Source organism: uncultured Psychroserpens sp. (genome assembly GCF_947492715.1).
Classification (GTDB): domain Bacteria; phylum Bacteroidota; class Bacteroidia; order Flavobacteriales; family Flavobacteriaceae; genus Psychroserpens.
The window spans coordinates 346029-403699 of sequence record NZ_CANLNS010000001.1 but is presented as its reverse complement, the minus strand read 5'-3'; the positions used below and the strand labels follow the sequence as shown (position 1 = coordinate 403699).

Below are 57671 nucleotides of genomic sequence, written 5' to 3'. Positions count from 1 at the left end.
GAAGCACCAATCCAAGCAATACCAAAGGTGATATGGATTAATCGAACACTTAAATTTAGCCACTCGAAAAAGTGGCTTTCATAAATAGTTCCTTTTAGGAACATATATAAAATGCCTATACCTCCAATAGAAGCTATAACGATTAGAGCATAAAACCAATTTTGAGATGTTTGAATAGCGTCTGCCTTCTCATCGTTTCCTTCGGCTTTTAACACTTTAATTGAATGACGTAGTTTATAAGTAACAGCTACTATTACCGAAAAAATAACAAGCCAAGCTATAAGTATAATTACTTCAATCATTTAATTTATTTAATGGTTCCAAAAATACGCAACCTACTAATGCCTCCATCAGGATATATTTTCAATTTAACATGTGTAATAGGCTGTTCGGTTTTCAAAATTTCTTTTTCGAAATGATGTTCACGATCAGCTCCAAGTTTTTGTTGAGGTAACAACGGTTTCCATTTATGACTACCACTCAAAACATCGGCATCATTAGTACATGAGCATACGTCAATGGCACAAGAATCTGGGTAATTACCTTTAAAATGTTTCGTGTCGACAATAATTTTATGAATTATTCCAGAATGACCTAGCTTTAAGATTACAAAATCTTCGTTATTAGGTGTGCGATTACGCTTTGTTTCCCAACCATCTCCCATGTTTTTTCCTGTGGTTGGAGAAATAAGATTATCCATAATACTGAAAAACATATCATTACAATGTAATGCTTTTCCACAGTTGTTAACTAACACTAAATCAATTAATTCTTCAGAATTCACTTTGGACCAATCTTTATAAACCTCTCCAAATACTCTAAATCGCGCAACTCCGCCATCTGGATAAATATGTAGACGAACATGTGTGAAGACTTTTTCTGAGTTAATTTCAAAAAAATGTTGACTCCCTGGATCTAAAGGCGATTTTGGAAGCACTTCTTCCCAAGTTAAATCATCGGCCTGACTCCAATCTGAAATATCCTCATCCAAATATATGGCTTCAACAGAAGCATAAGGCGGGTGATTTCCTAAAAAGTGATTAGTGTCAATATCGAAACCTCTAATTTTTCCTTCAGCGCCTAATTTTAAAATGGCCCAATCGTGACCCAAAGTACGTTTACGTCTTGATTCCCAGCCGTCCATCCATTTTCCGCGATCTGTATATTTATCGGCAATAAAAATGCCTCGGCCTTCTTTAATTAGGTTTTCTTTTTCAGCAAAAAAATCGTCAGTACAGTATAGTACTTGACCTCCAATTTTCTCTGATGCAAGATCTGTGTATTGTTTTAATCGTTCTTCTATCATGTATCTTTTAATAATATTTTTCCTTGATTAAGTGTTTTGAGTTTTGAGTTTTCAACGACGTGAACACCATTAACAAATGTATGAATTACTTTTCCAAAAACCCTGTGGTTTAAGTAGGGAGTTGCTTTGTGTTTGTGTTCGATACTAGCTTCGGAAATGGTAAATTGTTGGGTATCATCCCAAACAGTAATATCTGCATCTAAACCAGGTGCTAATGTTCCTTTTTTCTGATTAATTCCTAAAAATTCTGAAGGCTTTCGTGTAATTAATGGAATTAATTTTTCTAACTGTAACCCTCTTTTTTGTCCTTCTGAAAATAGGATAGGTAGTGTAAATTGTAATCCAGAAATTCCACCCCAAGCCTTAAAAAAATCACCGCTTTCTAGTTGTTTACGCTCAGGTGGAGCAGGAGAGTGGTCTGATCCTAAAAAGCTAAAACCATTATCAAGTAAAAAATCCCATAGCTTGTCATTATTTGCACCTTCTCGTATTGGTGGAGCACATTTATAAATTGGAGATTCATCAGGAATCGTCTCTGCATTAAAGAATAAGTAATGCGGACATGTTTCAACGGTTAACTTATTAGTTTCGTTTAAACGTTCTTTAATAGGTTCAATGCCCTTAGAAGCAGAGAGATGTACAATGTGTACTTTGATGTCAAACTTTTTTTGAAGATCTAAAGCTAATGCGATAGCATTGGTCTCCCAGTGCTGAGGCCTAGAGTTTAAATAGCTTTGATAGCTTTTAGTGTTTGTGACTTCTGGAACCTTGGTGTCTGTTAATTCACAATGTAACAGTAAAGGAATATCGTGTGTTTTTAAAACAGGAGCAATTGCTTCTAAATCTAGTTTAGTGACGTTAGGAAACTCATCAATTCCTGAAGGTGTTAAAAATCCTTTAATCCCAAAAACTCCGGCATTTATAAGACCTTCTATGTCATTTTTATTTGTTGGTATTGTGCCGCCGTAGAAGCCACAATTTACATGAAGTTTATTTTTTGATGATTCTAATTTTTGATGAAGCGCATTTATATTTGTTGTTACAGGGCTTGCATTCAATGGCATCTCAATAAGGGTTGTTACGCCTCCAACAGCTGCTGCCTTTGTGGCTGTGTCAAAACCTTCCCAGCTTTCTCTTCCAGGTTCGTTGATGTGAACATGTGCATCAATTATTCCTGGCATTACTATGAGATTTTGGTAATCTAAAAATGGAATAGATGCACTAGTGTGATAACCTTTCTTGATATCAAGAATTTTCTGATTTTTAATGTGGATGGTAGCCTCTTGAAAAGCATCAAGTAGAAAGCAGCGTTTACTGTATATTAAAAATTCTGTCATTAATTATGTAATATCTGATTGTAACAAACAGTAAATCTCACTGTCTAAAAAGCGACCATCATAATAAAAGTTCTCTCTAAAACGGGCTTCTAGCTTAAAACCAAATTTGAGCAACAGCGCTTTAGAATTGTCATTTTCTATATTAACATTGGCCTCAAGGCTATGCAAATTTAAATCACGAAACCCAAAACGAATCAATGTATCGAAGGTTTCTCTCATATAGCCTTTACCCCAAAAATTGGGATGTAAAATATAACCAATTTCTCCTCTAGAATTATGTTTGTCAATTTTCCAGATACCGAAATCACCAATCAATTGATGGCTCTCTTTGTCTACAATAGCCCATGTAATACCTTTTGTTTCTTTAAATGCGGCGTGGTATCCTTTAATTCTCTTTTCGGTGTCTTCGATTTTTACTGGTATTTCGGTGTCCATATATTTAGAAACAGCTTTATGGCTTCTCATAAATAAAAGTGTTTCGGCATACTCTAGTTTGTATTTTGTAAAATAGAGTCGTTCACTCTCAAGCTCAGGAAAAGTATCAAAGATGTTTTCGTTTATTTGAGTGTCCATCGCGTTAATTTATTTGTTTTCGTATAAGCTCATAAGCACCTTTTCTGGTGTCATAGGTGCATGAAATTTTAAATCGTATTTAGGGTTAAATGCTCTTATGGCATTTTGAAGCGCAAAGTATGCTCCTATACCATACATTAAGGGCGGTTCACCTACGGCTTTCGACTTTAAAATTGCTAATTCATGTCCGTCCGTTTTTACAGGGAGGACTTCAACTTCTTTAGGAACAGAAAACAAATCTGGAATCTTATAGGTTGATAGCGCATTTGATAGTAAACGCCCTTCATCATTGTATGCGATTTCCTCCATAGTCATCCAACCAATTCCTTGAGCGAGAGCCCCTTCAACTTGTCCAAGGTCAATACCTTCACTCATACTTTTTCCATAATCATGAACAATCTTAACAGCATCAAACTCGTAAGTTCCACGAGTACAATCTACTGTAACGATAATAATGGCCGTTCCATAAACATGGTAAGCAAAAGGATGCCCTTTTTCTTTAGTTTTATCAAAGTGGATTTCTGGCGTAGCATAATGCGCATTTTCTGTCAAAGCAACACGTTTTAACATCGTTTTGCTAATGAGTTCTGTCCAAGATAAATTTGACTTTTCGCCATGTGTATAGACATACTCATCCTTTAATTGTATGTGTTCTTCTGAAATGTTCAAATCTTCTGAAGCCACACTTATTAAACGTTTAAGGAGAGTCTTGCACGCTTTTAAAGTTGCTTTTCCATTTAAATCGGCCGTTGAACTGGCAGCAGAAGGAGACGTGTTGGCAACTCTTGTTGTATTTGTAGTTTCGATTTTAATTTTTTCTATTGGAATAGAAAATACCTCTGAAGCAATTTGCATCATTTTAGTGTTTACACCTTGACCCATTTCAACAGCTGCAGTGCTAATTCCAATACTGCCATCGAGATAAATATGTACCAGTGCACGTGCGTGATTCATAGGTGTATTGGTAAATGAAATACCAAAGGTGATTGGCATCAAGGCTAATCCCTTTTTAAAGTTAGAATTATTGGCATTGAATGTTTCTACTTCTTGTTCTAAAAGGGTGATGTTGAATAGTTCTGTAGCAGAACTCCATGTATTTTTAGCCTCTACTTTTTTTGCCACTTGACCATAAGAAAATGTGTCATTTTCATCTAACAAATTTGCTTCTTGAATAACTCTTGCAGGTACGCCAATTTCACTGGCAGCTTTGGCAATTGCAGATTCGATAACAAACATACCTTGTGGTCCTCCAAATCCTCTAAAAGCTGTATTTGGCGGTAAGTTGGTCTTGCAACTGATTACGGTAGTTTTAACATGTGGCACAAAATAACTATTCGTAGCATGAAATAATGTACGTTCTGCAATAGCTGGAGATAAATCGGCAGCTGCTCCTGAGTTTTGTAAGAACTCAACTTCATAAGCCATGATCTTTAAATCTTTAGATAAGCCTATTTTATAAGTGCTCTCATAGGGATGACGCTTTCCAGTCATTCTTAGATCATCATGGCGATTTAGAATTAATTTTACAGACTGATTTAAATGAAAGGTTGCCAGAGCCGTCATTACTGCCCAAGGTGTTGCCTGATCTTCTTTGCCTCCAAAACCACCACCAAGTCTGGTGACATCTACTTCTATTTTATGCATAGCTACTCCTAAAACCTGAGCTATTGTTTTCTGTACAGCTGTTGGTCCTTGGGTTGATGAGGTGATTTTTATGTTTCCATTTTCTAGGGGTTCAGCATACGCTCCCTGAGCTTCGATGTACAAATGTTCTTGTCCGTTAGAAAATGTTTCACCTTCAAAAACATATTCACAATCTTTGAAAGCCTTTTCAGAATCACCTAAACTAAAAGATCTAGGTGCGTTGATAAAACTTCCTTTTGCCTTAGCCTGTTTTGCAGTAGTAATTACTGGTAATTCTTCAATATCGATTTCAATTAAGGCTCTAGCTTTTCTAGCAATGAATTCAGACTCGGCAACAATTAAAGCAATTGGCATTCCCCAAAAATGGATGTCATCTTCTGCAAATAATGGTTCATCTGGAATAATACCTCCAATTTGATTTTTTCCAGGAATGTCTTTGTAAGTAAAAATGCGTTCAACACCTTCTAAGGCTTCAGCTTTAGAATAGTCTATATGTTTTATGTGGCCATGTGCTTTTGGTGCATCAAAAACAACTGCATGAAATGTGCCTTGTCTTATATTAACATCATCAACATATAATGACTCACCACGAACATGAGTAAACGAATCTAAGTTTTTAATGCTCTGTTTTATAGATAAAGAAACAGCATCTAATTTAGCATCTAATATGGGATTTGATTTGTGTTTATGCATGCTCTATAAAATCATTTATTGTGAATGTCTCAGGGAAAAGCGTGGTGAAATGAGCAAAAAATAATTGTCTTGCCAATAAGCGTTTATAATCACTTGAACCACGAACGTCACTTATTGGTGAGATTTCATCTTGAAGTACTTTACTAGCTTTAATTATAGTCTCTGGAGACAACGATTTTCCTATTAAGAATTGAGATGTATTGTGCAAATATTTGGGAATGGCTGCGACACCTCCTATAGAAATATGTGTTTCTGTAAAGTTGTTATTATCTACAGACATATGGATAGCAGAATTGACACTAGCAATATCTAAATGTGTACGTTTGCAAACTTTCTCAAAATTAAAAATAGACCCGTTTGATGGCAATTTGAAACGAATGGCTTTCAATAGTTCGCCTTCTTTTAAATCGAAGTTCTTATAGCCATGATAGAATTTTTTAAGAGGGAGTGAGCGCTCGTTTCCGTTGTAATCCATTATTTCAATATCACTGTTAAGCGCTAAAAAGAAAATGGTCATATCTCCAATAGGAGAGGCGTTAACCAAATTTCCCCCAAAAGATGCCATGTTTCTTATTTGTTCTGAAGACACTAATTTCAAATGCTTTTTAAGGTTAGGGAAATAAGTGTTTACTTCTTGGTGATTCCATAAATCTGAAACCGTTGAATTTGTGCCAATCGTACAAATACCATTTTCTATGGAAATACCTTTTAGGAAGTTTTTTCTAGCAATAAGATGTACAGGATTGTCTGTTAAGTAATCGGCTTGTTGTACATACAAATCTGTACCACCTGAAACAAATTTCCCTTCAGACTGCTCCTTGTCTTTAACTTCTAGATCTTGAAGCCGTTTAGTAATCGTTTTAAAATAGTCCGGAATAAATCCGTTTTCTATGAGCCAATTGAAATCTGAATCTGTTTTGTAGTTTTTCAAAGTTTCAACCATTTGTTGTGTTGCTTTTTCAATGGCTTTGTAGCCCGTACATCTACATATATTTCCACTAATGGCATTAAGAGCATTAGTATAATTTTTTTCAGAATTAGAAAGGGCAAAACCCGTAAGTGCAACTACAAATCCTGGGGTGCAAAATCCACATTGAGTGGCGTAATTTGCCTTCATCGCCTCTTGAGCAGTCGTTAATTTGTTTTGAAGATTTGTACCTTCAACTGTTACAATATGTTTACCATGAACATTTCCTAAAGGAGAAATACATGACGTAATACTTTGATAGTCTATATGGTCATTTTCTAGTGTGCCAACTAAAACAGTACAAGCACCACAATCACCTTCACGACAACCAATTTTAGTTCCCGTTAGACGCTGTTCATAGCGAACAAAGTCTAATAGTGTCATACCAGAATGTTCTGAGGTACTTATCGTTTTGTTATTAAGAATAAAGGTGATCATTATTAATATTCGGTTTTGTCTTCTTTTTTAGTCCATTCTTGAAATGGTTCTAAGGCAATCTCGCGAGCCAATTGTTTAAATGGAATGCTTCTTTCAGAATAAGGTAATGGAATTTCCTTATAAATAAAGGCATCATCAAAACCTATGTTTGCGGCATCTATTTGGTTACTTCCATAATATACTTTATCTGGTCGTGCCCAATAGATAGCTCCTAAACACATTGGGCAAGGCTCGCATGAGGTATACACTTCACAGCCTTCTAGTTGAAATGAATCAAGATTTTTACAAGCGTCTCTAATGGCTGTTACTTCGGCGTGAGCAGTTGGGTCATTGGTTGAAGTGACCTTATTGTTACCTCGCCCAACAATTTTTCCGTCTTTAACAATGACGCATCCAAATGGACCTCCTTCGTTGTTATTCATTCCTTTTAAGGCAGCATTTACTGCTTCTTTCATGAATTTTTCTTTATCTGTCATATATGTCGTTTTCTGTTTTTCTTCGGAAGAATTGAAACTCTAATTAAAGTGTTGTTTCAAAAATTCGTTAGCATTTATAAATAGCACACGATCGATGATTTCATTAGCCGAAATTTGATTTCGAGCTTGCAGTTTTGAAGCATTTGCATTGAGATAATCTTGTGCTTTTTCAATAAGATAGGGTTTAATATCTTTTATGTTTTCGGCAGTCCATAGTCCTTTTATCGGGTTTACAATACCATCAAAATCTGATCCTATTGCTACTGTTTCCCAACAAAATAAACCATTTTTATCTAAAAGCTCTGCAATATGCTGGAGTTGTCTCCAGATTAATTCGGATTTGTTTCTGTAACGTCTTTTTTTACTTGGCCAATAAATTCTCGAACTTCTAATTGCTTTTTTACTAGCAACGCGACGTTCATCTAACTGCAATCCAAAAATACCTTTTGATTTTGCAATACGCAAGATTTCTGAATCATAAAAATTAATATCATCTTCTCTAAAGTATCTGCTTAATGACGTATCTGAGGTGTTAGGTTCTGAAATTGAGCGTTTTCCATTGGCAGCGCCGTGACTTACAATGATAGGAATGTCTTGATCTGAGTAGGTGGTTTCTAGCAAATTGTAATATGTGCTTCGAGACGCTTTACTCATATGTTTAATGTCTATAAGGATGCGCTTTCCTTCGGAATTGTCAAGCAGTTTATCAATAACTTTTAAACCAAGATCTGTAACATCTGCGTTGAGTCCACGATTTTGGTTTTTCTTTATCAATCCGATATTGATGCTTCTGGCATGGCCGCAAATTTCATTATAAAAATGATGAGCTAAGGTCAAAAAAAATGGTTTATGGTCCCAATTTTTTACGGTGTCGATATTATTTAATACCGTCGCTTCATTAGCGGTGTCTTTATCCTTATCGAGTCCAGTTTCAAAGGCATGACCACCTTCTATTGTAGGCACTAGGCTTATGATTTTTCTGGTATCGGTTGAGGTGTTCTTGTGAGTTGAAATTTCAGTATAATTACTAACCAAACGATACGTATAGGTAACGCCATCTATGACTTGAGCGAAATTATGCCGTTGCATATAATAGTTGTATTCGTCATTTAAATCCTGAAAATAACTGTTATGATTCCTGAGGTTGTCAATACGTTTTTGACTAACACCTGCCGCTAAGTTTACAAGCAAATCTGAGACGAATTTGAAACCTAATATTTTCTCTTTGAGAAAGTGTTTTTCAAATGGATATAATGAAATAACCATAATATCGCATTTAGATTTAGCAATTGCTGTAACATCGGTTTGCGTGAATTTAGTAAGTGTTAATATTTTATTGACTTGGCGCTCGAGGAAATTTGGCGGGCTATAATGCCAAATAGAGTTTTTACGACCACTGTGTTGGGCGTTTTGTTTTGTTGGGTTGTACTTAAAACTCTTTCCAAAAGGTTTTAATGAGGGATGACAGTGTAAATCTATATATGACATGCTCATTTTGAATTGGTTATATACTGAAAAGATATAGATTTTTTATCAGATTTTAGATGAATTCTCTTCAAAATGATTAGTTTAGAATCCTAAATTAAATTTCAATCTACTTGTATGCTCTATTTTATAATCTTTATAGCTCTTTTAGTTTTTGTTGGATATGTATTTTACAAAATGAATTCTAAAAAGGCAGAGCGGTTTCCATCACATTGGCATTCCATTTTATTAGAGGAAGTAAAATTTTATAAAAACCTTGATCTAAAGGAACAGCGACGTTTTCAAGATAGAATGATGCAGTTTTTAAGTGAGGTTTATATTGATAGTGTTGATGTTGAACTTGTGGAGTTAGACAAGATTTTAATCGCCGCAAGTGCAGTAATTCCAGTGTTTGCGTTTAAAGAATGGTATTATCCTACTGTGAGTGGCATTATTCTATATCCTGATAATTTTAATGAGGATTTTGAGTTTTCTCATAAGAGCAAATCAAGGCGAATTGCTGGTGTTGTTGGAACTGGGCGTTTGGAAGGTAAAATGATTCTTTCTAAAAAAGCCTTATACCATGGATTTAAAAATTCGAATGATAAGCGCAATACTGCTATTCATGAGTTTGTACATCTCATTGATAAAATGGATGATAAAATTGATGGCGTCCCAGAGATATTAATGGAAAACAGTTATGCGATTCCATGGTTGAAATTGGTACATGATGAAATGGAGGCTATTAATAAGGATAAATCTGATATTAGAGCATATGGAGGTACCAAGCAATCCGAATTTTTTGCTGTTGCTTCAGAGTATTTTTTTGAAAACCCAAAACTTATGAAACGCAAGCATCCAGAATTATATAAGATGATGGCTTCATGTTTTCGTGTTAAGGTGTAATGCTTATGCTTTCAAATTGGCTTCATGTTTTCTTAATACACTTATAAAAGGTTGTTTTAAGAGCAATTGTCCTGTAGCTGCTTTTATAGCATTGGCTAAAGCTCCACCAGCTGGAGGAAGTCCAGGTTCACCTAATCCTGTTGGTGATAAATTGTTTTCCACAAAATAGGTGTGTACAATTGGCGTTTCTTTCATTCTAATTAAGCGATATGTATTAAAGTTTACATCTTGTGGTTTTCCATTTTCAAAAGAAAAATCACCATACATAGCATGTCCAATACCATCAATAACACCTCCTTCAACTTGGTTTTTAGCGCCTGTAGGATTTACTACGATACCACAATCGACGGCTACAGTAACTTTTTCTACTGAAGGATATCCATTTTTCAAGCTAATATCTACAACTTCCGCTACATGTGTATTATGGCTGTAATATGCTGCAAACCCTTGATAAACACCTTCTCTAGTTTTTCCCCAGTTACTTTTCTCTGCGGCAAGTTTAATAGTGTCTGTCATACGTTTTGCCGAATATTGAATGTTAGGATCTTCTCCGTCTTTTACGTTTTTAAGTAAATCTAAACGTAATTGTACTGGATCTGTTTCCAGAAGTTCGGCAAGCTCATCAAAGAAACTCTGCTCTGCATAAGCAAGGAAGTTAGTATAAGGAGCTCTCCATGCTCCTGTGGTTATATTACTTCGATAATTACCTGTTTCAACTTTATAGTTTTCAATAGCACCAGCAGGGAAAAAGTGTGGAATTAATCCATACATATTGCTGTTGATTGCAGCCTCTTTCAAATGATAGCCAGTTACTTTTCCATCTTTAAGTGATGCAGAAATTCTATACTTTATTGCTGGTCGATAAATACCAGCAGCCATATCATCTTCTCTAGAAAAAATTACTTTTACAGGCTTTTTTGTAAGATTGGAAATTTCAGCAGCTTCTAAAGCAAAATCACCATAAAGACGACGACCAAATCCGCCTCCCATTCGTGTCATTTCTAGATGAATGTCTTTCTCCTCCCGACTTATTAAATTGGCTATTCGTCTGGCAGTCCCGGCAGGAGTTTGAATTGGTCCTACCAAATGCACTTTGTCGTTAGAAACGTTAGCATAGAAATTCATGGGTTCCATACAATTGTGAGGTAAAAAGGGAGATTCATAAGTGCGTTCTAATATCTTATCTGCTTCTGCAAATGCCTTTTTTACATTCCCGTCTTCACGGCGTACATCCAAATCTTTTCCGTTAAGAATAGCGTTTAATTTAGTATCATGATCTGAAGTGCTTTCTAAAGTTTCATCAGTTGTCCATTGTACATCCAGTGCTTTTTTCCCTTTCATGGCAGCCCAAGTGTTTGATGCAAGAACAGCAATCTTATCGCCAAACTTTACGACGTCTAAAACACCATTAACTGCTTTGGTTTTAGTATCGTCATAAGAACCTATCTTTTGTCCAAAGGCAGGAGGTCGACATACAGAGACATAAGCCATATCGTTTGCTGTATAATCTAAACCAAAAAGAGGCGCTCCTGATATTATTTTATCAATATCAACGTTGGTAGCATCCTTTCCTATAATCTTATAATCTTTTTTATCTTTTAATGATACATTCTCTGGAATTTCGAGTTGAGCAGCGTCATTAACAACATCTCCATATCCCAAAGTTTCCCCTGTTGGACTAGTAATTACACCATTTGATGCAGAACAAGAAGAAGCGTCAATTCCCCATTTTGCTGCAGCAGCATTCACAAGCATTTGTTTGGCTGTAGCTCCCGTTTCACGTAGAGCATCCCATCCAAATCTAATAGATTGACTACCTCCTGCAACTTGTCTCGTAAAGTTGTTTGTGTCCAAAGCCCCTTGTTCAACAGAAACATGTTCCCATGGTACGTCTAGTTCTTCTGCGATAATCATAGGCATGGACGTTTTTACACCTTGTCCGATTTCAGGATTCGGAGAAAAAATGGTGACATAACCATTATCTGCAATTTTAATAAAAGCATTAAAGTCGTTAAAGTTAAGCTGAGCAATATCAACTGGAGGAGCTGTAGCTTCTTTACAAGAAGTAAAGAAATTGAATCCAATTAAAATTCCGCCACTAGCTAATGCAGAAGTACGAATGAAATTTCGTCTGCTAAATGTAATTTTGTTTTGATTCTTCATGATTATTTAGCTTAAGACATTTTTTTTGCAGCCAGAGCAACTGCTTTTTCTATTCGATTATAACTAGCACATCGACATAGATTACCATTCATAGCATTTCTAATGTCGTCATTATTAGGGTTTGGGTTTTGTTTTAAAAAGGAAGATGCAGTCATCATTTGACCTGCTTGACAATAACCACATTGAGGGACGTCAAGTTCTTTCCAAGCGTCTTGCACAGGATGCAGTTTGTCGCTTGCTAGACCCTCAATGGTTGTGATGTTGGAGCCTTCTAAACTAGATATAGGAACAGAACAACTCCTTATAGCAACGCCATCCAAATGCACAGTACATGCTCCACATTGACCAATTCCGCAACCATATTTGGTGCCTACTAAATTGAGTTCATCACGAAGCACCCATAGTAATGGAGTGTCATCATCAACGTTTATGTTAACCGATTTTCCGTTAACCTTTAAATTATAACTTGCCATAGAACTTGATATTTAGCTAAAGTTAAAAAATATTTACTTGAATATTGTCGTCTATTAATTTTTTATAATGATTTTAAGAAATTAAGGTAGTCTTCTTTGGTGTCTATATCTAGTAGTGCATTGCATTTAACTTTAATAATCTCATTACTATTATGGTTTAAGACTTTTTTTGCGCCATTGTCTCCTTTAAGCTCTATAAGTTGCTTAAAAAATTTCTTCGGAAATATAGCAGGAACACCAATGGCGTTTCCATAATCTGAAGCTAAAATTTTAGTAGGGTTTTTAATATATCCTTGTATTAAAATATTGAGGTATTTAGAATCAATTAGAGGTTGATCTGCTAATATGATTAAAACAGCGTCAAAGTTCAAGTGGTTAATGTGATGTATTCCAGCTCTAATGCTTGAACTCAGTCCATCCATGAAATTATCATTTATAATGACCTCAATTTGTTGCATTGGGATGGACGCTTTTATATCGTTGGCATGTGCTCCAAGAATGCAATATATTTTATTTGCATTAGATTGTATGGCGCAATCAATGGAGTGTCCAAGAAGTGTTGTGCTACCAACAGGAAGTAACTGTTTTGCGGTACCCATTCGACGAGAATTACCAGCAGCTAGCAACAGAATAGCTATAGTCATTTTTGCTTTTGAGTTTTATTAGCAAAAACGCTTAAAGACATGACTTCTGTTCTTCGGACAATAGCTAAAATTTCAGCTACAATAGACAATGCAATTTCTTCGGGAGTAATGGCACCTATATGTAAACCTGCCGGACTGTGAATCGTTTCTAAAAATTCTTCTGATAATTCTGAAACATAATTGAGAAGTTCATTTTGAAGTTGATTACGACGTTTAGACGACCCAATGATACCAATATATTTTGGTTGTAAAGGTTCTAGTTTGATAAGATATTTTAAATCAAGTACGTAATTATGAGTCATTAATACCACAACCGTTTCATTATCAATTTTTAAATCGACAATTTCAGGAGTTTGGGCAGTGACTGATTTGGCACCAGGGAAATCTGAGAGCGATTTAGGGTCTTTGATAGAAGTTATAATATCAATTTCCCATCCCAATGAATTGGCTATCGTGCAGAGTTTTACTGCGTCGTGCTCACCACCAATAATGAGTAATCTTAGACTAGGCTTTAGTTCTTGAGAAAACACTTGTATTGTTTTTGAATCTTGAGATTTGAACGTTTCTCTAAACATGAATTTAGAGTTGTCATTAAATTGTATAATGGTTCCAAAGTCACCAAAGACGTCATCCTCTTTTTTAAAATAGGAGTCAATTTTAAACGTATTTCGATACTCTAATTGGGTTTGAAATGCTTTAAAGAAACTATCAGTAATATAGAAGGGTTCAATTAGGATGTAAAGTAAACCTTCACAACCTAATCGGTAACGTCCATCGTAGGTCATGATTTTTGGCTTGTCATCTCTAAAAACAGATTGAGCTCGCCTTTTAACTTCATTTTCAACACAACCTCCGCTTACTGCTCCAACCATGCTTCCGTTCTCTGAAATGAGCATTCTTACTCCGGGTTTTCTGTAGGATGAGCCTTCAAGAAAGACAACAGTGGCTAGTACGTTTTTTAGCCCATTCTGTTGGTTGACTTTTGCTTTATAGACAATGTTTTTAAATTCGTGAGTCATGGAAGTTATAGCATAATATTTACTAAAATACTGTTTTATTCTATACATTCAATTCAAAAAATCTTTCGATAAGATGACTTAAATCATGTTTAAACAAGTATTATGAGTTTATTTTTGTAGTGCAAAGCACTTTATTATAGAATTAAACCAAAAGATATGATGAAATTACAAAAGATTTTCGTGGTTGTTTTTTTATTAGCAACTATAACTACATATGCACAATTGAAAATTGATGCCGAGATTAGACCTCGATTTGAATACAGACATGGTTTTAAAACACTGTTTCCTGATGATGCAGACCCTGCTGCTTTTGTATCACAACGAACGCGATTGAATGCGGCTTATGTCATGGAAAAATTAGATATTTATTTAAGCATGCAAGATGTTAGAGTATGGGGTGATGTACCTCAATTAAACAGTGCAGATAGAAATGGATTTTCTGTGCATGAAGCTTGGGCCAGAATTGCCTTAGATACAAGTTGGGCTTTAAAACTTGGACGACAAGAAATTATATATGATGACAGTCGGATTTTTGGAAACGTAGAATGGGCGCAACAAGCTAGAAGTCATGATGCTGCCCTGGTTCAGTATCAAAAAGATAGGTTTAAAATGAATTTCGGTTTTGCCTTCAATCAAGATGGAGAAGCATTAACAGGAACGACTTTAAATACTAATACGTATAAAGCGTTTCAGTATGCATGGTTGCATAAAGATTGGGATCGTGTTTCTGGAAGCTTATTGCTTTTAAATAATGGGTTGCAATATATTGATGATATGAATTCAGACGATAATGAAACGCGCTATAGCCAAACCATAGGAACGCATATAAGGACAAAGGGAAAAATTGGTTTAGTTGCAAATTTATTTTATCAGTTTGGTAAAGATATGTTTGATAACGATTTGAGTGCATACCTCTTGGCATTAGAAGCCAATTATAAGGCTTCTGATAGAATTGGACTAACACTTGGAGGTGAGTTAATTAGTGGGAATGATAATGGTACACCTACTAATGGTGATAACAATGCCTTTAATCCGTTTTATGGAACCAATCATAAATTTAATGGCCTCATGGATTATTTCTATGTTGGTAATCACCAAAACAATGTAGGGCTACTAGATATATATGCAGCTGCTAATTTCAAACTTAATTCGAAATCTAACCTAAGGGTAGCACTTCATAATTTTTCTGCTGCTGCCGATTATAGTGAGAAACAATTTGGGAATGAGGTAGATTTGGTCTACTCATGTAAGATTCAAAAATTTGTGACTTTAAAGGCTGGTTATTCTCACTTATTTGAGTCTGAAGGTATGGAAATCCTAAAAGGAAATACCGATGGAAATACTAATAATTGGGGTTGGGTGATGGTTGTGATTAAACCAACACTTTTTTCGAGCGCCAACAATTAGTGAACCGTTAGATTGAAAGGTTTGCTCCTAAATTTAGAAGCATGAATGCTATTATCCACCAATAGTAATCATGCTTCTGTTATTTGAATGCAGATCTGGTGTTTTTAATTTTTCTAGAGTATCCATTCCACCTCTCATTTTTGCCTTTAGACGTATGGCTTTTTTAATAACAGGATCTATAGATTCCCCTTGCCTTAAAGTGGTGAGAAGGTCTGATTCTTTAGAAGAAAACAGACAGTTTTTTAGATGACCATTTGCCGTTAACCTCAATCGATTACATGAATCACAAAACGGATTGGTAACTGAGCTTATAATTGCAAATGACCCTTTATAACCTTCTATCCTATAATTTTTTGACGTGTCGTTTTGAGCGTCTTCTAACCTCACAAGTTTTTCCTTTGAGAATTGTTTAGTGGTGATGTCTAGAATGGTTTTTAACGAGACCATTTTTTTAATATCCCATCTATTACCATCAAAAGGCATAAACTCAATGAACCGCACAGTAACAGATAGGGTTTTAGTAAGGTTTATAAAATCGACAATTTCGTTATCATTAAACCCCTTGATCAAAACCGCATTAATTTTAACTTTAAATCCTTCAGCAATAAGAAGTAAAATATTATTGTAAACTTTTTCAAAATAATTACGCCGAGTTATATCCTTAAATTTTTCGGCATTTAAAGAATCCAAACTTACATTAATAGTTTTAACATTACAGGCTTTTAAAGTATCGATATAACGTTCAACATTTACGGCATTTGTGGTAATAGCTAGCTCCACTGGAAGGGAAGCAAGTTTTTCTAAAATAATGTGCGCATCTTTTCTAATCAAAGGCTCGCCTCCTGTAAGTCTTATTTTTGTTACACCATGATCAACAAAGGATTTGGCAATGGCATATATTTCATCAAATGTCATAATGTGAGATTTAGGCGACAATTGGATGCCTTCGGAAGGCATACAATAGGTGCATCGTAAATTACAACGTTCGGTTAAAGAAATGCGAAGGTAGGTATGTTTTCGGTTATATGTATCTGTTAAAATATGACTCACTGTGCTTAAATTTAATCGTGACGTGCTCCTTTAAATATTCTGAAAATGTGCAAAAGTGATGGAAAAATAGCATCCATTGATTCTTTTGCGCCATTAGTAGAACCTGGCAAAGCTAATACTAAACTGTTTTTATAAGTTCCTGCAATGCTTCTAGATAACATAGCATAAGGAGTTCGTTCTTGTCCGTAACTACGTATGGCTTCTTCTATACCAGGAATAGTTCTATCTAAGAGTGGTTTTAATGCTTCAGGAGTAACATCTCGTTTTGATAATCCAGTGCCACCAGTGAAAATAATCAAATCCACATTTTGTTCTTGATAAGCTCTTACTTTTTGCTGAATTCTGTCTACTTCATCTGGAATAATAGCATAATCTGAAATATCTACATCGCTAGCTTTAAGTTTTTTAATGATAGCTTTTCCTGCTTTATCTTCTTTTTGTCCTGCGGAAATCGTATCAGAACATACTACTACGGCAGCTGTAATATCTTTTCTAAACTTATCTTTAAAATCGGACTTGCCACCTTTTTTGTGTAGTAGTTTAATATGATGGATTTCAACACCTTTATCAATAGGTTTTAACATATCATACATGTTGAGAGCTACTATACTGGCGCCATGCATGGCTTCAACTTCAACTCCAGTTTTATAGATGGTTTTAATAGTGCAAAGAATCTTGATCTCAAGTCCGTTGATTTCGTACTCAATTCCTGTAAATTCTATAGGTAAAGGATGACAGTCTGGAAGTAAGTCTGGCGTTTTTTTTACACCTAATAATCCGGCTGCTCTACTCATAGCAAAAACATCTCCTTTCGGAACTGTCTTATGCTCTATGGCATTGATAGTGTCTAGTGTACTTACTTTTACAATGGCTTGTGCCGTCGCAATTCTTAAGGTATTAATTTTATGTGTTATGTCTACCATTATATTAACTATTAACTTTCCATTGGTGGCTTTGGTCTTCAAAAATTTCTTTACCAAAAATGGGTACTTGTTCTTTTATTGTATTCACTAAGTATTCTATAGCATTAAAAACGTCTACACGTCTCGGAGAAGACACAAATACAAAGAGGCAAATTTCACCAGCTTTTACAGTGCCTAAACTGTGGTAAATGTGCATACAAGTAAGATTGAATTTTTTGAAAGTCGCCTCTCTAATATCATGAAATTTTGAATTTGCCATGTCTTCGTATGCTGTGTACTCTATGGCTTTTACAGTTTTGCCTTCTATTTGATCTGCTCTAACTTGGCCTAGAAATATGTCATGAGCACCAATAGTTGTTTTCGACTGATGTTTCGCAATAGAATTCCCGATAAATTCGGCTGAAATAGCACCTTCTATAAAAACAGGTTTAGGTTTACGTTCTTTAGTCATTATGCATTTATTTTAAAATAGTTTTGAATGGCTTCTATTCCATTTTCTAAACTATAACAGTTAGTAAAATTATGTTTAAGCATTATTGATGCTGCTGTTGCACTTCTTATTCCAGATTGGCAAAAAAGTATAATTGTTTTTGTTTTATCGATACTAGAAAGTTCATTTTCTAAAAGGCTTAGAGGAATGTTAGTATGCACCAAATGCTCTGCTTTTGGAAGTTCATGAGATTCACGAACATCAATGAATAGCGAGTTTTTCTTTTTAATAGCATCTTCAATAGTGGTTTTAGCAACTATGGTATCACAAATTTGATCAATGCTTTGATTTTGAAAATTGGTTTTTATCTTTTCTATATCTTTGAGTTTGGTGTTAGATTGTTTTTCAATGGAAATTGTAAATGACTTTGTCGTTTTTGAATTATAACAAAATAACTTACCCGATAATACATTTTTAAAACCAAGAATAATCTTAAGAACTTCATTGGCTTGCATAGATCCAATAATTCCGGGTAGTACACCTAGAACACCAACTTCTGCACAGTTTGGGATGTCATTTTTACTAGGAGGGTTTGGAAATAAACATCTATAATTTGGCCCATTCTTGTAATTAAAAACAGAAACCTGTCCTTCAAACTTATAAATTGCACCATAAACAACTGGTTTATTGGCTATGACCGCTGCGTCATTTATCAAATAACGAGTGGCAAAATTATCTGTGCCATCCACGATGATATCATAATTTAAAAAATGTGATATCGCATTTTTATGAGTGAGCATTTCTACAAAGGCTTCAATAATTATTGTATCGTTGAGGTCTAAAAGGCGTTGTTTGGCAACAATAGCCTTAGATTGCCCTAAATTAGAAGTGCCATAAAGAATTTGACGCTGTAAATTGGATTCTTCAACAACATCATGATCTATGATACCTATTGTGCCTACTCCAGCAGCAGCAAGGTATTGAAGAACGGGACAGCCTAAACCGCCAGCACCAACGACCAGAACTTTAGCTTGGTTTAGTTTTTTCTGACCATGTGCGCCAATTTCCTCTAAAATTATATGTCTACTATATCTGTTCATAGTTTTATCCTCCTGCAAATGGAGGTAATAGTACGATTTCCGCGTTTGAAATTATAGAATCATTCGAAATAAATGTTTGGTTTTGAGCTATTTGAAATTCTTTTTCTTCAAGAATCGGATGTTTTTCAAAAAGCACTTTAAGTAAGTCTGCAGCAGTGCCTTTTGAAAACGATAATGTTTCCTCCTCGCATTGCGTGATTTCGGCTAACATACCAAAATATTTAATTTTTAAAGTCATGACTTAACTGATTTAATTGGTCTTTTGTGTTTATGTTTAAGGTGTATTTTTCTAAGTAGCTTTCAAGGGTAATCGTTTTAGTTTTTTGTTGGTTTACAAAAAATTGTAAACGACGTTCTCCACGTTTTAAAGCCTCTAAACTGGGCGCCATACATCGTTTTTTATATACAGCTAACAGCGGATTAGTTCTACCGTTTATTGAAAATTGAACGATATCATTTTTAATGGAGATTTCATTTATTAATCGAGTTAATAACACTGGATTTATTAATGGAATGTCGCAACTTAAAACGATATTGTTTTCGGTTTTAGAGTGTGACAACCCAGAATATAAGCCTGCTAATGGCCCCGCATTTTCAATAATATCATGAACACGCTTTAAATTAAATTGATCATAGCTTTTGTTGCTACTTACAATAATAATGTCTTTCAATACAGATTGTAGTGCTTCGATGATATGAACAATAAAAGGCTTGTTCTTATAAAGTGCTAGACCTTTTTCAAACCCCATTCGAGAACTTTTGCCTCCAGCTAAAATTATTCCAGTTATTTGAGTTTCAGTTGTCATCTATATAATTATTAATTTAACTGAGGCAACAATTAATACTGTGGCCAATAAATAGCGCAAAAGTTTATTATTAAATTGGCGACTGCCAAAATAGCTGCCGAAAAAACCACCAACAATGGCAATACCAACAAGTATAAATGATTGACTATCTAAGTTGAGACCGTTACTAAATTGACCAGCAAGTCCTGCGGCTGAATTAACCCAAATAAACAATGCCGATACTGCTGCGGCTTCTTTCATTTTTCCCCAATGTAATAATAGAATTATCGGACTGAGAATAATGCCACCACCAATTCCGATAAGTCCTGAAAAAAAACCAATAGCGCCACCAACAATCATTCCTTGCCAAATTTTTACATCTCTTATTTGATCGCTCTTTTGGCCAAAAACATTTAGCATTTTTAAAATAGCAAAGATCAAAAGCCCAGCCAATATCTTTTTGTAAATCGATGCATCTATCTCAATCATTCCACCAAGAAAAGCTAAAGGAATCGAAGTAATAGCGAAAGAAAGAAACAACTTCTTATTGAAAAACCCAGCTTTGTAATAATGATAAAATGCGATTGCAGAAACAAATAAATTGAGTAACAAGGCGGTTGGTTTCATGACCTCTGGCGCAAACGAAAATAATGCCATTAAAGCTAGGTAACCACTTGCGCCTCCATGCCCAACACTTGCATATAAAAAAGCGACTATAGGCAGAATAATTAAAAATAAAATATGGTATGAAGTGTCTATGGTCATATATTATTTATTTGGTCTAACTGTTTATCTAAGTAGGTCCAACATCCTTTATTGATAGTTTCAAAAGCAGAAATTAATGATTTCCCATATGGTGTTAGTGTTGCGCCTCCACCATTTTTTCCGCCAACGCTAGTAATAACAACTGGTTTTTTTGCAGATTTGTTAACAGCGTCCAAAAGCGTCCATGCCTTTTTGTAAGACATGCCAATGCTTTTGGCTGCCTTGGATAATGAACCTTTGGTATCTATAGCTTTTAGCAAACGAACTCTGCCCTCACCAAGGAAAACATTGTCGTCTGTTTCAATCCAAATTCTGCTTTTTATTTTGTAATTCATAACATTGTTAATTAGGTAACATAATAACGTCTACAACGTCGCCAATAGCTATTCGCATGGTGTCTGCTGGTAAAAAAACCAATCCATTTGCTATGGCAAAGGATTGGAGCATGGCCGAACTTTGGCCATCTAATACAGTCACAGAATCACCTTTTACTATAGCTTTTAAAAACTGTGCCCTATCTCCTTTTTTTGAAAAAGCGGATAAAGATTTTTTTTGCGTTTTAGGTAAGGTATAGTCCGTATTTCCACTTAAAATTTGTAAGGTTGTATGGACGTAAATGTAAAAACAGTTTAAAGCTGCAGCAGGATTTCCAGGTAAAGCAAATATGGCGGTTTCGTTCTTTTTACCAAAGAAAAGTGGCTTTCCTGGTTTTTGCTTTACTTTATAAAAAACCTCTGTAACATCTAAGGCCTTTAGTGCCTTTCCAACGAAATCATAGTCGCCAACAGAAATACCTCCTGTAATTAGAACAACATCATGTTTCGAGATAGCATTTTTCAGTAATGTGCAGGTAGTTTCATAATTGTCTCCAACGTTATATAAACTCTGATTGGAAAATCCGAGTTGTTGCAACGCCGAGGACAACATAACAGAATTACTCTCATAAATTTGACCATACTGTAAATCGGTTCCAATAGATACAAGCTCATTACCAGTAGTGACTATTGCAATTGATGGTCTCTTGTAAACAAAAACTTCTACAATTCCAAGCGATGCTAGAAAACCAACAGATGCAGGTGTTAACTTAATACCTTTTTTTAATGCAATTGTACCTTGTTTTACTTGTTCTCCTGAAGGTCGAATATTTGTGCCTTTTTCAGTAAAGTTATCAATAGTAATTTGACCATCTAATCGCGTCACTTTTTCCTGCATTACAACAGCATTAGCAGTATCAGGAACAGGAGCGCCCGTAAAAATTCGTACAGCTTCTCCAGCTTTTAAAACAGGGTGATAATTGTCACCTGCTTTAACCTCTCCAGTCAGTTTATAAGATTTAGAACTATGAATATTTATAGCATAACCATCCATGGCAGACTGCCTAAAAGGAGGCATGCTAATTGGAGAAATAACATCTTTTGCTAAAATATAGGAAACGCTTTGTTCTAAGCGTAACTTATGTTCTATTAAAGGTTCAATAGTTTCTGTTATTTTCTGATATGCTTCCTTAGTACTAATCAAAGAGGTGTTCATTTTTTGCCACAACATTTACAATGGCGTTGTTTCCATACAAATATAACGCTTTATTAAAACTTTATAACATGATAAATGTCATGTAAAACGTATTTAAAAATTCAGTAATTTGTTAAGAGATATTAAATATGGAAGTTATGCCTATAAAAAGTTATTTAGCGCATCCGCATAAAGATAAAAAGGAAGAATTAATTAGTGCTATTTCGCAACTCAAACAGTGTGAGGTTGTTCCAGCAGAAAACAGAGATATTTTGGTTGTTGTTACAGAGACCAATTCAAAAGAGGAAGAAGACGATTTAAGACTTAAACTTGAAACCATTAGCAGTTTGAAATTGCTCGCTATGGTTTCGGGATTTGACACACCACAAAAAAATTAGGAGTTTATGTTTACATCTACAACAAACAGAAGAGATTTTATTAAAAAAATGGCAAAGTTATCTGCAATTACTGCGGCTGTTAGTATGTTTCCAGGTATTCTTTTTGCAGAAGAACAAGAACGAGGATTACCAAAAGATGCCAATTTAGATTGGAAAAAAGCACCATGTCGATTCTGTGGTGTTGGATGTGGTGTTTTGGTTGGTGTCGAAAAAGGAAAAGCAGTTGCCGTAAAAGGAGATCCAAAATCAACTGTTAACAAAGGACTATGCTGTGTAAAAGGATATCACTCTGTTATGGCTATGTACGGTAATGATCGTTTAACAAAACCATTAGTAAAGAAAAATGGAACTTACGTAGAAACGACAATGGATGAGGCCTTAGACTTAATTGCTTCGAAAATGAAAGAAACGATTAATGATCACGGGAAAGATGCGGTTTCTATTTATGGTTCTGGACAATGGACAATTCCTGATGGTTATGTGGCCTCAAAATTATTTAAAGGTTGTATCGGAACAAACAATGTAGAAGCAAATGCGAGATTATGTATGGCAAGTGCAGTTACAGGGTTTTTAACTTCTTTTGGTTTGGATGAGCCTATGGGATGCTATGAAGATATTGATCATGCAGATGTTTTCGTGCTATGGGGAAATAATATGGCAGAAATGCATCCTGTGTTGTTTTCAAGACTTCTAGATCAACGCTTAAAGAGAGGGGTGAAAATTATAGATTTTGCCACTCGAACCACACGAACAAGTATGGCGGCAGATAAATCTATTCTGTTTTTACCTCAAACCGATTTGGCTGTTGCTAATGCAATTTGTTATGAGATTATTAAGAACAATTGGGTCAACAAATCTTTCGTTGAAAAGCACTGTAATTTCAGCAAAGGACTCACTAATATGGGTTATGGATTAGAAGATAAATATAAGTTTACCGATAAACCTGAGAAGATAAGTTTCGAAGCATATAAGACGTTTTTAGAAGATTATACGCCAGAAAAAGTTGAGAAAATATCGGGTGTTTCGGCTAAGGATATTAAATATATGGCTGCCTATTATGGTGATCCGAATAAAAAAGTAATGTCACTTTGGTGTATGGGACCTAACCAACACAGTCGAGGTACATGGATGAATAATTTAATCTACAACATTCATTTGTTAACAGGTAAAATTTCAACACCTGGGAATAGCCCATTTTCGTTAACAGGACAGCCTTCAGCTTGTGGGACGGTAAGAGAAGTAGGTACACTTACTCATAAACTCCCTCATGGTGTAGTTATGAATAAAAAACATCGCGAATTTGCAGCTAAAATTTGGGATGTTCCTGTAGAAAATATAGACCCTAAACCAACGTATCATACCGTTGAAATGTTTAGAGCTTTAGATCGTGGTGACATTCGATTTATGTGGATTCAGGTAACTAACCCCATGGTGACCATGCCAAAATTGAAACGTTATCGCGATGCTGCGAAAAAGGAAGGACGCTTTATTGTGGTTTCAGATATTTACCCAACACCAACTACAGATATTGCGGATGTGATTTTGCCATCAGCGATGTGGATAGAACGGGAAGGCATGTATGGTAATTCTGAAAGGAGAACACAGTATTTTGAGCAAATGGTGGAGCCTCCAGGGGAGGCAATCAGTGATACTTGGCAATTGGTAGAAGTGGCTAAACGCCTAGGGTATGAAAAACAGTTTTATTACAACAAAGAGACTCATATAGAAGAGATATATGCCGAATACCGAAAACACCATGAAGGAAAAAAGCACAATATGGCACCTCTTAAGGTGCTAAAAGAAAACTCTGGCATGCAATGGCCTTATGTGGATGGGAAGCCTACAAAATGGAGATTTAACTCTAAGTATGATCCTGCGTGTAGTAATGGAGAGACTTTTCATTTCTACGGAAAACCAGACGGGAAAGCTATAATTTGGCAACGTCCTTATGAGCCTGCTGCCGAAGAACCAGATGCAGAATATCCATACTGGCTAAATACAGGCCGAGTTGTAGAACATTGGCACACAGGTTCAATGACGCGAAGAATACCTGTATTACACAAGGCAATGCCGCATGGTTATGTAGAATTAAATCCCGATGATGCCAAGCGTTTACAAATTCAAACAGGAGATCGTGTGAAATTAACGACGAGACGAGGCGAGATTATTTTGCCCGCTTCTGTAAATCAGCGTGGAGTTCCCGCTCCTATGCAAGTTTTTGTTCCGTTTTTTGATGAAAACATGTTGATTAATGATATTACGTTAGACTCATTTTGCCCTATTTCAAAAGAACCTGATTATAAAAAGTGTGCCGTTAATATTGAAAAAGCATAAGTGATGAAAAAACGACTTGGTATTATAGCGTTATTTGTTTTGTTATTTATAGCCTTTATTTGGGTTTGGAACTATAGCTACTTTCAAGGCAAAGAGGAAGCCTATATTCCTATCAATGCTAATAAGGAACTTCCAGTTGTTGCTTCGGAAATGGGCGTGTTTGAGAGATCAAAGTATGCTCTAGATTATGCCAATATGCCAATTGATGAAGCGCATCAACGATCTCTAAAAACCTACTACGAAAATAGGGCCTTTTATGGAGCGCCACCTTCAATTCCGCATGAGGTAGAAGATGATCGAAATATGGGCGAAAACAGCTGTTTAAAATGTCACGGAAATGGAGGTTTTACTGAAAAGTTTAAAGCCTATGCACCAGTGACACCTCATCCAGAAATGGTTAATTGTCGTCAATGTCATGTGCCTCAAAAAACCCAAATATTGTTTAAAGAAACGCAGTTTATGAGAGGAACGGTGCCCTCTGCTGGAACAAACAATGCCTTAGAAGGAAGTCCGCCTGTAATTCCACATCAATTGCAAATGCGAGAGAATTGCTTGTCTTGTCATGCAGGGCCAAGCGCTCCAAAAGAGATTAGAGTAACACATCCTGAACGTATAAATTGTCGCCAGTGCCATGTTTTAAATAATAAAGTAATAGAGGATATAGGAATATTTAAAAGATCAAATGCCAATGAGTAAGTATATTACATATAACATATTAGGTGTACTCTGTATTCTTTTTTGTTTGAGTTCATGTAAGAATCACGGTGAGGAATATCATAGCATTACTGATAAGATAGAGGCAGAGAGCAGGGATTACCATGGTATATCTACGTCTTCTGAAAGCTATATTGAACATATAAATACTGTTGAAGTTACTGAAAATGGACTTACTTTTTTAATTCCAGAAAGAAAAGAAGAAATAGAGTCGTATAGCTGTACTGAATGCCATAGTAAGCCATTAGATGAACTACAAAGCAAGACTATTAAAAAGGCACATTGGAACATTAAATTAAGTCATGCCAACCAACTAACAATGAATTGTGTTACTTGCCATAATGGTGACAACATGGATTATCTGCAGAGTTTAACTGGAAGCCAAATCGATTTTGATTTGAGCCATCAATTGTGTAGTCAATGTCATCAAAAACAGTTTAAAGATTGGGCTGGAGGTGCTCACGGAAAACGCATAGAAAGTTGGGCTTCGCCAAGAGCATCCATGACTTGCGTTAATTGTCATAATCCTCATGCTCCAAGTTTTGAATCCAAGTGGCCAGAACGATATAATACGCAAAAAATTAATGAACGAAAATAATCGGGTATGAGTGATACAAATAAAAAATGGTTTTCGTTAAACTTAAATTCCAAACATAAACAAACCTCAGGTTCTTGTGGATGTGGGAAGACTTCTGGAGGTTGTAATTCGCATAAGCCAAAAAATGAGGAGTTAAACGAACAAGAGTTTTTTGACGCTGCAGTAGATGCCTCTATTGGAGAGGAAAGGCGTAAAGACGGTTTTGATCAAGTTTTTGATGTTAAAATGAGTCGACGATCCGCATTTAAAAAACTAACGGCAAGTTTATTAATTGGGGCGGGTGCCGTAAATACATCGTGCAGTTTTATTGCTGGAGATGAGACCAAGGAAAAAGCTCAAATAGATTGGGAGGAGCAGTTCAAGGGAAACTATAAACTCATGAATAACGATGAGAAAAAAGCAACTGTTGATAGGTTGGTGCGTTCTTATCAATTACGCACAGGGAAGACCATTAGTATGTCTTCCCAAAATGCCGAAGAAGATGTGCTTTTTGGATATGCCTTTAATATTTCAAAATGTCAAGGGTATATGGATTGCGTTAATGCTTGTGTTGAAGAGAATAATCAGGATCGGAGTTCTCAAATGCAATACATAAGAATTCATGAAATGAAAGATGGGAAGGGGTTTAATTTTAATGAAGCTGACGACAATTATTATCATGAAGTTCCTGCCGAAGGGCATTTTTATATGGGAACTCAATGTTTTCATTGTGACAACCCACCATGCGTAGATGTATGCCCAGTTCAAGCTACATGGAGAGAGGATGATGGTCTGGTTGTTATTGATTATGATTGGTGTGTTGGGTGTAGATATTGCATGGCTGCCTGTCCTTACGATGGACGTCGCTTTAATTGGAGTAAGCCAGAAGTTCCAGAAAATGAAATCAACAAAAACCAACACTATTTAGGAAATCGACTTCGAAAAAAGGGCGTCATGGAGAAATGTACGTTTTGCGTACAACGCTCTAGAAAAGGTAAAAACCCTGCATGTGTAGAGGCTTGTCCAACCGGCGCTCGCATTTTTGGCAATCTTTTAGATCCAAATAGCACGATTCGTTGGGTATTAGAGAATAAAAAAGTATTTAGATTAAAAGAAGATCTTGGTACCGAACCTAAGTTTTGGTATTTCATGGATTAAAATACAAATCATGAGAAGACTTAAAGTATTTAAAAGATTAGTGATTGATAGTTTAGATGTGATGACTCACGGATCTAAAAAGTACCATTTATGGATGGCACTTTTAACCTTTATTATGCTTATTGGTATGTATTGTTATTCCATTCAGCTTGAAGAAGGGTTAAGTGTTACCGGTATGACCGATCGCGTAAGTTGGGGGTTGTATATTTCTAATTTCACATTTTTAGTTGGAGTTGCCGCAGCGGCTGTTATGCTAGTAATGCCAACTTATGTATTAAAGGACATTGATTTTAAACAGGCTGTTTTAATTGGGGAAGGTTTAGCGGTTGCAGCCTTAATAATGTGTTTGGCATTTGTTGTTGCTGATATGGGAGGCCCGTCAGTATTATGGCATATGATTCCTGGAATTGGCGTGTTCAATTTTCCTAACTCCATGCTCACTTGGGATGTTATTGTTTTGAACGGTTATCTCTTTTTAAATATTACGATCCCTTTTTATATTCTCTTTCGCCATTACCAGGGAAAAGAGTCTAAAAAAAGCGTTTATATTCCAGGGGCTATTTTATCCGTGTTTTGGGCGGTTGGAATTCACCTAGTTACAGCATTTTTATATCAGGGATTACAAGCAAGACCCTTTTGGAATAACGCGTTGTTAGGTCCGCGATTTTTAGCTTCAGCCTTTGCTGCAGGACCAGCGTTAATTATTTTGGTACTTGCTATTATAAGAACATATACTGCTTTTAAAATTGAGGATAAAACCCTTAAAAAAATTGCTATGGTAGTTACTGTAGCAGCTCAAGTTAACTTAATTATGCTCATTTCAGAATTGTTTAAAGAATTCTATGCGCCAACACATCACAGTGAAAGTGCCTATTATTTGTTTTTTGGCTTGGATGGAAAAACGGCATTGTTACCTTGGATATGGACTGCAATATCCATGAATGTATTGGCAACAGTTATTCTTACCTTTCACAAACTTAGAAATAACTTTAAGATCTTGTTTTTTGCATGCTTCCTGTTATTTGTAGCCATTTGGATTGAAAAAGGATTTGGTTTAATTGTGCCTGGATTTATACCTGGACCCTACGGAAAAATTGCTGAATATACACCTACTGGTATTGAAATTGGAGTAACCATTGGGATTTGGGCAATGGGCGCTTTTGTATTTACAATTTTAGCCAGAACTGCTATTAAAATTGAAACAGGAGAGTTGAGGTATAAAAAGAAAGCGTAATCCCGTTTTAAAGGGAATATCTTTATTGTACAGGTTGTAACATTTTCATATAATGTCTGACTTATAGTATATGAAAGTGATTATCATTATTGTTGTTATCGTCGTTTTGATTGCATGGGCCTATTTTTTTCCAAAAGGAGTTAAAATATTTGGTATACCTGCCGAAACTCTTTTTTCGAAAGAAGACCCTGAAGACGAAGATTTTAAGTAAACTGAGAACCCTCTAAATATATCTACGGAATTTATCTAGAATTATAAAAACCAAAAAACCCGATTCATTTGAATCGGGTTTTTGATGGTGGTGCCTCCAGGAATCGAACCAGGGACACAAGGATTTTCAGTCCTTTGCTCTACCAACTGAGCTAAGGCACCAATTGCATAAAATTGCGAGTGCAAATATAGACTCATTTTTAATATTCACAAAAAGAAACAACAAAAATTTAAACTTATTATTTGTTTCATACCGCAAATTGTTGATTTCAACCAAAATAATGTTATAATTTGGTTAATTACTACCCTAAAATGTATCTTCATTTTGTAGTTTTAACCCTTTTAAAACACGTATGAATTTAATTATTGACGTTGGTAACACCTATGTCAAGTTTGCAATTTACAATCAAGGCAAGCTAAAAGAGAAGGTGGTTGGTGAGCTAAACGATTTCGAGAGCATGGTCTTGGAAGTGATTAAAGATCACCCTCAGGTCAATCAGGCTATTGTATCTTCAGTAGGAAGATTAAACAATGCACACCTAAAGTCTTTAAAAGACAACATACGCGTTTTAGAACTGTCTCATAATCTCAAGTTACCCTTTAAAAACCTATATGCTACGCCTAAAACACTTGGTGTAGATCGTATAGCATTGGTTAGTGCATCTGTAGAGCAATTTCCAGATCATAATGTGTTGATAATAGATGCAGGAACTTGTATTACCTACGATTTTATAAATACTAAAAATGAATATTTAGGAGGTGCTATTTCTCCAGGAATTAGATTGAGATATCGAACATTAAATAATTTAACGGCAAATTTACCGTTATTGGAGACCAAGATGCCTCAGAACATTTTAGGGGATTCAACGGAAAATTCAATTCACTCGGGCGTTGTTTTTGGAGTTTTGAAAGAAATTGATGGTGTAATTGATGATTATGTTAAAGAATATTCAGATTTAACAGTTATTTTAACAGGAGGAGATACCAAATTCTTGTCAAACCAATTAAAAAATAGCATATTTGCCAACTCAAATTTTCTTTTAGAAGGTTTGAATTTTATTTTAGAATATAATACGAAATAATGATAAAAAAACTTGTAATAGTTTTAATCGCTTTTTTTGCACTACAATCTTATGGGCAAGAAGGTACAGCGTCTCCATATTCGTTCTACGGAATTGGAAGTTTGAAATTCAAAGGAACGGTTGAAAATAGAAGTATGGGAGGATTGAGCATTTATACAGATAGTATACATGTGAACCTTAGAAACCCGGCAGCATATGCTGGTGCAAATCTTAAACTTTGGAATGAAGAAAGTAGACCAATAAAATTTTCTGTAGGAGCGGGTCATAATAGTACTACGCTAAAAGCTAATTCTGGAGAATCAAAAGTGAATGCTACAACCTTTGATTATTTAGCCTTATCTATACCTGTTGGTAAATTTGGTTTTGGTTTTGGATTGGTGCCTTACACTTCTGTAGGTTATAAATTAGAAGATAGAAACGCTGATGTACTTGAAAACAGATACCGAGGAGAAGGTGGTGTTAATCGCGCTTTCTTTGGTTTGGGCTATCAAATTACAGATAAACTAAGTTTGGGTATCGATGCTAATTATAACTTCGGAAATATCCAAAACAGTGTAATTCAGTTTGCATATGACGAAGACGGAAACCTTGTTCAATATCAAACGAGAGAAAGTAATCGGTCAGATTTAAGCGGTCTTAATTTTAATATTGGTTTAACTTATAAAACCATGATTAATGAAAAGTTAGAACTTCAAACTGGATTAACTTATTCTCCTAAGAGTGATTTGTCATCAAGAAATCAAAGAACTTTTGCAACTATTATAATTAATCAAACCAACGGACAAGAGTTTGTGCTTAATGAAATTGAAGGCGATTTAGCCTCTCAAGGGCTAGCGAGAACAGATTTGACCTTGCCTTCACGTTTTTCATTTGGAGCTGGTATTGGAGAGCCAAGACGCTGGTTTGCAGGTGCAGAGTATACCCGTCAAAACACAAGCGAATTTTCAAACCCTATAGTTTCAATAGAAAATGCTAATTTTGTAAACGCTTCAACTATTTCTGTTGGTGGCTTTTATATCCCAGATTATACATCGTTTTCAAATTATTGGAAACGAGTAACCTACAGGGCTGGTTTCCGTTTTGAGAATACTGGTTTAGAAATTAATAATGAAACTATTAATGAGTTTGGCATGTCTTTTGGAGTAGGACTACCAGTTGGAAATGTGTTTTCAAATGCTAACCTTGGTTTTGAGTTCGGACGACGAGGAACAACAAACCAAAATTTGATTCAAGAGAACTTTTTCAATATTAATATAAGTCTGTCTTTAAACGATAGATGGTTTCAAAAGAGAAAATATAACTAACGTAAATATAATAGAAGATGAAAACGAAAATAACACTTATAATAGCAGCTTTGTTTATGGCGACAAACTTTGGGTTTGCACAGCAAGACGAAGAATGTATGCTAAACTTGACGTTGTTTAATGACTACGTTAAAAGTAAAAAGTATGACGAAGCTTATGAACCATGGATGAATGTTAGAAACAAGTGTCCAAAGTTTAATATTGCTATATACAAGCGAGGAGAAAAGATTTTAGCTCATAAAATCAAAAATTCAAGCGGGCAGGAGAAAAAAGATTTCATTAATGATTATATGGCGCTTTTAGATAAAGGAGCTGAGCTTTTTTCTAGTAAATACCCGTTAGGGAAAGTATTAGAGGAAAAAGCATTAATGCAATACGAAAATAGAAAAGATTTAGGTCTTGATGATATGCAGATTTACAGTGCATTCGATGAGGTATACACTAAAGACAAAGCTAACTTTAAAAGTACTAAGGGACTCTATGTATATTTTACAAAAATTGTAGATTTATTTAAAGCAGGGAAGTTTGAACTTCAAAATGTATTTGATAAGTATGATGATGTAAATGAATTGTTAGAAAACTTAAATGATACATATGCTAAATCATTAAATAAATTAATTGAGAAAGAAGCCGCTGGTACAACTTTAGGAAAAAAAGATAAGCAGTATAAAGGATTCTATCAAAAATCATTAGAAGCTAATGCTAAAATTGCTGGAAGTTTAGATGCTTATATTGGAGAATTAGCAAACTGTGAGAATTTAATTCCTTTATATAAAAAGGATTTCCCAACATATAAAAGTGATGCAGCTTGGTTAAAAAGAGCAGTGAGTAAAATGTACAATAAAGAATGTACAGATGATCCATTGTATATTGATTTAGTAAAAGCATACGATCAAGTTGATCCTTCTGCAGAAACGAAATACTTTGTATCTACGGTATTACGTAAGCAAGGAAAAATTAAAGAAGCAGATGATTATGTGAAGCAGTCTTATGATTTACAAACAGATCCTATAAAAAAGGCGAGAATGTCAAAAAAGATTGCTAACGATTTCAAAAAACGTGGTAGCTATGGTAAAGCAAGAACTTACTATAGAGAAGCGTTAAAGTTAAATCCATCTGATGGAACACCTCACTTGCAAATAGCAGCAATGTATGCAAAAAGTGCTAACAGCTGTGGTGATACAAACTTTAATAAGAGAGCGGTGTTCTGGTACGCAGCGCAGGAAGCATTAAAAGCAGGTCAGGTTGATCCTAGCTTAAAAGGAGCAGCTAATCAAGCAGCGACATCTTATAGAGCAAACGCACCAACTAAATCTGAAATATTCACCTGCGGATGTGCAGGAACTACAATCAAAATTGGTTGTTGGATTGGAGGAAGCGTAACGGTTCCAAAACTATAAATGAAAACAAAGTTTTTACATACTAATATATACATAGTCACAGCAATTGTTGTGACTATGTTTTTTTCATGTAAAAAAGACATCAATGAAATTCAACAAATTGGCGTGCTTCAAAACCAACCTATTGGCGAAGCAAAAAATATTAATCTCAGATATACTGAAGCCGCAGATACTATAGGTAGAGTTATTGCTAATTTGGAGAGCCCTAAAATGCTCGATTATTCTAATAGAGACTTTTCGTTTTCCGAATTTCCCAACGGCGTGCGATTATCTTTATATGATGAAAACAATAAAAAGAATGTTGTTCTGGCAGACTATGCCATTGTTTATAACGCCACAGATTTAATTGATTTGCAAGGAAATGTTATCTTAATTACACCACAAAAAGATACGCTGTTCGCAGACCAAATGTATTATGACCAAAAAAGAGAATGGTTGTTTAGCAACCATCCAGTGCAATTAAAATCGGCACAATCAAGAAGTGGTCATGGTGATATTTTTGACGCAGATACCAAGTTCAATAACTACACAATCCTTGAAGGAAGAGGTCAGGGCATTCTAAAAGATTAAAGCATTAGGCCATAGTTGGCAAAACATCTTTATCTTTGTATCATAAACAACAAATCAATAGAAATTTTCAAATGAAAATACTACAGTTTTTTCAATACGTATACCTCTTTTTTGCAGCTTTATTTATTTATGATGGCTTTGAAAATTTAGGAGAGGAAGGTAATAGATCTATTATATCATTTGTATTTGCTGGTCTGGCAATATTTATGTTTTTCTTCAGAAAGAAATTCAGAAAGAAATTCGATAATAGAAACGGTTCCTAAACATGGATCTTAGCATCGTTATTATTATCGTTATGCTATTGCTTTCGGCGTTTTTCTCCGGAATGGAGATTGCTTATGTCTCTTCCAATAAAATTCACATTGAAATTGAGAAAAAGCAAGACAATTTTTTAGCGAAAATTTTAGCCAAGCTAACCGAAAAGCCTTCAAAATTTATAGCAACGATGCTTATTGGTAATAATATAGCATTAGTTATTTATGGGTTTCTTATGGGTGACCTCCTTGTCGATTGGTTTCAATCTATGCTGCCATCACAACACCAATTTGTAAATTATCTGCTCGTAGATCTTAGCCTCTTAACACAAACGGTAATTTCAACTATAATTATTCTTATTACAGCAGAGTTTTTACCAAAAGTTTTTTTTCAAATTTATTCGAATTCGTTTTTAAAAATATTCGCTTTTCCAGCTTATATCTTTTACATCCTGTTTTGGTTTTTATCATCCTTTATTATTTGGGTTTCAGATATGATCTTAAAGCGCTTTTTTAAGACCGATGGGGACGATATCCAATTGGCTATGACCAAAGTAGAACTAGGAAATTATATAAGTGAACAAATGGAATCTGTAGAGGATCATGAGGAGGTAGATAGTGAAATACAGATATTTCAGAACGCATTGGAGTTTTCAGATGTGAAAGCAAGAGAAGTGATGGTGCCTCGTACAGAGATTATTGGTGTTGAGGTTAACGATACTATCGAAAATATAAGCGGTCTTTTTATTGATTCTGGCTTGTCCAAAATTTTAGTGTATAACGAATCGATTGATGATATTTTAGGGTATGTACATTCGTTTGAATTGTTTAAAAAACCAAAATCAATAAAGGATGTAGCAAAACCAGTTGTGTTTGTTCCAGCTACAATGTTTGTAAAGGATGTATTAAATATTTTAACTAAAAAGAGAAAAAGTATTGCTGTTGTCATTGATGAGTATGGTGGAACGGCTGGTATTATGACCATTGAAGACATCGTCGAAGAACTTTTTGGAGAAATTGAAGATGAACATGATAGTGTTGCTTTGATTGAAGAAAAAATAAACGATGACTATTATAAATTCTCAGCGCGATTGGAGGTAGACTATATCAATGAAACCTATAAACTTAACTTACCCGAAAATGAAAACTATGAAACTTTGGGCGGACTTATTGTTTTTCAAACGGAAGGTATCCCAGAGTTAAATGATGAGGTGGTTATTGATACGTTTAAGTTTGAAATTCTTGAAGTCTCATCGACAAAAATAGACGTAGTTTCATTGCATATTCTAGAGGTCGATTAAATTAAATCAAGATTGTTTTTGTAAGACATTGCTTATTAAATTCGGACCTCAAATGCTTCATAGTTGTGGTTTAACTTGCAGTCAAACATTCATGCTTTATCCAACATTCGACGAAACCCAATAAAAATCGGTAATAAAAACGTAGTTCTACTTTTATTATTTGATAGAAAATGGTATTTTCGCCCACTTATTATTCGATAAATTATACATTAAAATGGCAGTTTTAAATAAAATTAGACAACGTTCATTGTTCTTGATACTAATCATTGCACTAGCGTTATTTTCATTTGTACTAACAGATCTAATCAAAAATAGTGATGCCTTGTTTGGAGGTTCTCAAGATGTTGTAGCAACTGTTAATGGACAAAATATTAACAGAGTAGACTTCATGAATAGAGTTGAGAATATGCGTAGACAATTGGGTCCATCAGCAACGAATACTCAAGCTATGAATCGTGTTTACGATCAGCAAGTAAGGAGAGCAGTGATGACAACTCAATTTGAAGAGTTAGGGTTGACCGTTGAAGAAGATCAAATGAGAGATCTATTAGAACAAAATTTTTCTGCATATCCAGAATTTCAAAATGAAGCAGGACTTTTTGACGAAAGTAAATTAACGACCTTCATTGCTAATTTGAAAGAGGCTAATCCTCAAAAAATGATTCTTGGAAATTTTCAGTTGAACTATGATGAATGGGTAAACAATGAAAATTCTATTGCCACAATCGCAAAAGAAAGAGCTTACTACAATATGGTTAAAGCTGGAGTAAGTGCTACTTTAAATGAAGCAGAAGTTGATTATCTGTTAGAAAATTCAACTAGAGATTTAAAGTATGTCCAAATTCCTTATGCAACTATCAATGATAGTTTGGTTGAAGTAACTAAGGCAGATATTAAGGCGTACATTAATGAAAACAAAAAGAAGTTTGAAGTAGAAGCGTCTAGAGATATTGTTTTTGTAGAATTCAAAGAAGAGCCAAGCCTAAGAGATGAAGAGGATTTAAAAGCTGAATTTGATGATTTGATTAATGGTAAAGCTGTTTTTGTAAATGGAAGAAATGATACGATTATAGCATTTGCTCAAGTTAAAGAGGAAGATTTATCAAACTATGTTAATTTGACTGGAGAATCTGCTGAAGCTTATAATGATTCATTCGTTAAAAAATCTGTGTTACCAACGGTAGTTGCCGATACGTTATTTAACTTAAATGTTGGAGATGTTTATGGACCATATAAAGATAATGGTTTGATGAAATTAACACGTCTTGTGGCAGAAACAACTGTGCCAGATTCGGCTAAGGTTCGTCACATATTAATTCCGTTTATTGGAGCTAATAGAGCAGGAGTAGATGCAAAATCTGAAGCAGATGCTAAAGTAACAGCAGATAGTGTTGCAGACATAGTTAGAGCAGATCGTTCTAAATTCCCAGAGTTGGTAACTGCATTATCTTCAGATCAAGGAAGTGTCGATAAAGGTGGTGTTTATGATTTTCACCCTAGCACACAAATGGTGAAGCCGTTTAGTGATTTTGAATTTCAAAATAATGTTGGAGATATTGGTGTTGTAAAAACACAGTTTGGTTTCCATATTATTGAAATTTTAGATCAAAAAGGATCTTCTAAAGCCGTGAAAGTAGCAACTATTGCAAAACCTATCGAGCCATCTGATGAAACAATTGATGAGGTGTTTACTAATGCTTCTAAGTTCGAACTTGCTATTCAAAATGAAGATTTTCAAAAAATGGCTGACGAACGTAAGTTAGAGGTTAGACCAATAAACAATATAAAAATATTAGACGAGAATATCCCAGGATTAGATTCACAAAGACCACTTGTACGTTGGGCTTTTGAAAATGAGACAAAAGTAGGAGACTACAAACGTTTCTCTATTCCAGGTGGAGGATATGCCGTGGTACAATTAACTAAAATTAATGATGCTGGATTAATGAATCCTGAGAATGCATCAGCATCTGCTCTTTCAGAAATTAGAAAAGAGAAGAAGGCAAAGTTAATTAGAGAAAAAGTTTCAGGAACAACTGTTGATGAGGTTGCTAAAAACCAAAACAGACCTGCCAATACAGCATCAGCTGTAAATATGAAGAATCCAACAATTTCAGGAGCAGGACTTGAACCTCAAGTTGTAGGTGTTGCTTTTGGTTTAAAGGAAGGTGAAACTTCAGGTCTAGTTGATGGAAATCGTGGTGTTTATATGGTTACTGTAACAAAAGTAAACGACGCAACTAAATTGGATAATTATCAGGCTATAGCTAATCGTTTAAGTGCTGCTAGAGTAAATGCAGCTCAAACCAAAGTGTATAACGCGCTTAAGGAAACAGCAGATATAGAAGATAATAGATCTAGATTCTATTAATAGAGTTTAAACAGATATAATTTAAAAAGCGTTGCAATATTTTGTGACGCTTTTTTAGTTTCTTACCATTTCAGAATAGTTGAGGATCGTGTCGAAACCTTTTGTTTTGAAATATGATGTTGGGTCTTCATGAGATGCTACCATCACAAAATCACCTCCCCAAGCACCTAAACTTTTAATGCTGCCAGTGAAATCACTAAATAGACGTTCTCGAACTGGTACTTGTTTGATAATAGTTGAAATAAGTTGCTCATGTTCACCCATAAGTTGCTGAAACCCATCAAGTGTTGTACAAGCAATCATCTCTTTTGTGATTTGTGTAACTCGAGATATGTAAGAAGACAGATTTGAAGTGTTCGCTCTATATTGTGCAATACCATCTCTACTATTTTGCTTTTGATTGAGATAGACAAAATACAGATGTTTCTCAAATACAGGATTGAAATTGACCGTTTTAACTATAGGTGTATGGTTCCCTTCAACCCCTTTTGTAGTCTTATTTGAATTGAAAGGTACAAGCTGATAGGTTAGGCTTTTTTCTGCTTCTGCACAGGCAATATCATAACCACTTCCTCCAAAAGTCGCCTGAAGTAATTTGTAGGCATCAACGCGAGCCCAGTTGGCTATATTATTAATTAATGTAGATGATGTGCCCAACCCCCAATCTTTAGGGAATTCTGTTGTTGATATGGCTACAAGACCGTTGTTTTGATTTAAAAAATTAGGATTCAGAGTTTTGGCCGCAGTTAAAATTTGAAGCAATCTACTGGTTATATCAGAATCGCTATTTGACAGGGCCGAAATGTTATTATTTGTTTTAGAAAATTTGGCCTCATACCATAGTTTTTTAGTGTAATCAAAACTTTTCCAATGTAATTTGTCATCAAACCCATTATCAATGCGTAAACCCTGTCCTAATCGCGTTGGAACAGCTAAGGCATTGGCGCCATCAAGTACAACGTATTCTCCTGTGAGTAATAATTTTCCGTGGCTGTAATAGCTTTCCATTTAACGTCTCAACTTTTCTATTTCGGAAACTACAGCTCCGTGGGTTACTGTATTGGTTTTAAAGTGTTCAACCAGTTTTGTTTTTTCTTCAGAAGTGGCCTCAAACTGATTTAAGATGTTCATCAAATGCATTTTCATATGACCTTCTTGAATTCCAGTTGTCGTTAAGGAACGTAATGCGGCAAAATTTTGAGCCAAACCTGCAACAGCAACAATTTGCATTAACTCTTTAGCCGACGGCTCTCCTAGAAGTTCTAGTGCCAATTTTACCAGCGGGTGTAATTTTGTTAAGCCACCAACAGTACCTAATGCTAATGGGATTTCCATCCAGAAAGAAAACGTTCCATTCTTTATTTCAGCATGGGTTAAACTGGTGTATTTTCCATTTCGGGATGCATAGGCATGAACACCAGCTTCAACAGCTCTAAAATCGTTTCCAGTAGCTAAAACAACGGCATCAATACCATTCATAATGCCTTTGTTATGAGTTACAGCTCGAAAAGGCTCTACTTCTGCAATAGCAACCGCTTGAACAAATTTTTCAGCAAATTCTTGCGCCGAAACATTAGGGTTCTCAGTTAATTTTTCAACGGGGCAACTTACTTCAGCTCTTACTAAACAATTAGGAACGTAATTCGAAAGAATTGACATGACTACATTGAGATTCGCATTTAAAGATTTGCTAGCTTCTCGCTTCAAGGTGATAGCAAACTGTTCTAAACAGGAATTAATAAAGTTGGCACCCATAGCATCTAAAGTCTCAAAGGTGGCATGTAGTTGATAATAGTTGTCGAGAACATTTGTTTTATTTCTCAATTCAATATCTACAATCCCTCCACCACGCTTTTCCATGTTTTTTGTAATATGCTTCGCGTCGTCTAAAAACGTTTGCTTAATAACATGATTGAAAAAAACGTCTAAATCTTCGCTGTCGCCATCGTATGTAAAATGAACCTGACCAATTTTTTGGGTAGAAATGACCTGAGCTTTAAAGCCACCACGATCAAACCAAAACTTCGCTGCTTTACTAGCCGCGGCAACTACAGAGCTTTCTTCAATAGCCATTGGTATCGTGTACACCGAATTGTTTATTAAGAAATTTGGTGCAACACCTAATGGGAGGTAGTAATTAGTAATCGTGTTTTCTATAAATTCATCATGAAGTTGTTGTAACTTCTCATCTGCATTCCAATATTGTTTTAGTAGCGATTTAGTTGATTCAGAATTAGTGAAATAGGTGTTAACCAGCCAATCAATTTTTTCTGATTTTGATAATTTAGAAAAGCCCGTAATCGTTTTAGCCATGCGCTATTATTTTAAATTCGTACCCGCTTATAACTATGCGAATACAAAGCGCAAAGATACTATTCTTGGTATTATTATTGATGCATTAGCATAATATTGCGCATTTAACACGCAATAGTTACTGTTTTTTGCATTATTTTTAGTAAACTTGACATTATTTTATCAAAAAAATAGCTCTATGAACATATTCAAATCGGTCACACTTCTTGTGTTTTTTGTAACCACTTTAGCCTCAGCGCAAAATAAAGAAATTAGCCTTGAAGAAATATGGGATGGAAGTTTTAGAACCGAAAGAATGGATGCACTACACTCCATGAAAAATGGACAGCAATATTCGGTTTTAAATTTTGAAAACAGAGCTTCTCAAATAGATATTTACGATTATAAAACGCTCACTAAGGTTAAGACCTTGGTGAATTCTGCTGATATTAGCGATATTGCATATTTTACAAATTATACATTTAGTGATGACGAATCGAAGGTGTTGTTGGCAACCAATGTCGAATCTATATTTAGACGTTCAACTTTGGGTAAGTATTATGTGTACGACATCACGTCAAATACTGTTGAATTGGTCTCTGAACAAAAAATACAAGAACCTACATTTTCACCAAATGGATCTAAAATCGCATATGGCTTAAATAACAATCTATATGTAAAAGATTTAAAATCTGGACGTACAGAACAGATCACAACAGACGGTAAAAAGAATCAAATTATTAATGGGATTACAGATTGGGTTTATGAAGAGGAGTTTAGTTTTGTAAGAGCTTTCGAATGGAATACTGCTGGTGATCAAATTGCTTTTATCAAGTTCGATGAAACTAATGTTCCAGAATTTTCAATGGATGTTTACGGTCAACAATTATATCAAACACAACAAGTTTTTAAGTACCCGAAAGCAGGAGAAACAAACTCAGATGTGTCTTTGCATATCTATGATTTAGATCAAAAAACGAGTAAAGAATTTAAACCAAAAAAACAATATTCAGATTTCTATATACCTCGAATTAAATGGACAAATGACCCAAATGTTTTGAGTGCACAATATATGAATAGACATCAAAATGAATTAGATTTATGGATGATTAATGCCACTAATGGTGTAGGTGATTTGGTTTTAGCGGAAACAGATAAAGCCTATATTGATGTGACGTTTAATTTAACATTTTTAAAGGATAATAGCTTTATCTGGACGAGTGAAAAAGATGGGTTTAATCATATTTATCACTACGATAAAAAAGGAAACTTAATTAATCAAGTAACATCTGGAGATTGGGAGGTTACCAACTATTATGGCTACGATGAGAAATCAAAACGAATTTTTTATCAATCTACAGAAGATGGCTCAATAAACAGAGGCGTTTATTCAGTTGGTCTTAATGCTAAAAAGAAAAAGCGTTTGACAAAAAGTACTGGAACAAATGCGGCGGCATTTAGCGCAGATTTTACATATTTTATCAATACATTTTCTAGCGCAACCAATCCACCAGAATACACCTTAAATAATTCTAAATCTGGCGACCTAGTAAAAAGTATAAAGGACAATGATAGGTTAGCGCAAAAACTATCTAATTACAAAACATCACAAAAAGAATTCAGTACCATAAATATTAATGGAAACGATTTAAATATGTGGATGATAAAACCTGCAAATTTCGACGAAAACAAAACGTACCCTTTATTTATGTATCAATATTCTGGTCCAGGATCACAGCAAGTGGCCAACCGCTGGAATGGCACTAATGATTATTGGTATCAACATCTTGCACAACAAGGTTATATTGTAGTATGTGTGGATGGTCGCGGTACAGGTTATAAAGGAGCCGACTTCAAGAAAGTGACGCAAAATGAGTTAGGTAAATATGAGGTTGAAGATCAAATTGCGGCAGCTAAACAGTTAGCAAAACTGCCTTATATCGATGAAAATAATATTGGAATTTGGGGTTGGAGTTATGGTGGTTTTATGAGTAGCAACGCCTTGTTTAAGGGTAATGATACCTTTTCAATGGCTATTGCTGTTGCTCCTGTGACAAGTTGGAGATTTTATGACACTATATACACTGAGCGCTACATGACCACACCTCAAGAGAACCCAACGGGTTATGATGAAAACTCACCAATTAATCATGTTGATAAACTTAATGGGGATTTTCTCTTAATACATGGTACAGGAGATGACAATGTTCATGTTCAAAATACCATGCGAATGGTCGAGGCTCTAATTCAAGCCGATAAACAATTTGAATGGATGATATACCCAGATAAAAATCATGGTATTTACGGTGGAAACACACGATTGCATTTGTATAAGAAAATGACAAACTTTATTCATGATACACTGGGTAAAGACAGAGAAGTGCCAACAGATAAAAGAGAAAAAGAAGTCAAGATTAAAGGATAAAAAATACTAACTAATATTTAAAATTTATGTCAGATACAACACTTAAACCGCATCAAAAAGAACTATTTGGTCAGCCAATAGGACTTTATATTTTGTTTTTAACTGAAATGTGGGAACGTTTCTCATACTACGGAATGCGAGCGCTACTAGTACTTTATATGACAACTCAAACTATTGGCGATGATAGAGGTGCTGGTTTAGGTTGGACTAGCAAAGAGGCTCTTGCTCTCTATGGATGGTATACAATGCTTGTATATGTAATGTCCATACCAGGAGGAATGATTGCCGATAAATTGATTGGTCAAAAACGAGCCGTTTTGGTTGGTGCAATTATTTTATGTCTTGGGCATGGTGTATTAGTGCTTACAGATATTTGGGCGTTTTATACTGGTCTTGGATTAGTAATTTTAGGTGTTGGATTATTAAAGCCTAACATATCTACGATGGTAGGTGGCTTGTATAAAGATGGAGATATACGACGCGATAAAGGCTTTAGTATATTTTACATTGGAATAAACTTAGGATCACTTTTAGCAACATTGATTGTTGGTTTAGTTGTAGCAGAATGGGGATGGCATGCTGGTTTTGGATTGGCAGGAATTGTGATGGTACTTGGTTTGATTAACTATATCTATGGACAAAAATATTTAACGCATGTAGGGAATTTTGTTCCTGCGAAAGCCGATGACCCAAATGAAATCTCATATGGCAAATTATATTCACAACTACCTAAGTCGTCATTACAATTAACTGTAACAATCATATTAGCAGCGTTATCTGCTATAGGATGGTACTTTCTAGGATGGGGTTATGGATTGTTATTTTTATTTTTAACCGCAATCGCGGCTTTATTAATGATGATTTATAAAGAGTTAGATTCTCAGGCTTATAAAGATCGTTTCCTAGTATTATTATTATCATTTATTATGGTGATCATTTTTTGGGGAGCTTTTGAGCAAGCTGGAGGCTTAATGAATTTATATACCGAGACCAATACCAATAGAATGTTATTTGGATGGGAAGTGCCTACAGTAATGTTTCAAAGTTTAAATGCTGGATTTATTATTCTTTTTGCAACGGCTGTTGCTGGTTTTTGGGCAAAACGAAAACTTAAAGGTAAAGAAGCATCATCTTTATTTAAGATGGCATTAGGTATTATCATCATGGGATTCGGATTCCTTTTTATGGTATTTGCTGCTATGGAATTTGAAAAATCAGGAACATCAAGCATGATTTGGTTAGTTTTAGCTTATCTATTTCATACCATTGGAGAGTTATGTATTTCTCCTGTGGCCTTATCGTTTATCACAAAGCTAGCACCAATAAAGTATGCCTCTTTAATGATGGGAGTTTATTTCGCTGCTACAGGTTTAGGAAATAAAGTTGCTGGAATTGTAGGTGAGTCTGCAACAGATTTTGGTGAGAAAACAGTATTTGCAGGCATCGTAGTCTTTACCGTAATAATTGGTGGATTGTTTATCGTTATCTTAAAACCTTTAAAACGCCTAACTCATGGTGTAGAAGATCAAGAAAGAGATTTGAAACATGAAGAAGCTGAAGGTTTTGAACTTGCAGATAATTAAAAAATAATAAAAAGAACCCTTGTTAATCGTTATGACAAGGGTTTCTCTTTTCTAACTAAATATATTTCCTATGAATACTGATATCGAAAATTTATTTAAAGACAAAGTCATTGGTCATCCAGCTGGGCTATTTGTGATATTTTTTACCGAGATGTGGGAGCGTTTTTCATTCTACGGAATGCGAATATTACTCGTTATATTTCTAACAGCTCCTTTATTAGATGCCAACCCAGGCTGGGATTGGTCACGTGAAAATGCCTTAGCACTTATTGGAACATATGGTTCGCTTCTGTATCTAACCCCGATTGTGGGTGGTTGGATTGCCGACAAATATACGGGCTATCGAATTGCAGTTGTTATTGGTTGTTTTATTATGACATTAGGTCATGCCGCAATGGCCTTAGAAACACCAATGTCTTTTTACTTAGGTTTAGCATTGTTGATTATTGGTACAGGTTTTTTTAAACCTAATATGACGTCTATGATTTCTGAAATGTATAAAGGAAAGGAGTCTAAAAAAGATGGTGCCTATACCATTTATTATATGGGTGTTAACGCAGGAGCTTTCTTTGGAATGATGCTTTGTGGATACTTAGCTGAGAATAAAGGTTGGGCCTATGGTTTTGGATTGGCCGGAATTTTTATGCTCTTGGGCTTGATCCAGTTTTGGTTAGCCAAAGATCTTTTTGGAAGTATTGGTGGGAAACCTTCAAAGATACATGAAGTTGAATTACCTCAAAATATAAATGAAGAAAGTCCCCAAGAACATATTACAGATGTAGATGAATCTGAAAAGCGTAATCCTTTTACAATGTTCGATAAAGTTTTGATGATTTTGTCTTCAGTTGGAGGATTACTTTATTTATTTAATGACCCTTTAGAAAAAATTGGAGACATAAGTTTAGCTCCTTTCGAAGTGGGTAATTTAAGTGGTTCTAATTTCATTGTATTAGCGGCTCTGGTGCTATTTTTAATATTACTTGTCGCCAGAATTTCAAGATATATTCCAATAGTGAGAGATCGAATTATAGCAGTTTCTATTTTTGGAGTTTTTACTGTGTTTTTCTTTGCGTTTTTTGAACAATCCTTGGGGTCAATGACTCTGTTTGCACGTGATTATACAGATAGGAGTTTAGTTGGTAATTCTGCAATGGTGTTTAAAATTGTCGATGCGCTACTAACAACCATTCCTTTAATAATTATTACTTGGGTTCTGTATTTATTAGCTAAAAAGACCTTTTCTAAAATAGGACTGTCTAATATTTTTCTGGCAATAGCTTTTGCAGGTTTATGGTTCTTAGTGATTTATAGATTGATGGATAAATTCTCACAAGAAGGAAATGAGGTTGATGCAACTTGGTTTGGTATTTTGAATTCTTTCTTTATAATCACACTGGCTCCATTTTTCTCACGATGGTGGGAGAGTAAATATAATCCTAGCGCAGCCATGAAGTATGGTATAGGTTTGGTATTATTAGGTTTAGGATTTGCCTTTTTGTCTTATGGGACAGGAGATATACCTCAAGGAGCTAAAACAGCTTCTGTGAGTATGATATTCTTAATAATGGCTTATTTATTTCATACTATGGGAGAACTCTGTATTTCTCCTGTTGGATTGTCCTATTTAAGTAAACTCGTGCCAGGACGTATGATTGGATTTATGTTTGGAATATGGTACTTGGCCATCGCTGTTGGCCAGAAAGCGGCAGGAACTATGGGAGGAATGATTGATGATATTAGTGAAAAGTATTCATTAAGTACCTTCTTTTTAATATTTACGCTTATTCCTATTGGAGTTGGAGTCATTTCAATTGTATTAAACCCTTTACTTAAAAAACTCATGCATGGCGTCCGATAATCGGATAAAACCGTTAAAATAACTTAAAATGCTCCAAATTTGGAGCATTTTTTGTAAGTTCGGAATAACTTTTGCAACACATTATACTATGAAGAAATTAGTTTTAATATTAGCAGTAGCCTTGATTTCATCAGCGTCTGCTTTCGCTCAGTCACAAGAAATTAATTGGATGACTTTTGAAGAAGCTCTTGCTGCTCAAAAGAAAAAGCCTAAAAAAATTATGATGGACGTTTATACCAATTGGTGTGGTCCATGTAAAATGCTTGATAAGAATACCTTTCATAATAAAGATGTGGTAGATTATGTTAATGAGAACTACTATGCCGTAAAATTTAATGGTGAAGGAAATTCTGTTGTTAATTATAAAGGTAAAGACTATAAGAATGCCAATTATAAAGCCGAATTAAAAAACAGGAGAAATAGTGCACACGATTTAACACGTGCGTTAGGCGTGAGAGCATATCCAACAATCGTTTATTTTGATGAAAAGGGAGAAGTGATTCAACCAATTAGTGGCTACATGAAACCTCGCGACATTGAGTTATACCTAAAGTTATTTAGCTCTGATGATTATAAAAGTATTAAAACTCAAGAGCAGTTTAATAACTATTTTAAAGCGTTTAAAGCAGAATTTAAAGAGTAACCGTATTTACTTACTTAATGATAAACGCTCCCTTTTTGCCAGTTTGGTGGAAAGGGAGTTGTCTTTTTTTGCAGGTGGCTTCCCAACGACTTATATAAGATTTGTAATTGCTACCATCTGCTATGATAAGTTTGGGTTCAATGGAGTCTATGAGTCGCTCTAAGTTGAGGCGAGGAGAGTTTCGAAGTAAGACAATATCTGGACGAAACGATTTTATATTGTAAACAGCTAAACTATCAATAACTAAGAGTATTTGACCTTTAAATACATAGACAGATTTAATACTGTCTCTTGAAATCGTATTAATGAAATGTCCAATGCTAAAATTGGTAATTAGTTTATCGTTGTTAAATGCGATACTATCGAGGTTATCAAAAATATGTAATGTCGCATTTCTTTTTTCGGCTATGATACTATGTCTCCTTTTATGAAATACAACAAATTTGCTATGGCTGTTTTTGTATTCATACCATAACATAACACTCTGTACCATAACAATAGTTATGAGTAAAAATAACCATCGCCTATAGTTTTGCCTTGTATATAAACGAATAATGGCTATTGTAAGTGTATAATATACCAACATATGCGCAACGCTAAAAGAAATGGCCGTAACTAGAAATGCCTCTTGCTGAGCTACCCAGCCAACAAGAGTATTCATCAGGTTAATCAAATTTCCGAAGAACTGTGCTAAAAACTCAGGTAAACTATTTAGTAAAGCCAAGACAATAACCAAAATACCAAGACCTAGAATTATACCTAAAAAAGGAATGATTGCCAGATTAGATATAAAAAACAAACTTGGGAACTGATGAAAATAGTACAGACTAATTGGTACGACACCTATTTGAGCGGCAATAGTAACTGTTGAAATTTTCCAAAGATAATCTTGTATTTTCCACTTAGGCGCCCAAAGTTTATAGAGTAATGGTTGTATGCTTACGATGGCAAAAACCGCTAAATAACTCATCTGAAAACCAACATCAAATAGAAACATTGGTTGACACAGAAGTAGTATGAATATTGAAATAGTAAGAGTGTTATAAATATTGGTTAATCGATTCCAATGAAGTGCAATGGCGACAATACTAAACATGGTCACTGCGCGCGTGACTGATGCAGAGAGTCCAGCTATAATGGCAAATGACCAAAGTAAGATGAGTAAGAAGCTAACTTTAATAAACTTGCCGTATTTTAAATATTCTATAGGTTTGAGAACAACTTGTAGTATCATTAAGATAATTCCGATATGCAGTCCTGAAACAGCTAAAATATGAACGGCTCCTGCGTTAACATAATCATTGTAGATATTTTGACTCATATCTTGACGTTGACCTAAGAGAAGTGCATTGATAATGGCTAATTCTTCAGGTTTAAAATTGAATGCTTTGAGTTTAGCATTAATCTTTTGGCGCAAATCTTGGGCATAACCAAGTACAGTATTTCTTTCAGATTTTAAAGTTAAAATAGACCGTTGATTAGCATAGACCTGATGATAGATGTGCTGTTTTTCTAGATAGGACTTATAATCAAACTGATTTGGATTTAGTCGAACAGATGTTGGTTGTAATTGAGCATATGTATAAAGGAGGTCATCTACATTATATTTGTGTTGAGTGCTATCGTTTTTTATATACAATAAGAGTTTTCCACATGTTTTACGTTTATCCTTTTTTAGTAAGTCAACAATGTATTTGTCATGATAAAGACTTGATTTAAGTTGTTCTCTTATTTTTAAAGTTAATTGGTGGCTAATGTCGTTATCAAGGAGTGTATGACTGTAATGTGTTTTGAAATTTTTCTGATTATGAAAATTGTAGGTTAGCGTACCTATAAAGCATAGCAGGCAATATGTTGAAACACCAAACCAAATGGTTTTTTTGTATTGACGCTTTGAAATTAGAAAGGAGATAGTGAAGACTAGGAGGAAAATTAAAGTGCCATAAATAGATTGTCGTAAAGTTATTGACAATAGGTGTGTTGCTAAAATTCCAGAGGCAAGACTAAATGTTAGTTTTATGACTGTAGAGTTGAGAGGTTTCATCCTCTCAATATAGCAAATTAATTATATATATAGAAAATATTCTACAACACTCGTCTTGCCTGTACATAGGCTAAATACCAATATTTTTCTGCAAGATTTGAGGTGATAACGCCTCTACTCGTTGTTGAGTGAATAAACTCAACATGACCTGGTCTACTTTTGGTGACGATACCAACATGGTTAATTTTTCTACTATTTTTTTTCGTGGCAAAAAATAATAAATCACCTTCTTTTACTTCCTTTACATCAATCCAATCACCACGTTTAGATAAATCACCTGTTGTTCGCGGAAGTAAAACATCTTCTATTTTAAAGGCCGTTACTACCAAGCCAGAACAGTCCATACCTCGTTTGGTGGTTCCGCCATATTTATAGCGTGTACCTTCAAAAGTTTTAGCGTAATTGATAATGTTTTTAATCTCTTTAGATGTTGTAGAAGATGACGGTGTTCGGCTTGTAGATGTTTTAGAAGTTTTGCTTTTTTTCGTAACAACACCTTTTGATGACTTGCATCCAGCTAGGCACGCACTGAAAATAAGAAGTAGGATAATGTTTTTCATAGATAGGAAAATATGGTCTAAAAATAGAGAATTAGGAGACTTTACCTGTAAGATAACGTATGTGTTTTCAACAATGTTATTTACAAAAGCTAATTATATATATTCTAACTCACTTTAATCTCGTTTTTAACTTACCTAAGATTGTAAGCTAAAATTTTGTAAATTTAAGTTTAAAACATAAAGAAATCATGTCGTTTTTTATCGTAAATGTCTTTGATCAAGGTCATTGGAATAATTATGAACCAATATCCATTGAAGGGTTTTTAATAATGCTAAGCGTAGCTGCATTCTTTTTAATTATCCATAAAGTTGTTAATCGAAAACCATCAAAAATTTCGATGGATAATGAGCTAAATCTTGAGTCCTATACTTTAGATTTTAATAATAATCAAGTTACTTCTAAAAAAGTATCTGTTCTAACCAAAATAGGCGTGTATATAATTTCAGTATTAATATTGATAACACCTTTGAGTTCTCTTTTGCAATTAACTTATAGTTATAATTATTATGGGGTTTGGCGATCTTGGATACTTTGGTAAATCAATCTTGCTGCATTCTCGCTAGCACCTTTGCCGCCTAATTTCTTTTCTAGATCATAATAGTCTATAAAAAACTTTATACGCTGGTCTTCGTCCAATATTTTACTTAGTTCTTTTTTAAGACGTTTTTTGTTTAGGTCACCTTGAATGAGTTCTGTAACAACCTCACGATCCATAATTAAATTGACTAGAGAAATATATTTAAGTGTTATAATACGCTTGGCTATTTGATATGAAATAGCGTTTGCTTTATAACAAACGACTTGTGGAACTTTAAATAAAGCAGTTTCAAGGGTTGCAGTTCCAGAGGTCACTAAAGCAGCCGTAGAGACACTCAATAAATCATAAGTTTTATTTGAAATAAAGGCAACGTTGTCTTGCTTGATAAATGTTTTGTAAAAACTATAATCCTGACTAGGAGCGCCTGCAATTACAAATTGATATTCAGAAAAATCATTAACCAAACTAAGCATCACTCCAAGCATTTTAGTGATTTCTTGTTTTCTACTACCAGGCAATAAGGCAATAATAGGCTTTTTACTTAGATGGTGTTCTTCTCTAAATGTGGTCTCGTCAACTTGTACCCTATCTGAAATAGCATCTATTAAAGGGTGACCAACAAAATTAACATCATAGTTGTACGTGTCGTAAAATTCTTTTTCAAAAGGAAGAATGACATACATGGCATCTACATCACGCTTTATTTTTTCAACACGTCCAGCTCTAGAAGCCCAAACTTGAGGTGATATGTAATAATGGGTTTTGTATCCTTGTTCCTTGGCCCATTTTGCTATTCGAAGGTTGAATCCTGAATTATCAATACAAATAATCACATCTGGGTTAAAACTACTAATATCAGTCTTACAGTGCTTTATGAGTCCTAAAATTTTTCTAAGATTTAGAACGACTTCGGCAAATCCCATAAATTGACGCTCTTTATAGTGTTTTACTAAAGTTCCACCAACAGCTTGCATAAGGTCTCCTCCCCAAAATCTAAATTCGGCATTACGATCTTGTTTTTGTAATGCTTTCATTAAATTGGAACCATGTAGGTCTCCAGAGGCTTCGCCAGCAATGATGTAATATTTCATTTTAATTAGATCCTATACTAAGAGTTCTTTATTTTTTATTAAAATTCCATGTATTTAAACGTTGAATACTATGATGAGCCGTTAGGTCAAATTGAATTGGAACTACAGAAACGTAACCATTTGCTAAAGCCCATTCATCTGTGTCTTCCCCATGGTCAAGATTAACAAATTTTCCAGTAAGCCAATAATAGTCCTTTCCATACGGGTTTTGTCGCTTATCAAATTCTTCTTCCCAATTGGCCTTTGCCTGCCTACAAACCTTAATACCTTTTATATCTTTCTTTTCTAAATTCGGAATGTTTACGTTTAAAACAGTTCCATTGTCCAAACCATGTTCTAAAACGTGCTCTGCAATGGTTTTAATATAAGATTTGCTGTGTTCAAAGTTTGCACTCCAATTATAATCACAAAGTGAAAACCCAATAGCAGGAATACCCTCAATACCTGCTTCTATTGCAGCACTCATGGTGCCAGAGTAAATCACATTAATTGAGGCATTAGAGCCATGATTAATACCAGATACACACAAATCTGGTTTTCGTTTTAGAATTTCTCTTACACCTAATTTTACACAATCTGCTGGAGTTCCAGAACAGCTGTATTCCTCAAATTGATCAGCATCATTAGTAATCTTGTCTATATGTAGCGTGGAATTGATGGTTATCGCATGTCCCATACCACTTTGTGGACTATCTGGAGCAACTACTACCACGTCACCAATGCTAGTCATAACATCAATTAAAGATCGTATTCCTGGAGCTGTAATTCCATCGTCATTGGTGATTAAAATGAGAGGCTTTTTTGACATAAAAATATCTTGATTTATAGATTTACAAAAATAGGTAAATAGGCTTGAATTTCCTATAAATAAGGGTTTAACAAAAAATTAGTAGCACATGATTTTATTGGCATGATTTTTTCAATTACTTTAGTAGAAATTATAGATTTAGCATTAACTTACATAACTTAAGAACTAATTTCTAGTTAAATGCGTTTTATATCAAAAAATATGAAGAATATGATGAAAAGGAATTATAAACTGTTGCTACTTGTTTTAATGTTAGCATTTGCCTCGTGCAGTTTTACTAATAAATATGATGACCCCAATAAAGATAAGCTATTAATACAGCTTATTACCTATGTTTTAGAAAATGGACATTTCGACCCACAAGATTTAAATGATAGTTTCTCAGAAGAGGTTTTTAACGATTATTTGGAACAATTAGATCCATTTAAGCGTTATTTCTATGCGTCGGATATCGAAGAGTTTGAAGCCTATAAAGATCAGTTAGATGATCAAATTAAAGCCTATGATATTTCTTTTTTTAACTTAACTCATGAGCGTTTACTAAAGAGAATAGAAGAATCTAAGGATATGTATAAGGATGTGCTATCTGAACCATTCGATTTTTCTAAGGCTGAAGAATTCTCTACAGATTATGCTAAATTGTCTTATGCAGCTTCCAAAAAGGAAATGAAAGAACGTTGGAGAAGACAACTTAAGTTTTCTACCATTGCAAATTATGATGATTTACTAACAGATCAAGAAAATGCTAGAAAACAGAATTTACCTAATGAAGAAAATTCAGAAGCAAAAGCAGAAAAATCTATTGTAGATAAATCAAAAAGTGAATTAGAATTCGATGCTAGAGAAGCAACATTGCGTTCGTTGGATGAACTCTATGATTTTATTGAGGACAGACAACGTAAAGATTGGTTTGCTGTCTATATTAACGCTATAGTTGAAGAGTTTGATCCTCATACATTCTACTTCGCACCAGAAGATAAAGACCGTTTTGATGTTGCTATGTCTGGTAATTTTGAAGGTATTGGTGCTAGGTTGCAGAAAAAGATGGATGCTATTCTGGTAAATGAAATTATTAGTGGAGGACCTGCATGGAGACAAAATGAATTAGAGGTTGGAGACCAAATATTAAAAGTACGTCAGGAAGATGAAGATGAGGGGATTAATATTGTTGGTATGCGTTTAGATGATGCTATCAAATTTATTAAAGGCCCAAAAGGAACAGAAGTGACCTTAACCTTAAAAAAGGTTGATGGTACAGTTGAGGATATTACAATTAAAAGAGATATTGTAGAGCTTGAAGAAACGTATGCCAAATCGTCTACCGTAATTAAGGATGACAAGAAGTTTGGTGTTATTAATCTGCCAAAATTCTATGTCGATTTTGAAGATTATAATAAACGCAATGCGGCTTCAGATATCAAATTAGAAATTGAAAGATTAAAAGCAGAAGGCGTTGAAGGTCTTGTGTTGGATTTAAGAAACAATGGAGGAGGATCGCTTCAAACAGTCGTTGATATGGGCGGATTGTTTATTGACGAAGGCCCAATTGTTCAGGTGAAAACTGCAGGAGAACCGAAAGAAGTCTTGAAAGATCGTGATAAATCTATCGTTTGGGATGGTCCTTTAGTAATCCTAGTAAATGAATTATCGGCTTCGGCTTCGGAAATTTTGGCCGCTGCAATGCAAGATTATAAAAGAGCAATTGTTATAGGTAGCAAGCAAACGTACGGAAAAGGAACAGTGCAAAATGTATTAGACCTTAATCGAATAGTAAGACAAAATAGTAATGGGGATATGGGAGCGTTAAAGTTTACCACTCAGAAATTCTATAGAATTAATGGAGGTTCTACTCAGTTAGAAGGTGTAAAGAGTGACGTTGTAGTTCCAGATCGTTATAGTTATATCGATATAGGAGAAAAGGATCAAGAAAACCCTTTAGAATGGGATAGAATTGATGCTGTTGACTATAATCTTTGGGGAAGCTATTATGATTACGATACCACCATTGCTAAGAGTAAAGAACGTATGGCTAATAATGAACAGTTAAAACTTATCGATGCTAATGCGCAATGGGTTAAGAAAATAAGAGATAGAGAGATGTACTCTCTTAATTATGACGACTACAAAAGGGCTTTAGATATGAACGAACAAGAGTCTAAGCGTTTTGAGAAACTTTCAGATTATAAGACAAACTTGACGTTTCAATCATTGCCTTATGAAGTTAAATTAATGAATAAAGATTCTATCTTAAAAGAAAAAAGAGAACGCTGGCATACGAGCCTAAGTAAAGATGTTTACATCGAAGAAGCATTAAATGTTTTGAACGATCTTAAGATGACTTACGAAATTAAAAAGGTAGCGACATCTGTAAAAAATTAAAATGAGTAAAACAAGCGACTCATTAACACAATTAGCGCTCCGAAAGTTCAAAAAGAACTTTTGGGGCGTTTTGAGTTTTTGGCTAATCGTAAGTATAGGTCTCATGGCGTTGTTTGCTTACGCCATTGCTCCAGATGATTCTCAAAACGCAAACCAAATGCATTTGTCTATTCATTCTCAACGACCAGGATTTAGCGTGAAAATGTTATATCTACCTTCAGATATCAAGACAAATCAATCTGTGTTCTCTAAATTGTTATTCGGAAAAACTAATAACCCAATTGAGGTTCCTATTTCAGAATATACAGCAGATAATAATCAATTGTCGTACACTGAATATGCCTCAGATGGTTTAATTGGGGTTCGTAAAACTATTGATTTGAGTGCTTTTCCCAACAATGATTACACGCCTTATGTTAAACAGAAAACTTTCCTTTTTGGAACCGATAAATATGGTCGTGATTTGTTGAGTAGAATTCTTATAGGTTCAAGAATATCGTTTTCAATAGGTTTTATAGCTGTGCTCATTTCATTAGTTATAGGCATTATTATGGGAAGCATGGCTGGATATTATGGAGGTAAAGTTGATGCGTTCATTATGTGGATTATCAACGTCACTTGGTCTATACCAACTTTGTTACTTGTAATCGCAATTACGCTTGCCTTAGGAAAAGGGTTTTGGCAAGTATTCATAGCCGTAGGTCTAACAATGTGGGTCGAGGTTGCAAGAGTAGTTAGAGGGCAAATTATAAGTGCCAAAGAAATGCAATATGTTACTGCTGCAAGGGCATTAGGGTTTAACGACTACAGGATTATTGCCAAGCACATATTGCCAAATATAATGGCACCTATTATTGTAATTTCTGCCGCTAACTTTGCGGCTGCAATTCTTATTGAAAGTGGTTTAAGTTTTTTAGGTATAGGAGCGCAACCGCCAATGGCAAGTTGGGGAGCTATGATAAAAGATCATTACAATTACATTATTTTAGGTAAACCTTATTTAGCGATGATTCCTGGACTTTGTATTATGATTTTAGTGATGTCATTTATGCTTATAGGCAATGCGTTGAGAGACGCATTAGATGTGAAGTCCTAAACTTAGCGCATAGCTTCAATTTCAACATTAGTGTCGTTAATAAATTGTAAAACACTATCTCGACCAATTGTTTTCGAAGATGATGTAATGAAATATGCAGGTACCTCTTCCCATGTTTTTAAAAGCTCTTCACAATAGGCCTCAACATTACGTTCAATGGCTTTAGGTTTTAATTTGTCGGCCTTGGTAAAAATAATAGAAAACGGAATTTGACTAACTCCTAAATACTCCATGAATTCCAAATCTATGTTTTGAGGCTCATGTCTAATATCAACCAAAACAAAAGCAGAAACCAGTTGTTTGCGTTTTTCAAAATAGTTCGTGATGAACTTTTGAAACTTCTTTTTAGCCGTTTTTGAGACGCGCGCATATCCATAACCAGGTAAGTCTACTAAAAACCAAGATTTATTAATCATAAAGTGATTGATAAGCTGAGTTTTCCCAGGTCTTCCTGAGGTTTTAGCTAAGTTCTTGTGATTGGTGAGCATATTAATTAATGAGGACTTCCCAACGTTGCTGCGACCAATAAAAGCGTACTCTGGTATCTGATGTTTAGGACATTTGTCAACGTCAGAATTGCTCATTATGAATTCGGCAGTTTTTATAACCATACTAGTGCTTTGAGTTCTTGCTAATAAGAACTATAAATTTTTATCTGTCAACCAAGTATTAAGAATCTGATTGAACTCATCAGGGTGCTCCATCATAGCCGCATGCCCACATTTGTCAATCCAGTACAAATCAGAATTTGGCAGAAGTTCGTTAAATTCTGTGGCAACTTCAGGAGGTGTTACAGTATCATTCTTTCCCCAAATTATACAAACAGGTAAGACCATTTTAGGTAAGTCTTTTGCCATATTATGCCTTATAGCGCTTTTTGCTATAGCTAAGGTTTTTATAAGTTTATTTCTGTCGTTAACCGTTTCGTAAACTTCATCAACAATGTCTTTAGTAGCTACTGCAGGATCATAAAAAACCTCCTGTGCTTTTTTCTTGATAACTTCATAGTCCCCGCGTTTGGTGTATCCTCCTCCCATTGCGCTTTCATATAGACCAGAACTGCCAGTTATAATAAGTGCTTTTACTTTTTCTGGATAAAGTTTTGTGTGATAAAGACCAATATGACCTCCTAACGAATTTCCAAGTAAAATAACCTCGTCAAAACCCTTGAAATCAATAAAATCTCTTAGGTATTTGGCAAAACTCTTCACGTTTGTCTTAAGTAACGACATCGTGTAAATTGGAAGCTCTGGTATGAGTACCTTATAGCCTTTTGTGCTAAAAAAATCCGTGACTGCATCAAAGTTACTCAATCCACCCATTAACCCATGAAGCACAACAATAGGTGTGCCTTCTCCAACTTCAATATACTTATAGTCTTTCTCTTCCTTTAAACGATGCGTCATGTACTAGTTAGTGGTTTTGGTCAAAAACAAATATAGGTATTTCCATTAAAACATTGGCATATAATTTAAGTAGAGAAAGAATAGTTTAAACGAAGATGTTAACAATATAAATGGGAGGTCGTGTCGAAATTTTATTAAGCTGATTGTAAATATTTTAGCATGTTTTCTTCGGAAATGATAAGAGGTAATTTAAGGCAGAAAGATAAATTTATCAACAAAAGTGGGGTGAAGTGGTAAAATGTGGTAAATTTTTCAATATATTTGAATCTTAATCGTTACTCTAAGTAAATCAATCATTTTGAACCCTTTAATCGGAACATACGAGTGTAAAGTTGATGCCAAAGGAAGGCTAATGCTACCTGCTGCTATAAAAAAGCAGCTACTCCCTGTTTTGCAAAATGGGTTTGTGCTAAAGCGTGCTGTGTTTCAGCCGTGCTTGGAGTTGTATCCAATGAGCGAATGGGAAGCGCTCATGCAAAAAGTGAATAAACTCAATCGTTTCAAAAAGAAAAACAATGATTTTATTAGACGCTTTACTGCTGGTTTAAAACAGGTGGAGGTTGATGCAGCTGGTCGATTGTTAATCCCTAAAGATTTAGTTGCTTTTTCAGGAATAACAAAGGAAATAGTAGTCTCGTCTGCAATAAATATTATTGAAATATGGGATAAAGATAAATATGAAAAGGCTATTGATGATGCAACAGGTGACTTTGCAGATCTGGCAGAAGAAGTGATGGGACAAGACGATGAAGATGGAATATCATAACCCAGTATTATTAGATGAAACAGTTAATGGTTTAAATATTAAACCTGATGGAATTTATGTTGATGTCACTTTTGGAGGTGGAGGACATAGTAAAGAAATTTTAAGGCAATTAGGACCCAACGGAAAGTTGTTTGCTTTTGATCAAGATAAAGACGCTCTTTTAAATACAATTGATGATGATCGATTTACACTAATCAATGAAAACTTTAGATATGTAAAACGTTTTCTCAGATTTTACGGTGTTAAACAAGTAGATGGTGTTTTGGCTGATTTTGGTGTTTCGTCTCACCAGTTTGATGTAGCAGAGCGCGGTTTTTCAACCCGGTTTGAAGCTAACTTGGATATGCGAATGAATCAGGATGATAGCTTGTCTGCATATCATGTAGTTAATGAATATGAAGAAGAGCAGTTAAGGCAAGTTTTATTTCAGTATGGAGAATTAAGGCAAGCACCAGCGATGGCGAGAGTTATTATTGAATCACGACGTGATGGAGAAATTAAAACTAGTGAACAGCTCAAAGCAACACTTAAACGGTTTCTTAATCATAAAAAAGAAAATAAAGTATTGGCTCAAATTTATCAAGCTATTCGTATAGAGGTTAATCAAGAAATAGAAGTCTTAAAAGAGTTCTTACAACAAACGCCTGAGGTTTTAGTAAAAGGAGGTCGGTTGAGCTTGATTTCATATCACTCGTTAGAGGATAGGTTGGTGAAGCGTTTTATAAGAAATGGCTTATTTGAAGGAGAACCAGATCGTGATGTCTTTGGGAACTTTGAAGTGCCACTTAAAAAAGTAGGAGGATTAATTGTTCCAACAACAGAGGAGATTGCCAGAAACAATAGAGCAAGAAGTGCAAAACTTCGAATCGCCGAAAAACTATGAGAAAGAGCATCTATAGCATATTGAGGGGTAAGTTTTTAGTAAGCGATGACTCGTTTAAAAATTGGCGAATCATCATTTTTATTTCAGTCTTAGCTATCATTATGATTGCAAGTTCGCATAGTGCAGATCAAAAAGTATATGAGATAGCAAGACTCAAAAATGAAGTTAAAGAGTTGAGATCGGCATTTGTCGATGGAAGGTCAAAATTGATGAGGTTGAAAATGGAATCATCAATTATTAGAAAAGTAGAAGAAAAAGGAATCAAGATTTCAGAGATTCCACCACAAAAAATAAAAGTTAAAACACAGAATTGAAAAGG

General features: G+C 34.9%; 55 protein-coding genes and 1 tRNA gene (1 of these 56 only partly in view). 26 read left to right on the top strand and 30 right to left on the bottom strand.

Annotated features, from left to right (window positions below; translation table 11 throughout):
• The 8 genes in view from Q0787_RS01820 to Q0787_RS01785 are tightly spaced (at most 39 nt apart) and all read right to left on the bottom strand, a layout consistent with a single transcriptional unit that may run on beyond the window.
• Positions 1–302, bottom strand: partial view of a urate hydroxylase PuuD gene (locus Q0787_RS01820; protein WP_298900494.1) — the beginning only. It extends 1102 nt beyond the left edge of the window; the window shows 302 of its 1404 coding nt (coding positions 1–302); it begins with the start codon at positions 300–302; its stop codon lies off the left edge, out of view.
• 5 nt (positions 303–307) lie between these two features.
• Positions 308–1306, bottom strand: coding sequence for an allantoicase (gene alc, locus Q0787_RS01815; protein WP_298900493.1), 999 nt, complete (start codon positions 1304–1306; stop codon positions 308–310).
• Positions 1303–2643 (bottom strand): allantoinase AllB, encoded by a 1341-nt coding sequence (gene allB / locus Q0787_RS01810; protein WP_298900492.1) that lies wholly within the window; start codon positions 2641–2643, stop codon positions 1303–1305. The genes alc and allB overlap by 4 nt, the downstream gene beginning before the upstream one ends.
• A 3-nt stretch (positions 2644–2646) precedes the next feature.
• A complete protein-coding gene (locus tag Q0787_RS01805; protein ID WP_298900491.1) occupies positions 2647–3216 on the bottom strand; it encodes a GNAT family N-acetyltransferase in 570 nt (189 codons plus the stop codon).
• Positions 3217–3225: 9 nt separating this feature from the next.
• A complete protein-coding gene (locus Q0787_RS01800) occupies positions 3226–5553 on the bottom strand; it encodes a molybdopterin cofactor-binding domain-containing protein (RefSeq protein WP_298900490.1) in 2328 nt (775 codons plus the stop codon).
• The gene (locus Q0787_RS01795; RefSeq protein ID WP_298900489.1) at positions 5546–6958 is read right to left on the bottom strand and encodes an FAD binding domain-containing protein; all 1413 of its coding nucleotides are present in this window, start codon (positions 6956–6958) and stop codon (positions 5546–5548) included. The genes Q0787_RS01800 and Q0787_RS01795 overlap by 8 nt, the downstream gene beginning before the upstream one ends.
• Before the next feature lie 2 nt (positions 6959–6960).
• Positions 6961–7434 (bottom strand): nucleoside deaminase, encoded by a 474-nt coding sequence (locus Q0787_RS01790; RefSeq protein WP_298900488.1) that lies wholly within the window; start codon positions 7432–7434, stop codon positions 6961–6963.
• Between the two features lie 39 nt (positions 7435–7473).
• The gene (locus Q0787_RS01785) at positions 7474–8928 is read right to left on the bottom strand and encodes a membrane dipeptidase (protein ID WP_298900486.1); all 1455 of its coding nucleotides are present in this window, start codon (positions 8926–8928) and stop codon (positions 7474–7476) included.
• 108 nt (positions 8929–9036) lie between these two features.
• Between Q0787_RS01785 and Q0787_RS01780 the strand changes: the two genes are divergently transcribed.
• The gene (locus Q0787_RS01780; protein ID WP_298900485.1) at positions 9037–9804 is read left to right on the top strand and encodes a zinc-dependent peptidase; all 768 of its coding nucleotides are present in this window, start codon (positions 9037–9039) and stop codon (positions 9802–9804) included.
• 3 nt (positions 9805–9807) lie between these two features.
• Here Q0787_RS01780 and Q0787_RS01775 read toward each other — a convergent pair whose 3' ends face one another.
• From Q0787_RS01775 to Q0787_RS01760, 4 genes are all read right to left on the bottom strand, one after another.
• Complete coding sequence (locus tag Q0787_RS01775) at positions 9808–11967, bottom strand: molybdopterin cofactor-binding domain-containing protein (protein WP_298900484.1); 2160 nt, start codon at positions 11965–11967, stop codon at positions 9808–9810.
• 11 nt (positions 11968–11978) lie between these two features.
• Positions 11979–12440, bottom strand: a complete 462-nt coding sequence (locus Q0787_RS01770; protein ID WP_298900483.1) for a (2Fe-2S)-binding protein — start codon at positions 12438–12440, stop codon at positions 11979–11981.
• Positions 12441–12502: 62 nt separating this feature from the next.
• Positions 12503–13084, bottom strand: coding sequence for a nucleotidyltransferase family protein (locus Q0787_RS01765; RefSeq protein WP_298900481.1), 582 nt, complete (start codon positions 13082–13084; stop codon positions 12503–12505).
• Positions 13081–14151 (bottom strand): XdhC family protein, encoded by a 1071-nt coding sequence (locus tag Q0787_RS01760; protein ID WP_298900480.1) that lies wholly within the window; start codon positions 14149–14151, stop codon positions 13081–13083. The genes Q0787_RS01765 and Q0787_RS01760 overlap by 4 nt, the downstream gene beginning before the upstream one ends.
• Positions 14152–14259: 108 nt before the next feature.
• Here Q0787_RS01760 and Q0787_RS01755 point away from each other — a divergent pair, with 108 nt between their 5' ends.
• Positions 14260–15510, top strand: coding sequence for an alginate export family protein (locus tag Q0787_RS01755; protein WP_298900479.1), 1251 nt, complete (start codon positions 14260–14262; stop codon positions 15508–15510).
• A 51-nt stretch (positions 15511–15561) separates the two neighbouring features.
• On the opposite strand, the gene moaA is transcribed toward Q0787_RS01755, so the two are convergent.
• Genes moaA through glp form a run of 9 tightly spaced genes read right to left on the bottom strand, consistent with a single transcriptional unit; the run spans position 15562 to position 22081 of the window.
• Positions 15562–16560 carry a GTP 3',8-cyclase MoaA gene (gene moaA, locus Q0787_RS01750; RefSeq protein ID WP_298900478.1) on the bottom strand — a complete coding sequence of 333 codons (999 nt, stop codon included), beginning with the start codon at positions 16558–16560 and terminating at the stop codon, positions 15562–15564.
• Positions 16561–16571: 11 nt separating this feature from the next.
• The gene (gene moaCB, locus Q0787_RS01745) at positions 16572–17483 is read right to left on the bottom strand and encodes a bifunctional molybdenum cofactor biosynthesis protein MoaC/MoaB (RefSeq protein WP_298900477.1); all 912 of its coding nucleotides are present in this window, start codon (positions 17481–17483) and stop codon (positions 16572–16574) included.
• 4 nt (positions 17484–17487) lie between these two features.
• Positions 17488–17934, bottom strand: a complete 447-nt coding sequence (locus tag Q0787_RS01740; RefSeq protein ID WP_298900476.1) for a molybdenum cofactor biosynthesis protein MoaE — start codon at positions 17932–17934, stop codon at positions 17488–17490.
• Positions 17934–19013, bottom strand: a complete 1080-nt coding sequence (locus Q0787_RS01735; protein ID WP_298900475.1) for a HesA/MoeB/ThiF family protein — start codon at positions 19011–19013, stop codon at positions 17934–17936. The genes Q0787_RS01740 and Q0787_RS01735 overlap by 1 nt, the downstream gene beginning before the upstream one ends.
• 4 nt (positions 19014–19017) lie before the next feature.
• The gene (locus Q0787_RS01730) at positions 19018–19251 is read right to left on the bottom strand and encodes a MoaD/ThiS family protein (protein ID WP_298900474.1); all 234 of its coding nucleotides are present in this window, start codon (positions 19249–19251) and stop codon (positions 19018–19020) included.
• On the bottom strand, positions 19235–19819 hold the full coding sequence (locus tag Q0787_RS01725) for a molybdenum cofactor guanylyltransferase (RefSeq protein ID WP_298900473.1): 585 nt from the start codon (positions 19817–19819) through the stop codon (positions 19235–19237). The genes Q0787_RS01730 and Q0787_RS01725 overlap by 17 nt, the downstream gene beginning before the upstream one ends.
• A complete protein-coding gene (locus tag Q0787_RS01720) occupies positions 19820–20563 on the bottom strand; it encodes a sulfite exporter TauE/SafE family protein (RefSeq protein ID WP_298900472.1) in 744 nt (247 codons plus the stop codon).
• Complete coding sequence (locus tag Q0787_RS01715; protein ID WP_298900471.1) at positions 20560–20898, bottom strand: winged helix-turn-helix domain-containing protein; 339 nt, start codon at positions 20896–20898, stop codon at positions 20560–20562. Before Q0787_RS01715 ends, Q0787_RS01720 begins: the two co-directional genes overlap by 4 nt.
• 7 nt (positions 20899–20905) lie before the next feature.
• The gene (gene glp / locus Q0787_RS01710; RefSeq protein WP_298900470.1) at positions 20906–22081 is read right to left on the bottom strand and encodes a gephyrin-like molybdotransferase Glp; all 1176 of its coding nucleotides are present in this window, start codon (positions 22079–22081) and stop codon (positions 20906–20908) included.
• A gap of 149 nt (positions 22082–22230) precedes the next feature.
• Between glp and Q0787_RS01705 the strand changes: the two genes are divergently transcribed.
• The 7 genes from Q0787_RS01705 (at position 22231) to Q0787_RS01675 (ending at position 28698) form a co-directional block, all read left to right on the top strand.
• On the top strand, positions 22231–22470 hold the full coding sequence (locus Q0787_RS01705; protein WP_298900469.1) for a hypothetical protein: 240 nt from the start codon (positions 22231–22233) through the stop codon (positions 22468–22470).
• Positions 22471–22476: 6 nt separating this feature from the next.
• Positions 22477–24804 carry a molybdopterin-dependent oxidoreductase gene (locus Q0787_RS01700; protein WP_298900468.1) on the top strand — a complete coding sequence of 776 codons (2328 nt, stop codon included), beginning with the start codon at positions 22477–22479 and terminating at the stop codon, positions 24802–24804.
• Positions 24805–24807: 3 nt separating this feature from the next.
• Positions 24808–25500 carry a nitrate reductase cytochrome c-type subunit gene (locus Q0787_RS01695; RefSeq protein ID WP_298900467.1) on the top strand — a complete coding sequence of 231 codons (693 nt, stop codon included), beginning with the start codon at positions 24808–24810 and terminating at the stop codon, positions 25498–25500.
• Positions 25493–26116: a multiheme c-type cytochrome gene (locus Q0787_RS01690; protein WP_298900466.1), complete on the top strand. Its 624-nt coding sequence runs from the start codon at positions 25493–25495 to the stop codon at positions 26114–26116. The genes Q0787_RS01695 and Q0787_RS01690 overlap by 8 nt, the downstream gene beginning before the upstream one ends.
• A gap of 6 nt (positions 26117–26122) precedes the next feature.
• Entirely contained in the window at positions 26123–27253 is a 1131-nt protein-coding gene (locus Q0787_RS01685) for a 4Fe-4S dicluster domain-containing protein (protein ID WP_298900465.1), read from the top strand.
• A gap of 10 nt (positions 27254–27263) precedes the next feature.
• Positions 27264–28487: a sulfate reduction electron transfer complex DsrMKJOP subunit DsrP gene (gene dsrP / locus Q0787_RS01680; RefSeq protein ID WP_298900464.1), complete on the top strand. Its 1224-nt coding sequence runs from the start codon at positions 27264–27266 to the stop codon at positions 28485–28487.
• 70 nt (positions 28488–28557) lie between these two features.
• A complete protein-coding gene (locus tag Q0787_RS01675; RefSeq protein WP_298900463.1) occupies positions 28558–28698 on the top strand; it encodes a hypothetical protein in 141 nt (46 codons plus the stop codon).
• 85 nt (positions 28699–28783) lie between these two features.
• On the opposite strand, the gene Q0787_RS01670 is transcribed toward Q0787_RS01675, so the two are convergent.
• Positions 28784–28859, bottom strand: a tRNA-Phe gene (locus Q0787_RS01670).
• 191 nt (positions 28860–29050) lie between these two features.
• On the opposite strand from Q0787_RS01670, the gene Q0787_RS01665 reads away from it, so the two are divergent.
• The 7 genes from Q0787_RS01665 to Q0787_RS01635 all read left to right on the top strand — a co-directional run bounded on the left by Q0787_RS01665 (position 29051) and on the right by Q0787_RS01635 (position 36979).
• Complete coding sequence (locus tag Q0787_RS01665) at positions 29051–29779, top strand: type III pantothenate kinase (RefSeq protein WP_298900462.1); 729 nt, start codon at positions 29051–29053, stop codon at positions 29777–29779.
• Entirely contained in the window at positions 29779–31083 is a 1305-nt protein-coding gene (locus tag Q0787_RS01660; RefSeq protein ID WP_298900461.1) for a hypothetical protein, read from the top strand. Before Q0787_RS01665 ends, Q0787_RS01660 begins: the two co-directional genes overlap by 1 nt.
• A 17-nt stretch (positions 31084–31100) precedes the next feature.
• Entirely contained in the window at positions 31101–32483 is a 1383-nt protein-coding gene (locus Q0787_RS01655) for a hypothetical protein (RefSeq protein ID WP_298900460.1), read from the top strand.
• Positions 32484–33053 carry an LPS export ABC transporter periplasmic protein LptC gene (lptC, locus tag Q0787_RS01650; protein ID WP_298900459.1) on the top strand — a complete coding sequence of 190 codons (570 nt, stop codon included), beginning with the start codon at positions 32484–32486 and terminating at the stop codon, positions 33051–33053.
• A 71-nt stretch (positions 33054–33124) separates the two neighbouring features.
• On the top strand, positions 33125–33316 hold the full coding sequence (locus tag Q0787_RS01645; protein ID WP_298754811.1) for a hypothetical protein: 192 nt from the start codon (positions 33125–33127) through the stop codon (positions 33314–33316).
• A gap of 2 nt (positions 33317–33318) precedes the next feature.
• Positions 33319–34608, top strand: coding sequence for a hemolysin family protein (locus tag Q0787_RS01640; protein ID WP_298900458.1), 1290 nt, complete (start codon positions 33319–33321; stop codon positions 34606–34608).
• 214 nt (positions 34609–34822) lie between these two features.
• On the top strand, positions 34823–36979 hold the full coding sequence (locus Q0787_RS01635; protein ID WP_298900457.1) for a SurA N-terminal domain-containing protein: 2157 nt from the start codon (positions 34823–34825) through the stop codon (positions 36977–36979).
• A 54-nt stretch (positions 36980–37033) separates the two neighbouring features.
• Here the strand turns inward: Q0787_RS01635 and Q0787_RS01630 are convergent, their stop codons facing one another.
• Both Q0787_RS01630 and Q0787_RS01625 read right to left on the bottom strand, forming a co-directional pair.
• A complete protein-coding gene (locus Q0787_RS01630; protein WP_298900456.1) occupies positions 37034–37987 on the bottom strand; it encodes a GYDIA family GHMP kinase in 954 nt (317 codons plus the stop codon).
• Positions 37988–39292, bottom strand: coding sequence for a hydroxymethylglutaryl-CoA reductase, degradative (locus Q0787_RS01625; RefSeq protein WP_298900455.1), 1305 nt, complete (start codon positions 39290–39292; stop codon positions 37988–37990).
• A gap of 178 nt (positions 39293–39470) precedes the next feature.
• Here Q0787_RS01625 and Q0787_RS01620 point away from each other — a divergent pair, with 178 nt between their 5' ends.
• From Q0787_RS01620 to Q0787_RS01605, 4 genes are all read left to right on the top strand, one after another.
• The gene (locus Q0787_RS01620; RefSeq protein WP_298900454.1) at positions 39471–41696 is read left to right on the top strand and encodes a S9 family peptidase; all 2226 of its coding nucleotides are present in this window, start codon (positions 39471–39473) and stop codon (positions 41694–41696) included.
• Between the two features lie 26 nt (positions 41697–41722).
• Complete coding sequence (locus Q0787_RS01615; RefSeq protein ID WP_298900453.1) at positions 41723–43279, top strand: peptide MFS transporter; 1557 nt, start codon at positions 41723–41725, stop codon at positions 43277–43279.
• Between the two features lie 70 nt (positions 43280–43349).
• A complete protein-coding gene (locus Q0787_RS01610; protein WP_298900452.1) occupies positions 43350–45137 on the top strand; it encodes a peptide MFS transporter in 1788 nt (595 codons plus the stop codon).
• Between the two features lie 88 nt (positions 45138–45225).
• On the top strand, positions 45226–45780 hold the full coding sequence (locus Q0787_RS01605; protein WP_298900451.1) for a thioredoxin fold domain-containing protein: 555 nt from the start codon (positions 45226–45228) through the stop codon (positions 45778–45780).
• Between the two features lie 10 nt (positions 45781–45790).
• Here the strand turns inward: Q0787_RS01605 and Q0787_RS01600 are convergent, their stop codons facing one another.
• Both Q0787_RS01600 and Q0787_RS01595 read right to left on the bottom strand, forming a co-directional pair.
• Complete coding sequence (locus Q0787_RS01600; RefSeq protein WP_298900450.1) at positions 45791–47824, bottom strand: ComEC/Rec2 family competence protein; 2034 nt, start codon at positions 47822–47824, stop codon at positions 45791–45793.
• Between the two features lie 41 nt (positions 47825–47865).
• Positions 47866–48384, bottom strand: a complete 519-nt coding sequence (locus tag Q0787_RS01595; RefSeq protein ID WP_298900449.1) for a C40 family peptidase — start codon at positions 48382–48384, stop codon at positions 47866–47868.
• 188 nt (positions 48385–48572) lie between these two features.
• On the opposite strand from Q0787_RS01595, the gene Q0787_RS01590 reads away from it, so the two are divergent.
• Positions 48573–48923: a hypothetical protein gene (locus Q0787_RS01590; RefSeq protein ID WP_298900448.1), complete on the top strand. Its 351-nt coding sequence runs from the start codon at positions 48573–48575 to the stop codon at positions 48921–48923.
• Here the strand turns inward: Q0787_RS01590 and lpxB are convergent.
• Both lpxB and surE read right to left on the bottom strand, forming a co-directional pair.
• Positions 48890–50014, bottom strand: coding sequence for a lipid-A-disaccharide synthase (gene lpxB / locus Q0787_RS01585; RefSeq protein ID WP_298900447.1), 1125 nt, complete (start codon positions 50012–50014; stop codon positions 48890–48892). The genes Q0787_RS01590 and lpxB overlap by 34 nt on opposite strands.
• Before the next feature lie 28 nt (positions 50015–50042).
• Positions 50043–50822 (bottom strand): 5'/3'-nucleotidase SurE, encoded by a 780-nt coding sequence (gene surE, locus Q0787_RS01580; RefSeq protein WP_298900446.1) that lies wholly within the window; start codon positions 50820–50822, stop codon positions 50043–50045.
• Positions 50823–51035: 213 nt separating this feature from the next.
• On the opposite strand from surE, the gene Q0787_RS01575 reads away from it, so the two are divergent.
• Entirely contained in the window at positions 51036–53201 is a 2166-nt protein-coding gene (locus tag Q0787_RS01575; RefSeq protein WP_298901510.1) for a carboxy terminal-processing peptidase, read from the top strand.
• A 1-nt stretch (position 53202) separates the two neighbouring features.
• Positions 53203–54297 carry an ABC transporter permease gene (locus tag Q0787_RS01570; RefSeq protein WP_298900445.1) on the top strand — a complete coding sequence of 365 codons (1095 nt, stop codon included), beginning with the start codon at positions 53203–53205 and terminating at the stop codon, positions 54295–54297.
• A gap of 2 nt (positions 54298–54299) precedes the next feature.
• Here the strand turns inward: Q0787_RS01570 and yihA are convergent, their stop codons facing one another.
• Both yihA and Q0787_RS01560 read right to left on the bottom strand, forming a co-directional pair.
• Positions 54300–54908, bottom strand: coding sequence for a ribosome biogenesis GTP-binding protein YihA/YsxC (yihA, locus tag Q0787_RS01565; protein WP_298900444.1), 609 nt, complete (start codon positions 54906–54908; stop codon positions 54300–54302).
• Positions 54909–54938: 30 nt separating this feature from the next.
• Positions 54939–55703, bottom strand: coding sequence for an alpha/beta hydrolase (locus tag Q0787_RS01560; protein ID WP_298900443.1), 765 nt, complete (start codon positions 55701–55703; stop codon positions 54939–54941).
• Positions 55704–56001: 298 nt separating this feature from the next.
• Here Q0787_RS01560 and mraZ point away from each other — a divergent pair, with 298 nt between their 5' ends.
• The 3 genes from mraZ to Q0787_RS01545 are packed head-to-tail and all read left to right on the top strand — an operon-like array spanning position 56002 to position 57666.
• Positions 56002–56469, top strand: coding sequence for a division/cell wall cluster transcriptional repressor MraZ (gene mraZ, locus Q0787_RS01555; RefSeq protein ID WP_298900442.1), 468 nt, complete (start codon positions 56002–56004; stop codon positions 56467–56469).
• Positions 56456–57352, top strand: coding sequence for a 16S rRNA (cytosine(1402)-N(4))-methyltransferase RsmH (gene rsmH, locus Q0787_RS01550; protein WP_298900441.1), 897 nt, complete (start codon positions 56456–56458; stop codon positions 57350–57352). The genes mraZ and rsmH overlap by 14 nt, the downstream gene beginning before the upstream one ends.
• Positions 57349–57666 carry an FtsL-like putative cell division protein gene (locus Q0787_RS01545; RefSeq protein ID WP_298900440.1) on the top strand — a complete coding sequence of 106 codons (318 nt, stop codon included), beginning with the start codon at positions 57349–57351 and terminating at the stop codon, positions 57664–57666. Before rsmH ends, Q0787_RS01545 begins: the two co-directional genes overlap by 4 nt.
• The last annotated feature ends 5 nt before the right edge of the window (positions 57667–57671 follow it).

Excerpts from the sequence above, each read along its gene's own strand:
- alc (WP_298900493.1), bottom strand. The coding sequence starts at position 1,306 with ATGATAGAAGAACGATTAAAACAATACACAGATCTTGCATCAGAGAAA.
- allB (WP_298900492.1), bottom strand. The coding sequence starts at position 2,643 with ATGACAGAATTTTTAATATACAGTAAACGCTGCTTTCTACTTGATGCT.
- Q0787_RS01805 (WP_298900491.1), bottom strand. The coding sequence starts at position 3,216 with ATGGACACTCAAATAAACGAAAACATCTTTGATACTTTTCCTGAGCTT.
- Q0787_RS01800 (WP_298900490.1), bottom strand. The coding sequence starts at position 5,553 with ATGCATAAACACAAATCAAATCCCATATTAGATGCTAAATTAGATGCT.
- Q0787_RS01795 (WP_298900489.1), bottom strand. The coding sequence starts at position 6,958 with ATGATCACCTTTATTCTTAATAACAAAACGATAAGTACCTCAGAACAT.
- Q0787_RS01790 (WP_298900488.1), bottom strand. The coding sequence starts at position 7,434 with ATGACAGATAAAGAAAAATTCATGAAAGAAGCAGTAAATGCTGCCTTA.
- Q0787_RS01785 (WP_298900486.1), bottom strand. The coding sequence starts at position 8,928 with ATGAGCATGTCATATATAGATTTACACTGTCATCCCTCATTAAAACCT.
- Q0787_RS01780 (WP_298900485.1), top strand. The coding sequence starts at position 9,037 with ATGCTCTATTTTATAATCTTTATAGCTCTTTTAGTTTTTGTTGGATAT.
- Q0787_RS01775 (WP_298900484.1), bottom strand. The coding sequence starts at position 11,967 with ATGAAGAATCAAAACAAAATTACATTTAGCAGACGAAATTTCATTCGT.
- Q0787_RS01770 (WP_298900483.1), bottom strand. The coding sequence starts at position 12,440 with ATGGCAAGTTATAATTTAAAGGTTAACGGAAAATCGGTTAACATAAAC.
- Q0787_RS01765 (WP_298900481.1), bottom strand. The coding sequence starts at position 13,084 with ATGACTATAGCTATTCTGTTGCTAGCTGCTGGTAATTCTCGTCGAATG.
- Q0787_RS01760 (WP_298900480.1), bottom strand. The coding sequence starts at position 14,151 with ATGTATAGAATAAAACAGTATTTTAGTAAATATTATGCTATAACTTCC.
- Q0787_RS01755 (WP_298900479.1), top strand. The coding sequence starts at position 14,260 with ATGATGAAATTACAAAAGATTTTCGTGGTTGTTTTTTTATTAGCAACT.
- moaCB (WP_298900477.1), bottom strand. The coding sequence starts at position 17,483 with ATGGTAGACATAACACATAAAATTAATACCTTAAGAATTGCGACGGCA.
- Q0787_RS01740 (WP_298900476.1), bottom strand. The coding sequence starts at position 17,934 with ATGACTAAAGAACGTAAACCTAAACCTGTTTTTATAGAAGGTGCTATT.
- Q0787_RS01735 (WP_298900475.1), bottom strand. The coding sequence starts at position 19,013 with ATGAACAGATATAGTAGACATATAATTTTAGAGGAAATTGGCGCACAT.
- Q0787_RS01730 (WP_298900474.1), bottom strand. The coding sequence starts at position 19,251 with ATGACTTTAAAAATTAAATATTTTGGTATGTTAGCCGAAATCACGCAA.
- Q0787_RS01725 (WP_298900473.1), bottom strand. The coding sequence starts at position 19,819 with ATGACAACTGAAACTCAAATAACTGGAATAATTTTAGCTGGAGGCAAA.
- Q0787_RS01720 (WP_298900472.1), bottom strand. The coding sequence starts at position 20,563 with ATGACCATAGACACTTCATACCATATTTTATTTTTAATTATTCTGCCT.
- Q0787_RS01715 (WP_298900471.1), bottom strand. The coding sequence starts at position 20,898 with ATGAATTACAAAATAAAAAGCAGAATTTGGATTGAAACAGACGACAAT.
- Q0787_RS01705 (WP_298900469.1), top strand. The coding sequence starts at position 22,231 with ATGCCTATAAAAAGTTATTTAGCGCATCCGCATAAAGATAAAAAGGAA.
- Q0787_RS01700 (WP_298900468.1), top strand. The coding sequence starts at position 22,477 with ATGTTTACATCTACAACAAACAGAAGAGATTTTATTAAAAAAATGGCA.
- Q0787_RS01695 (WP_298900467.1), top strand. The coding sequence starts at position 24,808 with ATGAAAAAACGACTTGGTATTATAGCGTTATTTGTTTTGTTATTTATA.
- Q0787_RS01690 (WP_298900466.1), top strand. The coding sequence starts at position 25,493 with ATGAGTAAGTATATTACATATAACATATTAGGTGTACTCTGTATTCTT.
- Q0787_RS01685 (WP_298900465.1), top strand. The coding sequence starts at position 26,123 with ATGAGTGATACAAATAAAAAATGGTTTTCGTTAAACTTAAATTCCAAA.
- dsrP (WP_298900464.1), top strand. The coding sequence starts at position 27,264 with ATGAGAAGACTTAAAGTATTTAAAAGATTAGTGATTGATAGTTTAGAT.
- Q0787_RS01675 (WP_298900463.1), top strand. The coding sequence starts at position 28,558 with ATGAAAGTGATTATCATTATTGTTGTTATCGTCGTTTTGATTGCATGG.
- Q0787_RS01665 (WP_298900462.1), top strand. The coding sequence starts at position 29,051 with ATGAATTTAATTATTGACGTTGGTAACACCTATGTCAAGTTTGCAATT.
- Q0787_RS01660 (WP_298900461.1), top strand. The coding sequence starts at position 29,779 with ATGATAAAAAAACTTGTAATAGTTTTAATCGCTTTTTTTGCACTACAA.
- Q0787_RS01655 (WP_298900460.1), top strand. The coding sequence starts at position 31,101 with ATGAAAACGAAAATAACACTTATAATAGCAGCTTTGTTTATGGCGACA.
- lptC (WP_298900459.1), top strand. The coding sequence starts at position 32,484 with ATGAAAACAAAGTTTTTACATACTAATATATACATAGTCACAGCAATT.
- Q0787_RS01645 (WP_298754811.1), top strand. The coding sequence starts at position 33,125 with ATGAAAATACTACAGTTTTTTCAATACGTATACCTCTTTTTTGCAGCT.
- Q0787_RS01640 (WP_298900458.1), top strand. The coding sequence starts at position 33,319 with ATGGATCTTAGCATCGTTATTATTATCGTTATGCTATTGCTTTCGGCG.
- Q0787_RS01635 (WP_298900457.1), top strand. The coding sequence starts at position 34,823 with ATGGCAGTTTTAAATAAAATTAGACAACGTTCATTGTTCTTGATACTA.
- Q0787_RS01630 (WP_298900456.1), bottom strand. The coding sequence starts at position 37,987 with ATGGAAAGCTATTACAGCCACGGAAAATTATTACTCACAGGAGAATAC.
- Q0787_RS01625 (WP_298900455.1), bottom strand. The coding sequence starts at position 39,292 with ATGGCTAAAACGATTACGGGCTTTTCTAAATTATCAAAATCAGAAAAA.
- Q0787_RS01620 (WP_298900454.1), top strand. The coding sequence starts at position 39,471 with ATGAACATATTCAAATCGGTCACACTTCTTGTGTTTTTTGTAACCACT.
- Q0787_RS01615 (WP_298900453.1), top strand. The coding sequence starts at position 41,723 with ATGTCAGATACAACACTTAAACCGCATCAAAAAGAACTATTTGGTCAG.
- Q0787_RS01610 (WP_298900452.1), top strand. The coding sequence starts at position 43,350 with ATGAATACTGATATCGAAAATTTATTTAAAGACAAAGTCATTGGTCAT.
- Q0787_RS01605 (WP_298900451.1), top strand. The coding sequence starts at position 45,226 with ATGAAGAAATTAGTTTTAATATTAGCAGTAGCCTTGATTTCATCAGCG.
- Q0787_RS01600 (WP_298900450.1), bottom strand. The coding sequence starts at position 47,824 with ATGAAACCTCTCAACTCTACAGTCATAAAACTAACATTTAGTCTTGCC.
- Q0787_RS01595 (WP_298900449.1), bottom strand. The coding sequence starts at position 48,384 with ATGAAAAACATTATCCTACTTCTTATTTTCAGTGCGTGCCTAGCTGGA.
- Q0787_RS01590 (WP_298900448.1), top strand. The coding sequence starts at position 48,573 with ATGTCGTTTTTTATCGTAAATGTCTTTGATCAAGGTCATTGGAATAAT.
- lpxB (WP_298900447.1), bottom strand. The coding sequence starts at position 50,014 with ATGAAATATTACATCATTGCTGGCGAAGCCTCTGGAGACCTACATGGT.
- surE (WP_298900446.1), bottom strand. The coding sequence starts at position 50,822 with ATGTCAAAAAAGCCTCTCATTTTAATCACCAATGACGATGGAATTACA.
- Q0787_RS01575 (WP_298901510.1), top strand. The coding sequence starts at position 51,036 with ATGAAAAGGAATTATAAACTGTTGCTACTTGTTTTAATGTTAGCATTT.
- Q0787_RS01570 (WP_298900445.1), top strand. The coding sequence starts at position 53,203 with ATGAGTAAAACAAGCGACTCATTAACACAATTAGCGCTCCGAAAGTTC.
- yihA (WP_298900444.1), bottom strand. The coding sequence starts at position 54,908 with ATGGTTATAAAAACTGCCGAATTCATAATGAGCAATTCTGACGTTGAC.
- Q0787_RS01560 (WP_298900443.1), bottom strand. The coding sequence starts at position 55,703 with ATGACGCATCGTTTAAAGGAAGAGAAAGACTATAAGTATATTGAAGTT.
- rsmH (WP_298900441.1), top strand. The coding sequence starts at position 56,456 with ATGGAATATCATAACCCAGTATTATTAGATGAAACAGTTAATGGTTTA.
- Q0787_RS01545 (WP_298900440.1), top strand. The coding sequence starts at position 57,349 with ATGAGAAAGAGCATCTATAGCATATTGAGGGGTAAGTTTTTAGTAAGC.